Origin of the sequence: Maribacter arenosus (assembly GCF_014610845.1) — a bacterium.
In the GTDB taxonomy this organism is placed as follows: Bacteria; Bacteroidota; Bacteroidia; order Flavobacteriales; family Flavobacteriaceae; genus Maribacter_A; species Maribacter_A arenosus.
Genome location: NZ_JABTCG010000002.1, coordinates 403,700 through 461,370, shown reverse-complemented (window position 1 = coordinate 461,370; position 57,671 = coordinate 403,700). Strand labels below are relative to the sequence as shown.

Below are 57,671 nucleotides of genomic sequence, written 5' to 3'. Positions count from 1 at the left end.
CAGGACCATTTTTAGGACAATGCGGGGATGAGCTTTCTTTGGTGTTCAGTGGTACTATTATCGATATCCTTGAACCTACTGATGAAGCCGGTCCCTTATACAAATCACAAAAAGGATTCATTAAGATCGACCGGGTATTTAAAATAAAGGATTTAGGTCCAAAAACCTATGCCAACCAGCAGTTTTTTGTCTCCGATTGTTTTGATGGCCTTGATTTAAAAAAGGACGATAAGGTATTGGTTTTCTGCTTTGATTATGAAAATGATCTTTGTATCCCGGGAGGAAAATCAATTTTAAAGATCAATACCCTGGATGACCCCTTGATCACATCGATAAAAAAATATATCGATGCAGACCAAAATGCGACCAAAATTAAAAAGGATATGGAATTATGGGAGAAACACGGTCTTGATGATGCCTTGCATAAGATTTTGGCGTGTGCGGAATCAGAATAGTAGTTTAGCCTAATTATAATTAACTTTAAAGCTTAAACAATAGTATGTATCCAATCATAAGAAACAGAAGATTACGTGCCTCAGAATCGATCAGAAGATTGGTACGGGAAACGAGTATTGGCCCAGATGACTTTTTGGTTCCCTTATTCGTCGTAGAAGGCAAAGGCATAAAAGAGGAAATCGCTTCCATGCCCAACTATTACCGTTTAAGTTTGGACCAACTGGAAAATGAGGTCAAGGAACTTTGGAAAATGGGCCTTTGCGCTGTTTTACTCTTCGTAAAAGTGCCGGAAAACCTTAAGGACAATAAAGGCTCAGAAGCCCTGAACCCCAACGGATTGATGCAGTTGGCGATTAAAAAGGTCAAAGACGCCTGCCCAGGAATGTTGGTCATGACCGATGTAGCCCTTGATCCTTATTCGTCCTATGGCCATGACGGTATTGTGGGTAACGGACAGATCTTAAATGATGAAACCGTAGAAGTTTTGGCCGAGATGAGTGTCTCCCATGCCGAAGCTGGAGCTGATTTTGTGGCCCCAAGCGATATGATGGACGGTCGAATCCTAACGATTCGTGAAGCCTTGGAAGATGAAGGGTTTACGAATACGGGAATCATGAGTTACAGTGCAAAATACGCAAGTTCATTTTATGGCCCTTTTCGTGATGCCCTAGATTCGGCCCCAGTGGACATTAAAAATGTACCCAAGGATAAAAAAACCTATCAAATGGATTTTGCCAATAGATTCGAGGCGATACGCGAAACCCAGATGGATATTGATGAAGGTGCGGATATCGTTATGATAAAACCTGGAATCGCTTATTTGGACATTGTTCGTGAGATACGAAACGAGGTCGATGTGCCAATTGCCGTTTATCAAGTGTCCGGTGAATATGCGATGTTGAAAGCGGCTGCTGAAAAAGGATGGTTGGATCATGATGCGGTGATGATGGAACAACTTTTGGCCATAAAAAGGGCCGGGGCCAATATTATTGCCAGTTATTTTGCAAAAGACGTGGTACGACTACTTGGTTAGTAATTTAAAGACTCTTGATATTCCTAAGCCTGTTGGCATTTATTTTCCAATATATGGATTTTATGCTTTACATATGAAAAAACTATTGTTTATACTTATTGGTTTATTTATTGCTAATGCCTATTCACAGGAGGATACGAAGGTTTCGCTCAAGATCATTAACCATGAAGGGTTGGCTTACGGAACACTTACTGCTATGGGAATGGATTCCACTTTCGTCTATCGGAAAGCCGATTCCATTATAACGAACGGTATAAAAAATAAGGCCTTCCCGGGCGCCCAGGTTTTGGTAGCCAAGAATAGTACGGTGGTATTCCATCAAAGTTACGGGTATCATACCTACGATAGTATACAACCGGTATCAAATGAAGACCATTATGATCTGGCCTCCGTGACCAAAATTGCTGCACCTTTGCTTGCTATCATGAAATTAGTAGATCAGGGGAAACTGAATCTGGATGTACCTTTTAGTACCTATTGGACAGATTGGAAAAACAGTAAGGACAAAAAAGACCTTAGCTTACGGGAAATATTGGCGCACCAGGCGGGGCTTACACCCTATATTGTATTTCTGAACGAAGTTATCCGAAAAAATGGGAAGTTAAAAAGACGGTTCGTTCGAACACGACCGAATTCCAGATTTAGCAATCAGGCCTATGATCATTTATTCGTAAAAAACCGCTTTAACCATAAAATGTATCGCATCATCAAGCGGTCGAAGGTCAACCAGGAAAAAAAATACCTCTATTCGGGACTCACCTTTTTGATATTCCCTGAGCTCATTGAACGGTTAACGGGTATGACCTATGATGCCTATCTTACCCAAAACTTTTATGTACCCTTGGGAACACCTACTCTAGGGTTTAGGCCTAAAACCAAGAATTTCCCGAACAAAATAGTACCGACCGAAATGGACACCCTGTTTAGGCATTCCCTTACCGAGGGTTGGGTTCATGATGAAAACGCCGCCCTTTTGGGCGGCATATCAGGTAATGCCGGTCTGTTCGCTTCAGCCACCGATTTGGCCAAACTCATGCAGATGTATCAGAATTTCGGAACGTTCAACGGGCATCGGTTTATTTCAGAAGCGACCTTGAAAGATTTTACCCGGGTACAATATCCCGACAATGAAAATCGAAGGGGATTAGGTTTTGACAAACCCTTGTTGGGGAATGATACCCTGATGTTGGAAAATGCCTATCCCGCCCCAGAGGCCAGTCCAGAAAGTTTTGGACATAGTGGTTTTACAGGGACTTTCGTATGGGCCGACCCCGAAAACCAATTGGTATTTATTTTTCTATCCAATCGGGTTTATCCGACACGGGAGCATCGAAATCTGTATGACCTTAATATAAGGGGCGCATTGCAACAAGTGTTTTATCAATCGATTATACCGGATTAAACTTCAAATATTACTAATTTAGTCCGCGCAAACCAAACTTATGGGATTACTGTTTTTTTACGCATTTATTTCCATCTTTTTCTCCTTTCTATGCTCCATATTAGAGGCGGTATTGTTGAGTATAACACCGACTTTTATCAACCTAAAGAAAAAGGAGGGAAAGGCGTATGCCAATACATTGGAAGCCCTTAAGAAAGATGTGGACAAACCTTTGATTGCCATTCTTACCTTGAATACCATTGCCCATACGGTCGGCGCTATTTTAGTCGGTGTTCAGGCTAAAGTGGCCTATTTAAACTTATATGGCAGTACCCAACGGACCATTTTAGGAATCGAATTTACCGAAGATCTTATGGTTGGTGTTGTTTCAACCGTAATGACCGTATTAATATTGGTAGCTTCCGAGATCATTCCCAAAACCATTGGCGCTACCTATTGGAAGAAATTATCGAATTTCACGGCGAAATCGCTTAAAATAATGGTTTTAATCTTGAAATGGACAGGGCTTTTATGGCTCTTACAGCTCTTTACCAAACTTGTCGGGGGTAAAGAACATCACGGTAGTGTCCTGAGTAGGGAAGATTTTACGGCTATGGCCGACATCGCCCATGAGGAAGGCGTGTTTCAGGAATCTGAATCCATCGTCATAAAAAACTTGTTGAAGTTCGATGAAATTTTGGCCAAGGATGTCATGACCCCTAGAACGGTAATGAAAATCGCTCCAGAAAATAAAACCATCAAGGCATTTTTTGATGAGAACCCAAAACTTAGGTTTTCCCGAATCCCAATCTACAAGGAAAAGGTTGATAATATCGTCGGATTTGTGTTAAAGGATACCGTCTTGGAGGAAATGATCAATGAAAATGGCGACCTACCTTTATCGAGCATAAAAAGGGACATTCTTGTGGTAGACCGCAATAAACCCATTCCAGACTTATTTGAAACCTTCATCTCACAAAAACAACACATCGCATTGGTCGTCGACCAATATGGCTCGGTAAGCGGGTTGGTGTCTATGGAAGATGTCATAGAAACACTCCTTGGGCTCGAAATCGTTGACGAAAGCGATAATGTGGACGATTTACAACACCTGGCCCGGGAAAATTGGAAAGTACGGGCAAAACGCCTTGGATTGATAGATGAGGATGCCAACATTGACTAATGGAAACAGCTTTCATACATACGCCCTTGGGTATCGCCAAATTGGAAGGTGATGAAGATGGATTGGCTTCCATTACGGTTTTGGATGATAAACTCCCGGTGAGTGATGTAATACCCGAGGTCCTGGAGGATGCCGTTTACCAGTTGGGGGAATATTTTGATGGGCGACGGCAAACCTTTAGTTTAAACCTAAACCCTACTGGTACCGAATTTCAAAAAAGGGTTTGGGTCGCATTACAAGAAATTCCATATGGAAAAACGGTTTCGTATTTACAATTATCCAAAACGCTTGGCGATGTAAAAGCCATTAGGGCCGTTGCATCTGCAAACGGAAAAAATCCTTTATGGATCGTCATTCCGTGCCATCGTGTTATTGGCAGTGATGGATCCTTGATTGGGTATGCAGGGGGTCTACATCGTAAAAAATGGTTGTTGAACCACGAAAGCCCGGCAAAGCAGCAATCCTTATTTTAAGATTTTCCGACCGTATGGTCTGTTTTACAAAATAAGAACCCGAATTATTGTCAAATCGTGTATTTCACCGAACAATTTTGGCTCTAAATATGTCATTAAGGTCTTAGACGGCCTAAATAAGCCATAGGTCACAGACCGCTCGGTCGGTTTTGACCCCTTATGGAAATCCCTCCATTTTCATTTATAAGTATCGATTTATTACCTAAATAAAGCCTGTGTACCATGTCCGATTTTGTTTGTATATTTAAGTATGTTACAGAAACTTCTACTTGAAAATATCCTGTTCTTAGATATCGAAACCGTTCCTGAAGTAGCGGATTACGATGAGTTGGATGATGTCAAAAAGGAATTATGGGAACACAAATCACAGTACCAACGCAAGGAGGAATTTACGGCGGAAGAGTTTTATGACCGTGCCGGGATTTGGGCCGAATTTGGAAAGATCATTTGTATTTCCGTTGGGTATTTCCATATCAAAGGGGATAAAAGGGAGTTTAGGGTCACCACTTTTCATGGGGAAGAATCAAAATTGCTCAAGGATTTCAAAAACCTTTTGAATACCCATTTTAAATATCCCAAAAACCTACTTTGTGCACATAACGGGAAGGAATTCGATTTTCCCTACATCGCAAGGCGTATGATCATCCATCGTATAAACCTACCTTATAAATTGGATCTATTCGGGAAAAAACCATGGGAGGTTCCCCATTTGGATACCATGGAACTATGGAAGTTCGGGGATTACAAACATTATACCTCCTTAAAACTGATGGCCAATATCCTAGGAATCCCCTCACCTAAAGAAGATATCGATGGCAGTATGGTTCGTGATGTGTACTATGGGGAAAAGGATTTGGAGAGGATCATTACCTACTGTGAACTTGATGTGGTCACAACCGCCCAAGTTTTCTTACGATTGCGCAATGAGGAATTATTGGTAGATGCTGAAATCAAAAAAATCTGAATAAAATAAAAAATACTGATCAGTATAATGATGGATTACCCAAAAAAAAAGCACTATGGAATTTTTTAGAATTGTAGATGTCGAAACTTCTGAGGATTCAATTACAGAGACCCTAACCTTGGAAAATCTTGAAAAAATGTCCGATGAACTAATATTGTTGGATCAGTTAGATGATAAAACCGCATTCATAGGAGGAATTTGGGGCGAGTTCACCTTAGAGCGCAGTATCATTAAAGGTGGACTGCGTTTTGTCCTGAAGGAATGTCCTAATGCCTTGGCGTGGACCATTACCACGGGTTATCCCCCCGCAGTTGATGCGTTGGTCGTTCATTTAACCATCAACAGGAAGGAAAAACCCTTGGAATTTATTGAAGAAGTCGAAGAGTTTCTTGAAGATCATTGTAACAAGTTAAGCACCCTCTTTATGGGAAAGAGTATAAAACCGGAGTTTAAAAGCAATGCTTAAGCATTGTACTTTAATTGGATATAAACCGGAAAATGATCACTATAACCTCCTAAGTACTTACGCCCAGCATAAGTGCGATATGGAGTGCCCTTGAATTTACCCTTCCATTCGGTCAATAAATGCTCATCAAAAATATTGGCATGGGCAAAACTATGGGTGCCTTTGCTATAATTAAAGAAATTATGGGAAACGATAATCTGATCGAATAAACTCCAACTCCTTCTATAATTGGCACTACCTCTTTGAGGGGAACCTAATTTCTCCATGGGATTATAAAGATCTGTGTCTTTTATCAACCATTGAATACTTTTAGAATCGGGATTATCATTAAAGTCTCCCATAATGATATAATTGGGATTTTGATATTGTTCATCGATTTGGGCCATTTTCGACTTAATGGTCTTAGCGGCCTCCAATCTTTTATACTCGGTGGCAATATCGCCGTCCCTACGGGAAGGCCAATGGTTTACGAAGACATGTACTTGCTCTCCATTAAGTTTTCCATGAACATACAATATATCCCTTGTGGTATCTCTTTCCCCCTCCAGATTATAAACCAATAAGGGAATGGGTTCGGAAAAAAGAACCTCAAAATGATCCTTATGGTATAATAAACCGGTATCTATGCCTCGTTCATCAGGGGAATCGTAATGCACATAACTATAAGCGATGTTTCTCAGGGGATCCGCATTGATCAAATCCTGGACGACCATTTCATTCTCGACTTCGGCAATCCCTACCAAAGCTGGAGGTCGTTGTGTAGATTCCAGGCCAATTTCTGAAATCGTCTTTGCCAATTTATGTACTTTTTTCCTGTAGCGCTTAGGGGTCCATTTCTTGTATCCTTTTGGAGTAAAATCGTCATCCAAGGTATCGGGATCATCGATGGTATCGAAAAGATTCTCAAGATTGTAGAAGGCCACCGTATGCAAACTATGTTTCTTTTTTTTCTTGAAGGGGAAGAATATCATGCCTTTGAATTAAGAGGAATCAAATTTACAAAAATAGCTAGGTCAGTATTGTGTAAATTTGCACATTAAATATAACTATGTTAGAAAAGAAATCCATAGAATACGAAAAAGTTGTCCTCATTGGGGTTATGCATAAAGATCAAGACCAAGATAAGGTGAAGGAATACCTTGATGAGTTGGAGTTTCTTACTTATACGGCAGGAGGGGAAGTTGTTAAACGATTTGTCCAACGTATTGACGTTCCCAATCCAAAGACGATGATCGGTAGTGGCAAGATGAAAGAGGTCGAAGCGTTTGTCGATGAACATGAGATCGGTTCGGTTATTTTCGATGACGAATTATCCCCGGGACAACAACGCAATATAGAAAAGCAATTGCGGTGTAAAATATTGGATCGCACGAGTCTTATCCTGGACATTTTTGCACAACGTGCCCAGACCAGCTATTCCCGAACCCAAGTAGAGTTGGCACAATATGAATATCTATTGCCAAGACTTACCGGTTTATGGACCCACTTGGAACGACAAAAAGGGGGGATAGGAATGCGCGGACCTGGGGAAACCGAAATTGAAACGGATAGACGTATCGTACGGGATCGAATTTCCGTGCTTAAGAAAAAGCTCTCTAAAATCGATAGGCAAATGGAAACCCAAAGGGGCAATAGGGGCTCATTGGTTAGGGTCGCCCTTGTTGGATATACCAATGTGGGTAAATCTACCTTAATGAACGTTATTAGCAAAAGCGATGTGTTTGCGGAAAACAAACTTTTTGCCACTTTGGATACCACGGTACGAAAAGTTGTTATTGGCAATCTTCCCTTTTTACTAAGTGATACCGTTGGATTTATACGAAAACTACCAACGCAGTTGGTCGAAAGTTTCAAAAGCACATTGGATGAAGTTCGGGAAGCTGATCTTTTACTGCATGTTGTCGACATTTCACACCCCAATTTTGAGGAACACATCGAATCTGTGAATAAAATTTTGGCAGAAATCGACAGTGCCGACAAAAAGACCATTATGGTATTCAACAAAATAGACCAATACCATCACCAAACCATAGATGAAGATGATCTGATTACGGAAAGAACCAACAAACATTTTACCATCGAGGATTGGAAACGTACTTGGATGCAACGCATAGGCGAGAACGCTTTGTTTATTTCAGCCTTAAACAAAGAAAACCTCGATGAATTCCGTAAAAGGGTCTATAATGTGGTCAGGGATATCCATATCACGCGTTTTCCGTACAATAACTTTCTCTATCCAGAACATTTGGACCAATATTAGTTGGCCTAAAATGTTGATGAACAGTGCCGTTCATCGATGAAATCGTACCGTTAATTTTTTCACCACATTTATGGTTGTGTTCACAACATAATTTAGGGCCATTGGGCCTTGAAAGCTATCTTTACATTGTAATTAAGTGATAGTGTTGACCCCAAATCATCGCCTGAACTTAACCGAAAAAAAGTGTGAGTTTCCCCAAACTAACACAAACCTATAAAAAGCTAATACCAAATTTTACAAAACCTACTTAACTAAAAAAAAACGCTCTTTGAAAAAAGGGCGTTTTTTAGTTTGAATGTATTTTTTAGCGTTTGTCATCTCGTAATAAAAGTGCCATTCATCGAGGAAATCGTACCGTTAATTTTTTCACCACATTTATGGTCGTGTTCACAACATAATTTAGGGCTTATCGACCTCGAGACATATCTTTACATTGTAATTAAGTGATAGTGTTGACCCCAAATCAATCCATGAACTTAACCTAAAAAAAGTGTGGGTTTCCCCAAACCGACACAAACCTATAAAAAGCTAGTACCAAATTTTACTCACCTACTTTTCTAAAAAAAGCCCTTTGTTAAAAGGGTTTTTTTTTACATCATTCTTAAAATGCTATCTCCGGATATATCGAAATTTTGGTATTTTATCGAACAAACCATACAATTTAACTGATTATACTACATTATTTATGCCATTCACAACAAATATTTAGGTGTATGGACTCTTGGAATTACATTCGCCATGTATTTATGATTACATATTGAAACCCAAAGAGATCATGAATTGACCTATGAATAAGTATTTGGGATTGACCAGTCCAAAATTGACAAAAGAATACTGTTTTTGACTGTTTGATTCGATTTATAAGAACCTACTTAATTAAAAAGCCCTGATTTGACTGTCAGGGCTTTTATTTTTGTATATCGTTATCTATCTAAAACTACTCAAAGGTATAGCCATCATCAAGACTATGATTGGAAATGGACTCATAGCGCTATGTCCTACTTTACTGCTTTTTAAAGTAATATGGGCTTATTGCTACAGAAAGCACATAGGCTGCAATATAGATTAGTAATATGATAGTGTATTTATCCATAGGTCACAAAATGTTATGATATATACGAATCAAATTCGTAAAAAGTTGTCGCTAAAAACGATAATACAGTAAAAAATATGTTAAAAAACCCTATACATCCCAACTAAAAATTAAACCGCTATAATACGTATTAAATTCCAGGTTTAGATAGCTGAATTTCCAGGCCTACATGTACGTCTATACGCTTAGACGACCATTTTTGTTTTATCTTTCTAAACAGAAAGTTAAATACAGGTTGTTTTAATTCAAGATCCATCCCTTTTTAATACCGGAACTAACAAAAGCTTTTATATATTTAATATCCATATTCGTTTATAATCCACTAAATCCAATTCAAAAATGAAGATCTGTAGACTTTTGTTCCTCTTAGTAGCTGTTTCCGCACTGACCAATGATTTAAACGCCCAAGAGGGTTATGTACCCACCCAGGAAAATTTGGACAATCGAACATGGTTCCAAGATGCGAAGTTCGGGATGTTCGTACATTGGGGTGTTTATAGCGTTTTGGGCGGTGGAGGTGATGAGGGTATTGCCGAGTGGATCATGAATAATAAAAGGATTCCCATAAAACAGTATGAAAAGTTGCCTTCCTTCTTCAATCCCATAAATTTCGATGCCGCAGAATGGGTTCGAATGGTCAAGGATGCAGGGATGAAATACATCACTATTACCAGCAAGCACCATGATGGATTCGCCATGTATGATTCAAAGATATCGGATTATAATATCGTCGATAAATCCCCTTATGGTAAGGATGTGATAAAAATGCTGGCCGAGGAATGCCGCAAGCAAAATATCAAACTCTTCTTTTATTATTCGCAGTTAGACTGGCATCATCCCGATTATTATCCTAGGGGAAGAACCGGTCAGGAGTTTACCGGAAGGGATGAATCTGGAAACTGGGAGGACTATCTGGAGTATATGAACACCCAATTGACCGAATTGCTGACGAATTATGGGCCAATAGGGGGCATTTGGTTCGATGGTATGTGGGATAAAAAAGATGCAGACTGGCAAGAAGGAAAGACCTATCAACTGATACATAACTTACAACCTGGGGCATTAATTGGTAGTAACCATCATGTAAAACCATATCCCGGAGAGGATTTTCAAATGTTCGAACAAGATTTGCCTGGTGAAAATACTACGGGGTGGCAGGGGTCACATATTAGTGAATTGCCTTTGGAAATGTGTTTGACCATCAATGGTTCATGGGGTTTTAATATAAAGGACCAAAATCATAAATCGCCCAAAGAGTTGGTACAGTTGCTGGTGAAGGCCGCAGGCCGAAATGCAAACCTCTTATTGAACGTTGGTCCTATGCCGAATGGGGAGATCCAACCTGAACACAAAGCCTCATTAAAGGCTATGGGCGATTGGATGGACAAGCATGGGGAAACCATTTATGGTACGCGCAAAGGAATCGTGGCCGCCGAGGATTGGGGCGTCTCTACCCAGAAGGGAAAAAAGTTGTACCTCCATATTTTGGATTGGGATAAGGATGTTTTGTTGGTTCAACCCTTTCGGGAAAAAGTACAATCCGTTGTTTTCTTTGCCGACAAAAGCAAAGTAAAGTATCGCTTGGACGACTATGGTCTTATTCTGGAAATTCCAAAAAACAAAAAAGATGAGGTAGATACGATTTTGGAGATTACCTTAAAATAAACTACAAAAAAGCATCAACCTTACGGTAGGCGTCTATTACAGCTTGTTCCCCGGATTTGTCCGGTTTAGAATTTCCGTGTTCCATGCCCAAGATACCCTCAAAACCTTTGTCATAGATCCATTTAAACACGTTTTGATAGTTGATTTCACCCGTTGTAGGCTCATTGCGCCCTGGGTTGTCACCTATTTGTATATAGGCGATTTCATCCCAAGTAAGATCCATATTGTGGATCAAATGCCCTTCATTCTTCTGCATGTGATAGATGTCATACAATATTTTACAGGATGGGCTATTTACGCTTTTACAGATCAAATAAGTCTGTTCGGAGGTGCGTAAATGTAAGTCGGGCGAATCGGAGAGTGGTTCAAGCACCATAACCAATCCGTGGGGTTCTAGAATGTCGGCACCTCGCCTTAAGGCCTCGATAACATTGGCGTTTTGAATTCCGATCGGAAGGTTTCTTTCGAATCCACCCGGGACAACGGTCATCCACTTAGCATTTACACGTTTGGCCACTTCGACCGCTTTTTTACATCCATCTAAAAAGATATCGATATATTCCTTCTTACCTGCGGCCAAGGTATTGGCCATATTGCCACCTTTATCGACCACGAATACGCCCATGGTCATATTGCGCTTGGCAAGTGTCTCACCCATCTTTGTTTGGAGTGCCAAATCGCGTTTCATCATTCCGTTATCCTCGAAAGCGGTGAAGCCCTGATCTGCCATAAAGTTGATCTGGTCAATTGGGTCTTCACCAGCATGGTGTCTGAACATACCTAAATGTGGGGCATATTTTAAATTGAAGTTGTGTCCTACATCCGTATTGGTGTTTTTGCCGAAAGCCAATTGCCCCCCAATCATAAGGGCGCTACTTGTAAGCGTGGTCTTTTGAATAAAGCTTCTTCTTTTCATTATGGAAATTTTCGTTATGGGCCTTTCTTTTAAAGCTACTATTTTTGTAGTTCCTGTAAGTATTCATTTGAAAACATAGTCAAGATATTAAATTGTTTGTCTTCTTAAAGTATAAATATTAAATAAATTCTCTACATTTAGTATCCCTAGTTTTAGACAAAAGACAAATTAATAACCCACCTTTATTCAAGTAGATGAAAAAATCCGAATTATTCCGAACAAGCATAACATTTTCCCTGATACTGTCGATTTTTACAATTAACTCGTGCAAGGAAGTTAAAAAGGAGAATGCCGATACATTAGAGGCTTCTGAAATGGAATCCGAGACGTCTGAACCGTTTTTTGATTTGTCCTTGGCCCAATGGTCCATTCATAAAATGATACGTAATGATGATGTTGTCCCATATACATTTGCGGAAAAAGCCAAAGGTTGGGGTTTTACGGGATTGGAATATGTAAGTCAATTATATCCTGCGGATCTTGAGAACAATGAGTATTCCGATGAGGCCATAAACGCTTTTGTTGAAAAATCGAATGCCGAGGCCAAAAAGTACGGGATGCGTAACGTGCTGATCATGATCGATCGCCAAGGTGATTTGGCCGTGAGTGATGCTGCTGAGAGAAAGGCAGCTGTGGAAAGACATTTTAAATGGGTAGATGCCGCTGCTAAAATGGGTTGTCATTCCATTAGGGTTAATCTGGCAGGGAGTGATGTACCCGAAGAATGGATGGCAAATTCAATAGACGGACTTACCCAATTGGCCACCTATGCAAAGGACAAGAATATCAATATTATTGTAGAGAACCACGGCGGATTCTCATCGAATGGCGCAATGCTTGCCGAGGTAATGACGAAGGTAGATATGGATAATTGTGGAACATTACCTGATTTCGGCAACTTTTGTATCAAACGTTCCGAAACGGGTTGTGCTCAGGAATATGACAAGTACAAAGGGGTTAAGGAATTAATGGTTCACGCCAAAGCGGTAAGTGCAAAAGCCCATGATTTTGATGAAAAAGGGAATGAGACCGAAATAGATTATGCAAGAATTCTTCAAATTGTAAAGGATGCTGGGTATTCCGGTTTTATCGGGGTTGAGTATGAAGGCAATGTTCTTAGTGAGGAAGAAGGTATAATCGCAACCCGTGATTTATTGATAAATGCGGCCAAAAAGATCAAATAGCATATGGATTCTATGAAGGTATTTTTTAATCATTTATTTGATTACAACTTTTATTGCAATAAAAAACTGATTGAAGAATGCAGCAAGTTGAATGATTTGTCAGAAAAGAGTAGTGAGCTTTTTAGCCATATCCTCAATTCACATCATTTGTGGAACGCAAGGATTCTCTCCAAATCGAGTGATTATGAATTTTGGCAGATGCATCCTATTTCAACTTGGGGGGATTTACACTATGAAAATCAACGAAATTCTTTCGAAATCGTTACCAACACCAATGATTTTGAAAAAAGGATCGATTATGAGAATACCGAAGGAAGGTTATTTACCAATACCGTCCAGGAAATGCTTTTTCAAATCATAAACCATTCTACGCATCATAGGGCCCAGATTGCCATGGATTTTCGTGCCAATGGTTTGGAGCCTATCAACATGGATTATGCTTTTTACAAGCGGTAAAGTCAAAAAGAAATGAAAACAAGAATCCGGGTTCAATTATCATTGATGATGTTCCTGGAGTTTTTTATTTGGGGTGCCTGGTATGTCACTATGGGAACCTATCTGCCTAATACATTGCATACAACCGACCCTGAAACGGCAATGGCCTATGCAACGCAATCATGGGGTGCTATTCTTGCCCCTTTTATAATCGGGTTGATTGCCGATAAATACATAAATGCCGAGCGTGTTTTGGGAATATTACATCTTTTAGGGGCGCTTCTGATGTACCTCTTGTATAGTGCCCCTGATTTTGCGCTTTTTTATCCCTACCTATTGTTTTATATGGTCATGTACATGTCGACCTTGGCATTGGTCAATTCGGTGGCGTTCAATCAAATGGAAGATCCAGCAAAGGAGTTTTCTTTTATTAGGGTATTCGGCACATTAGGATGGATCTCTGCGGGATTGTTGATTAGCTATTTAAGTTGGGATTCCGCCGAGGGAATTTCCAATGAAGCCCTTAAATATACATTTCTAATGGCTTCAGTTTGTTCTGCAATTCTCGGGGTTTTCAGTTTTACCTTACCCAAAACGCCCCCTATGAAAACTCGTTCGGAAAAGGCCTCGATTTCAGATATTTTAGGATTGGATGCTTTGGGCTTATTGAGGGACCGAAACTTTCTTTACTTCTTTATTTCGTCTATTTTGATATGTATTCCATTGGCCTTTTATTTTCAGAATTTAAGTGTATTCCTTACGGAATCAAAGGTCGAAAATTCAACGGCATGGTCGTCATTTGGTCAATTTTCAGAGATTTTGTTCTTGTTGTTATTGCCATTTTTTTTGAAAAAATATGGGTTTAAGAAAACCATTTTGGTAGGGATGTTGGCTTGGGTTGTTCGGTATTTACTTTTTTCATATGGCAATAATGACAACTTATTCCCGCTCTTGGTTTTAGGTATTTTTCTGCACGGAATCTGTTATGACTTTTTCTTTGTTTGCGGGCAGATTTATACCGATAGTAAGGCAGGGGAAAAATATAAAAGTGCCGCACAGGGTTTGATAACCTTGGCGACGTATGGTATTGGGATGTTAATCGGTTTTTGGATTGCGGGCAAGATCACCGATTTTTATGTCATCGAAAATGCAGGTCATGATTGGGCAAGTGTCTGGCTGTTTCCTAGTGGCTTTGCATTCTTTGTACTCATTTTCTTTGCACTATTTTTTAAAAATGAGAAGATAACCTATAAAGCTTAGTAATTTTATATAAATTGAAAATCAATTTTATTGCATCCATAAATTAAATGATTCATGCCAAAAAAACTTAGACTTGGAATATTAGGGGGCGGGAGTGAGTCCTTGATCGGAATTTTACATCGCGTAGCTGCCCAAATCAATGATAACTATGAATTGGTGGCCGCGGTTTTCACTCCGGATTTTGATAGCAACATGGCCTTTGCCCAAGAAATCGATATGCCTTTAAATCGTGTTTATCAAGATTTTGACACATTGATTGAGGAAGAAATGCAATTGCCCGAAAGCGAACGGATTGAAGTATGTGCCGTGTTAACGCCCAATTATCTGCATTTTCCAATGGCCTTGAAATTGTTGGAGAATGGTTTTCATGTCATATGTGAAAAACCTATGACCACTTCCCTCGAAGAGGCCAAAGTTCTACAAGAGGCACATAAAAAGGCCGGGACCGTATTTGCACTGACCCATACCTACACAGGCTATCCCATGGTACGCCAAATGCGCGAAATGATAAAGTCTGGAGCTTTGGGTAAAATACATAAAGTCGATGCGGTTTATTATCAAGGCTGGGTCAATACGGTCATTCATGACCAAAAGAAACGTGCCTCAGTTTGGCGTCTAGACCCGAAAAAGGCTGGTATAAGTTCGTGTATGGGTGATATAGGAGTGCATGCCTTTAATATGCTTGAATTTACGACGGGGCTAAAAGTCAAGTCAATTTTGAGCGATTTCAATTATCTGTATAATGGCAACCCTATGGATATTGACGGTACGGTCCTGATTAGAATGGGGGATCATGTAAAGGGGGTAATACGGGCCAGTCAAGTGGCAACAGGGGAAGAAAATGGATTGGCGATTGCCATTTATGGGGAAAAGGCTGCCTTTAAATGGGAGCAAGAAAATCCTAATTTCCTTTACCTCTTGAGCGATACCCAACCCACGCAGATCTATAAACCTGGACATGGCTATAATTCAGTGCTTTCCTTGGATGGCACTAAATTGCCAGCAGGTCACCCTGAAGGTATTTTCGATTCCATGGCCAATATTTATAAAGGGGCTGCCAGGGCCATTAGGGGTCAGATCTATAACGACGGGGAATTTCCTACTATGTTGGATGGCGTACGTGGGATGAATTTTATAGAAGCAACGGTTGAATCCCATAAGGGAGGAAATGTCTGGGTAGATTTAGAATGACACCCAAAACATAAGTAATGAAAAACGCCTTGGCTGTTACCAAGGCGTTTTTTAGTCTATTTTTTCCTGTCGAATACCATTTCGAATTCCTCGCAGACAATGATCATACTTTCTTTTGGAACCTTATTAAAAGGTTCAAGTTCACGTTTATAATAATCCCAATGCACTTTTTTCCAATAGGCCAAGCTCTTGTCCCCTTCTGCTTCCATTTCCGCATAGGCTTCGTCTATACTGAAATATGGTTTAAATTTCACTGCGGTGGTCTGTATAATACATTGTGCATTACCATCCCAATCGGTAACTACGGTAAAGTTCCCGATTTTTGGCAAGGGTTCATTACGGCATTGCAAACTCAAAAGTGAATGGGAAGTAGCGCGTTTTATTCCTTTTTTAACCAATTTGGCACATTCGTTCGCATCTTTTTCGTTATCACAAAAATGAATTGTTTTCGGTGCCTCGGCGAAGGCATCCTCAAGGTGGTGATCTAAATAATCCCCCCACATATTACGTGCTGATGCGTTATCCATATTACAATTCTAATTTATTTCCTCAAAGGTAGTTTTCGTACCAATCTAGCTATTAAACGAAAAAGCACCTGATTTAGTGTTTATTATTTTAAAAGCCACAATCGGTTCATCTACACTTGTTTGCTTTCCCTTTCTTTAAAGGGTATAATGTTATTTTAATTATGCTGTATTTCCTATCTTTATAAAGTAGGGAACTGTATTACTTACATGGTGTAATGAGGATTAAATATAGGGTTTATTCTTAAAATAATCCCTACGAAAGCCCCTTGGGATTCAATAACATTATCAATTATCATAATATGAAGACAATTAAAGGACCAGCCGTATTTTTAGCGCAATTTGTAGACAGTAAAGCACCTTTCAATTCTCTTGACGGCATGTGCAAATGGGCATCGGATTTGGGTTATAAGGGGATACAAATACCTACATGGGAGAGTTTCCTGATCGATGTTGACAAGGCAGCGGAAAGCCAAACCTATTGTGACGAACTCAAGGGCAAGGTTAATTCTTATGGTTTGGAGATTACAGAGCTTTCTACCCATTTACAAGGGCAGTTGGTGGCCGTAAATCCGGCTTATGACCTAATGTTCGATAGTTTTGCACCAGATAAGGTTAAGAACAATCCCAAGGCCAGGACCGAATGGGCCGTTGATGTCATGAAAAAAGCAGGGACGGCTAGTCGTAGGTTGGGAATTACAGCCCACGCCACTTTTTCAGGCGCCTTATTATGGCATACCTGGCATCCCTGGCCCCAGCGACCTGCAGGTTTAGTCGAGATGGGATTTAAGGAATTGGCAAAACGTTGGAAGCCTATATTGGATCATTTTGACAAAGAGGGGGTCGATGTATGTTACGAAATACATCCAGGTGAGGATTTGCATGATGGGGATACTTTCGAACGTTTTCTAAAGGCCACCGGAAACCATAAAAGAGTGAATATCCTATATGACCCCAGCCATTTCGTACTACAACAATTGGATTATATAGCCTATATAGACCATTATCACGAGTTTATTAAATCATTTCATGTAAAGGATTCGGAATTTAACCCTACAGGTAAAAAAGGCGCATTTGGGGGTTATAATGATTGGGGAGATCGGGCAGGCAGATACCGTTCTTTGGGCGATGGACAAATAGATTTTAAGAGCATATTCTCGAAGTTGACGCAATATGGGTGTGACGTTTGGGCCGTGATGGAATGGGAATGCTGCATTAAAAGTCCGGAACAAGGGGCAAGGGAAGGTGCGAAATTCATCCAGGAACATATCATAGAAGCTACCGAAAAAACATTTGATGATTTTGCCGGAGCTGATATCGATAAAAAAGTCCTAAAAAAGATTTTAGGGATTTGAATATCGAAATTACTGAATATTATGTATCGAGAAAGGGTGTATTTGGCCCTATAGATAGGTTCAAGGAATTCTATTCATCATTTTTTGCTATCTGCAATTGCTTACCTTTGCATCAATTTAAATTTGTCTTATGATCCAATCCATGACCGGATTCGGGAAGCATGTTATTCAGCTTCCTACCAAGAAGGTAACTATTGAACTAAAATCCCTCAATAGTAAAAGTCTTGACTTAAATGCCAGAATGCCCAATGCCTATCGGGAAAAGGAGCTAGAGCTTCGAAAATTGATCGCCACTTCCCTGGTTAGGGGTAAAATAGATTTTGGACTCTATATTGAAAATACCGGTGATGAAACCTCGACCCAAGTGAATGAGGTTGTGGTTCGACAGTATATGAAACAATTGGCATCCATTGCCCAAGGCGATGATTTTAAGTTATTGGAAATGGCGTTGAATTTGCCCGATGCCTTGAAAACCGAACGGGAAGATATTGATGAAGAAGAATATAATACCATACTAGAGGTTTTGAAAGAGGCCTTGTTAGAGATCAATAAATTCCGATTACAAGAAGGGGTTGTATTGGAAGAAGATTTCGTTCAACGCATTAAGAATATGGAATCCTTATTAGAAAAGGTTGCCAAAATAGACCCGGAAAGACAGGAGGGAATTCGGGAGCGACTCGAAAAAGCCGTAGCGGATATGAAGGCCGAAGTTGATGAAAACCGTTTCGAGCAAGAACTTATCTACTATTTGGAAAAGTACGATATTACCGAGGAAAAAGTGCGTTTGGCCAATCATTTGGATTATTTTTCAAAGACCTTGAAATCAGCTGACAGCAATGGTAAAAAATTGGGCTTTATAAGTCAAGAAATAGGAAGGGAGATCAATACTATCGGCTCTAAGGCCAACTATGCCCCAATGCAACAATTGGTAGTGCAAATGAAGGATGAATTAGAGAAAATCAAAGAACAAATGCTTAATGTCTTATAATGGAAGGAGGTAAATTAATCATATTTTCAGCACCCTCGGGTAGTGGCAAGACCACAATTGTTCGCTATTTATTGGAACAACCGGAACTTAATCTCGCTTTTTCCGTTTCTGCCACCTCTAGAACTAGACGGGGCAAGGAGAAGCAAGGGGAACATTACTATTTTATGAATGTCTCCGAATTCAAGAAACATATTAAAAATGACGATTTCCTGGAATGGGAAGAGGTGTATCGCGACAACTTTTACGGCACCTTAAAAAGTGAGGTAGAACGGTTATGGGCCGAAGGCAAGAACGTTATTTTTGATATTGATGTGGTAGGCGGGTTACGTATAAAAAAGAAATATCCAAAAGAGACTTTGGCCGTTTTCGTGAAACCCCCTAGTGTTGATGAACTTAAGATACGATTGAAGAAGCGAAGTACTGAGAGCGATAATAAGATCAATATGCGCATTGCAAAAGCATCGGTAGAATTGGCTACTGCCCCTCAGTTCGACAAAATTATAAAGAATTACGACTTGGACACCGCACTTAAGGAAGCACACCAGTTGGTTGCCGAATTTGTAGGTGCCCCCGTGGTTAAAAAGAAAGATTGATCATGAAGAAGGTTGGACTTTACTTTGGTACTTTCAACCCCATTCATATTGGCCATTTGGTCATTGCCAATCATATGGTGGAGTTCTCCGATCTGGATGAGGTTTGGTTCGTCATTACCCCTATGAGTCCGTTCAAGACCAAAAAAACCTTACTCGATGACCATCATCGCTATCAAATGGTATTTGAGGCTACAAAGGAGTATCCCAAACTGAAACCCAGTAAAATAGAATTTAATCTTCCCCAGCCCAATTATACCATCAATACCTTGGTGCATTTAGAGGACCAATATGGCAATGACCATGAATTCGCTTTGATTATGGGGGAGGACAACCTCAAAGGCTTTCATAAGTGGAAAAATTATGAGGTTATTTTGGAGAATCATTCCCTATATGTGTACCCTAGGATCTCTTCAGGAAAGATAGACCACCAGTTTAAGGATAACCCTAAAATACATCATGTAGATGCACCCATCATGGAGATTTCATCGACCTTTATTAGGGATAATCATAGAAAAGGCAAGAACATTAAACCGCTTTTGCCTTTTGAAGTCTGGCGCTATATGGATGAAATGAATTTTTACAGGTAGCAACTTAAAAAGCGCCCTGTTCCAAATGGAACAGGGCGCTTTAAATTAACAACTATGTACTAAAACGATACGATGCTGTACTAAAGAAACTCGCCAGTATCGTCAATTTTTACTCGCATGACCTTATCACCATTTTTAAGTTTGATTTTGTAGCTTTTATTGGCCCCTTTGTTTTGGTTATAGGTAACCCTATAAACATCATTCACTATGGTCCAATTAGGAAATCTTTCTGCTACGGCATTTCTAACAGCAGTGGGCAGTTTAACATCTTCAAATCTTTCAATGGTTCTGAGGACTTCACCTTCTGGATTATAGGCGGCTACTATCTTTCCTTCGGGAATATAGAATGAAACATAGTAAAACTCGTTATCATCTTGATAGAATTCAGCATCCTCTAGGTTAAAGGCCGCTACTTTTCGTTCTAGCATTTGTACGGGTATTGCTACCTCTTTGGAATCAATTGCATTCAGGTATTTGTAATTGACAGCGGTTACCACTACTTCGGATAACTCTTCAACTTTTGGAACCTGTGCAAGTAATGGGCTGGTTAGGCCTAGGGCTAATAAACCAATAATGAATTTTTTCATGATTTATGATTTTAAGGTTAACGAATTGGATAATCCACTCTTTGGATGTCCCCATTCAGTATTTTAAAAGTAAATCCTAAACCATTGGCCCACAATGACCTAAATCAGTCCTATCGAAGTGGTACTAGGCAACCCCAACATATGTTCATGAACATTTTTATGTAGATTGTCGGTAAATGTAGGCTAGGGTAGTCTTAGTTGTTACTATTGCCCTTTATTTTTACCCTTTTGAACAATATTTTTTTATAATCATCGGTTTCAAAAAGAACGCCCAATGTCCTTTTATTCAATTTCACCATATCTGAATAGGCGGAGAAACCATGGTATACGTTATATATAGTGGTCCAACTTTTAGACTCATCGTAGCTCGCCATAATAACAAGATTTTCCCTTTTACGGGTGTTAGAGGGAGTTGCAAAAAGTAGTACATCTTCCCTCCCCTTTGTTTTAGTATCCCACCGCAATAGTGAGGCTTGGACTATTGGACTCGGAAATTTATCGGACTCGATAATGGGTTTGGTAAAAGTGAGCCCACCATCTGTACTATAAGTTTCCCCTCTATTTTTATCATGTGAACCTCCCAAATGGTCCCTCGTATTTACATAAATGTCACCGTTGGTCAATTCAACCACAGTGGTCTCATTGCATTGCACAACATCGGACAGGTCATTATCCACAGCACCGATCTTCCAACTACTTCCTTGATCGTCAGAATAAACTAGTGCCATACAATACGCCTTTTGTCCTTTCTCAACACTTATGGCCACGGGTACGACCAAGCGACCTTTATGTATGCCAAAATTCAATTCGATTCCGTGAACAGGTCCTAAAGCATGCCATCGCCAATGTGGTCGTTTTACCTGATCTGTAATATCTTTTGGGGCAGACCATGTTCGGCCATCATCGGAGGAATGCATTACATAGGCTTTACGCCCATCTTTGGGTCCATAGTCCTTGTTTAATATGTCATGTTCATTTTGTGGGGTAATATTGAACAACAGCACAATTTTGTTCTGGTCCTTTACATAAATGGGAACGGGATTTTGAACGGCAATGCTGTCCCTGTCAATCAATATTTGTATGGGTTCCCAGGATTTGCCCTGATTGGTAGACCTTCTGTATACTAAATCTATATTTCCGAAATCGCCGGTGGAATTCTTTCTTCCCTCGGCAAAGGCAATTAGTGCTTTTTTTGTTTGGATAATAGTTGGAATACGATACGCATAATAGCCCATTAGGCCGGAATAAAATGGAGTTGAAACCGTACTTGGGCCTGCTAAAAGGTTGATCCGTTCTTGAGATTGCCCAAAGCTTACTATAACTTGAAGTAATAGGACTAAGAAAAAAATGCTTTTTTTGTACATCTGAGAACTGTTTTTAATTTTTACGAGCAATTCCTAGATTGACTATTCATCCCAGCGGTATTTATTTTCAAATGGGATATTGATGATTTTTTGGAGCATGATCCCTTTCATGGGAAAGCCATGGGGCTCAAAATTTTTATTGCAGCGGTTCAGCTTTGGTCAATATGTCCGTCCCTAAGAGTTGATTATTGCTATTGTAATACCAAGTCCTGATTTTGGGCATTTTTATACTGGCGACATTTTCAATGCCATTAAGGAGAATATATTCCCCATCATTTTTGGCTTCGTCATGAAAAAACTGATAGGCTTCCATAGCAGAGGTCGAAGGATCAAAATAGAAATACCAAATGTCGTTGCCAATGTCTTCGTCATAGGTAACTTTAAGCACTAAGTAATTTTTACCATTCAAGTTTTTGGTTTGTACCAGCGGATCCAGGTTGCTGCCGGGGTCTTTTAATTTCATGGGAAGACCATAGAGGTAGGTGTAGTAATTTTTCGTTTTTAGGGCTTGTTCACAAGTTAATCGATAGGTATTCCGATCTTCATCGGATATGGAGGTATTTCCATTCAACTTTAGGGTGCAATCTTCTTTCTCCAGGATATATTCAATAACCACATCATCTTCCAAGGTGGTTAATTTGAAATATTCCTTGGGCAGGTTTATCTCAACCTCACTGCGCCGTTCCTTACCGTCAGGAAACTGCAGCGTAATAAAAAGTTTCCCCTCAAAAACATCCCAGAGTTGATTGGGGTCATGGTAGGCAATGGCTTTGTCCAACAATTGGGTGGAAGATAGTTCTTGGGCCATCAATGGCAGGGTGCCAGCCATTATGATAATTGCGAAGAAGTACCCTTTCATATATTTAGCTATTTCTCCCTAAGATAGTTAATTTACTTTGGGTTAATGGGACTTATTCCTCTATTCTTGCAGGTTCTATACTGCTATCATGTTCATGATAATAGGATTCCATAAGGTTCATAGTACTTTTTAATAGATCCTTGGTTTCCAATAACAGTGAAAAATATAAGGTGGTATTCTTTGGACTGGATTCTTCGGTCCGGGTTCTTGCCACTTGTTTTTGTATTTTTTCAGCGACCATATTGAAAAGGTTTTGCTTATTCCCAAGAAGATTGCCTATCTCCTCAAAAGAACGGTTTTCAAAGGCTTCCTTTGTACTATTGAACAATGCCTCCAACTGCTGATCGATTTGTTTCAACTCTTTTATCTGATTGTATTTGAGTTTATTATGATTGTTGTTCACGTGCTTATGACATATTTTGGCGATATAATCCAGCGATTGGGTTATATCGGTCAAATACCCTAAAATATTGATGTAAAAGTTACTTGCCCTTACACCGGTTTCATCCAAATTTTTTATGAAGTAAAAAAGATTATCCCTTAGTTCATCTATTTCCTTTGATAATTTTGAGACCTGTTTTTTGCTCTTCTTCAATTGAACGAGATCTTGCCTTGCCAGGCCGTTTATAGAGCTGGTGTAGATTTTATTGGCACGTTTGATCACCTTCGCGATATTATGGGTGCTTTCTTCGATTACGCCCTGTATAGAGCTGCTTTCGGCCTTGCGCAGACTATCAACAGCCTTGATTTCCTTAGATTTCTTTTTGTAGGAAATATAACTTTTAATCAGTAAAAGAAGGGCTGAGAACAGCAGAACGGCAATGGCCGCTCCTTTGCCAAAGCTGATAATGGTTAAAATGGCACCCGAAGCAATAAAAGCGATGATGGCGGTACCGAACCATCCCCCTATGACATTCAACACCCCTGCAACGCGATAAACAGCACTCTCTGGCCCCCATGCCCGATCTGCCAATGAAGTGCCCATAGCTACCATAAACGTGACATAGGTAGTAGATAAAGGAAGTTTGTATGAGGTAGCTATCGATATAAGGATCCCCGCGACCATCAGGTTCACTGCGGCACGTACCATGTCAAAAGCGGGAAGTGCGTAGGTCTTTTCCCTGGAAAGATGGAGTACCGGTTTTTCAAATCGGGCATCCACTTTCTTTCTGATGGATTTAGGAAAGAGCAATGAGATTTGGGAAATTAAAATGGTCAATCGCACAATTCCCCTAGAAAGAACATTTGGCTGGAATCGCTCTTTCGATTCCCCTTCCCTAGAAAGGTTTATTTCAGTATCGGCAACATGTCGCGCCTTCTTCGATAACCATAGTGTGGCCACCATGACCATTCCAGAAAGGAATAGAAGTAAGGTAGGAGTGGGTACTTTAGTGGCGAGAATGGACATGCTGAATTCTGTTGCCGGAATTCCGGATACTGACCAGGCTTCATACGATTGGTAAGCGGCGATAGGCACCCCGATAAAGTTCACCAAATCATTGCCTGCAAATGCAAGTGCCAAGGCAAAAGTACCTACCCCTATGATCAATTTATAAATATTGACTTTTGCCAAAACCATTAAAACATAGGATAGAATGGACCATATTAGGAAATTGACTAGTATTAGGTACCATACCTTGACCTCTAAAAAATCACTTATGGTCATTCCCCCTATCAAATTAAAAGGCTGACTGGCATAGGAGGTTCCTTTAATACCTTTCATTAAGATGAAATACGTAATCGCAGAAAGGGCGATACCGCCAAATATGGCCCCTACCCATTTTGCTTTTTTCTCAAAATTATGGGACAATAAAAGTCGGGAGATCCATTGTACAATTGCACCAATGGTGAAGGCAAAAACAACGGATAGAAGTATGCCTAGTATAATTTCCAAGGCTTTTGAAGTATTTATGTAATTCACCACCTCGGTAAAATCGCCTCCGGCACTCCATATTTTGATCATCGCCATGGCAACGGCCGCCCCCAAAAGTTCGAATACTATCGAAACGGTAGTCGAGGTGGGCATTCCCAAGGTGTTGAAGAAATCCAAGAGCAGAATATCGGTAATCATCACGGCCATGAATATGAACATGATTTCATTGAACATGAATTCACTGGGATTGAAAATGCCTTTTCGGGCCACCTCCATCATACCACTGGAGAATATGGCACCTAATGCAATACCCACACTGGCAACGATCATAATCGTTCTAAAAGAAATGGCCTTTGAGCCAATGGCAGAGTTAAGAAAATTCACAGCGTCATTGCTGACACCTACAACCAAATCGGCAATGGCAAGAACAGCCAATGCGATAATCATTAGAAGATAAATATTGTCCATATACCTATGTTGAAAGTAACATGCAAACCTACTTTAAATCTTAAAGATAAATGTGAACTTAATGTTATGAATTACACTTATGATTCGATTTCGTTCTTTTTAATTTTTTCCCATTTTTTTTGAAAGTAGTTATGTTTTTAGTGCATTAGACAAAGAAATAGAGAACAATTATTGGGTTTTAACCATATTAAATTAAAATGACCTAGGCTTTCCGCTTACTTTTAATTTACATTATATTTACGTTAAATTAACATTGGATAAAGAGGATTCAGGGAATTCAAGATTTGTCTTTATCGTTACGAATTTAATATTAGACCATTGATTTCGCCTCCCTTTTTTGTAAAGGGGAAAGAGATGGATTAAGTATAGTGGATAGGCATGTTTAGAAAGTCGTTATTTTATATTTTTCTGGGAATATTGGCAGTGTTACTGTTTCTTAACCCAAATTTCAAAACCATAGGGGCAGGGGTGGCCATCTTACTATTTGGGATGATCATGTTGGAAGAAGGTTTTAGGGCCTTTACAAAAGGACCCCTTCAAAATCTCTTAAGGAAAGCGACTGATAAATTGTACAAAAGTATTGGGGTAGCGGCTTTGGTCACTGCTTTAATACAATCTAGTTCACTGGTTTCAGTAATTACCATTTCATTCATCAGTGCAGGGTTGATCAGTTTATCCGGGGGACTAGGACTGATTTTTGGAGCCAATATAGGAACTACGGCAACAGCATGGTTGGTCGCTGGATTTGGTTTGAAATTGCAAATATCGGCATTGGCTATGCCCATGTTGGTGTTTGGCATTGTTTTTTCTTTTCAGAAAAATACCGTTTTAAAAGGGCTGGGTAATGTATTGGCCGGCTTGGGTTTCTTCTTTCTTGGGATACACTATATGAAAGAGGGTTTTGATGTTTTTAAAGCCCATATCGATTTGACCAATTATGCCATTCCCGGTTTTTGGGGCGTTGTTGTGTATACTGGCCTGGGAATAGTGATAACGACCATCCTTCAATCGAGCAGCGCAACCTTGGCCTTGATCCTGACCGCCTTATCCGCCGGGCAGATTGAATATGAAAATGCCTTGGCATTGGCCATTGGGGCGAATGTGGGCACTACCATAACCGCGGTACTTGGATCTTTGGGATCTAATGTGGCCGGTAGGCGATTGGCCGGAGCACATCTGATATTCAATGTTGTAACTGGTGTGGTCGCATTGGCCTTTATTTACCCTTTAGCAAATTTGGTGAACATTATATCCGAATTAGTTGGTATAGGTGCAACCGATTTTATTTTGAAACTGGCGCTTTTCCATACCATTTTCAATGTACTTGGAGTGCTTTTGATGATTCCGTTTATTAATAAGTTGGAACTCTATTTAATAAGGTTCTTCAAGGAAAAGGTCGACAAGGATATTGATGAACCCAAATTCTTGAACGAAGCCGTTCTGCAATTTCCGTCGGGTGTCATATTATCCTTGATCAAGGAGGCCAAGTATTTATATGAAAATGCTATTTTCGAAATCGTCGCCCATGGGTTGAATATTCATCGGGAAGATATAAAGTCTGACCTCAGGGTAAAACAAATTGTCAAGAGCTCTAAGGAGGATTTTAAAACAAACATAAGGGAATTGTATTATAACAAAGTGAAAACCATCTATGGTGAAATCATAAGGTACGCCACAACGGCCCAAAGCACCTTGAAGATGACCAAATTGCAAAACACCCGACTTTCGGAAATAAGGATCGCCAGTCGTAAGATGGTGGAAATAATAGAGGGTGTTCGTGAACTAGGTCGGAATGTGTCTTTTTATCTGAATTCCAATAACAAATACATTAGCAATGAATATGATAAGTTTAGAAAGAAAATCGTCAAAGTACTAAGGGTTATCTATTTGTTCAGGACCGAGGAGGATAAGGAATCACATTATTCGAAGCTTATGATACTTAAGGAAGAAGCTAAAAAAGGCAGGCATCTAAGCACCAAATCAATTAACAAGTTAATACGCAAAGATCTGATTACTGTAGACATGGCTTCTTCATTGGTAAATGATAATGACCATGTAAATGACATTGTCAAAAAACTTATAGAAGTCGCTGAATTATTATATGGTGAAAAAGACACCCTTTTAGGCAACGGCAAACTACCTAAAAAAGCACCTTGACACTACCGTCAAGGTGCTTTTATTAGGATTGGATAAAGTTTAAAAATCGATTATTCTTCCACTTCGGGGCCCATAAGTTCAATGGAACGATTATGTTCGTCATGGTACAAGTTCAAGATATTCATATTGGCCTTGATAAGGTCTTTCGTTTCTAACAGTATACTAAAATAAAGTGTGGTGTTCTTGGGACTTGTTGACTCTTCAGTACGGGTTCGTTCTACTTGTTTTTGTATGGCCTCTTGAACTTTGTCCAGTAAGGCCTGTTTTTCTTCAATGATTCCTGGGACTATGACTTCAAATGTCCTAGTTTGGAAAACCCCCCTTATTTTATCGAATAAACTTACCAGTTTATCATTTATATCCAACAACTCCTCTGCTTGTTTTTTCTTTAAGGCCTTATGGTTGTTGTGCACATGTTTATGGCTCACTTTGGCAATTAAACTGGAGGATTGTGCAACATCCTGTATGCTACCGATAACATCGATATAAAACTTACTTGCACCTAAATAAGAATCATCCAATTCCTTTATAAAATAGAAAATATCGTTTTGTAATTCCTCAATTTCATTTTCTAATTTCACTACTGTATTCTTCGCCTTTTTAAGGGCATCCAAATCTTGGTTTATCAGTCCATTGATCGTTGTTTGGTTTATTTTACTGACCCGTTTAAGCGCTTTTGAAATGTTATCCGCACTTTCTTCAATGACACCATGTATGGATTGACTTTCCGCTTTACTCAAGCTATCTTCGGCCTTTACTTCCCTACTTTTCTTCGTATGACTAATATAGTTTCGAACCAATAAAAGAGCAGCCAATAATAATAAAACCGCGATCATTGCCCCACCTCCTAAATGTATTAAATAGGCCACTGTACCAGCTGCGATGAATGCACATAGTGCGGTAAAGAACCAACCACCAATGACATTAAGTACACCTGCGACCCTATAAACCGCACTTTCGCTACCCCATGCCCTATCGGCCAATGACGTACCCATGGCGACCATAAAGGTCACATAGGTTGTAGATAATGGCAGTTTCATTGAAGTTGCGATGGAAATGAGCACACTGGCAACCATTAAGTTCACCGCTGCCCTTACCAAGTCAAAGGCTGGGAGTTCGTGTTTTTTCCCTTTTGGGAGTTCAATGACAGGTTTTTGAAATTGCTTTTCAATCCTGTCTAGAATAGAAGTAGGTAAAACCGTTTCGGTATATTTAGCTGCCAGCATTGTAAACCGCACCAAATTCCTTGATAAATAATTGGGCTCGAAACGTTCTTTGGTTTCTGCTTGGCTCGAAAGATCAATTGAAGTCTTTACAACTTTTTTTGCCTTACTGGAGAACCATAGGGTCAAGACCATGACCAAACCGGCAATGAGCAGAAATGTTGTTGGGGTGGGTACTTTGTTTCCCAACACGCCCATGGCGAACTCTGTGGCGGGCACACCTGCGGCCGTCCAAGCCTCATAGGATTGATAGGCAGCTATGGGCACCCCTATAAAATTGACAAGATCATTACCGGCAAAAGCCAAGGCCAAGGCAAAAGTACCCACGGCTATAATAAGTTTATAAATGTTCTTTTTAAATACGGTAACCACGATATAGGATAACATGGTCCATATCAAGAAGCTAATAGCAACTATAATAGCAGTTCTACCTTCGATCATCGGTTGTATTTCAGCATAATAATCGGTGCCCTTCAGACCCTTGATAAAAATAAAATAAGTGATTGCCGATAGAGCGAACCCTCCAAAAATGGCCCCAACCCATTTAGCCTTTCTTTCAAAATTAAAGGAGAGTAATAATCGTGAAACATATTGTACCATCGCTCCAACCGAGAATGCGACTACCACAGAGAGTAGTATACCCAATATGATCTCAGTTGCCTTTGAGGTATTGATATAGTTGACCACTTCGGAAAATGAGTCCCCTGCTGCACCAATCTTGATCAACGCCATGGCTACAGCAGCGCCCAATAGTTCAAAGACTATGGAAACCGTAGTGGAAGTCGGCATCCCTAAGGTATTGAAAAAATCGAGCAATAAAATATCAGTGATCATAACGGCCATAAAAATGATCATGATTTCACTGAACATAAATTCACTAGGAATGAAAATACCTTTTCGGGCAACCTCCATCAAACCACTGGAGAAAACAGCTCCACAGAATATGCCTAAACTGGCAACGATCATAATCGTTTTAAAGGAAATGGCCTTCGAGCCAAGGGCGGAGTTTAAAAAATTGACGGCGTCATTACTAACACCGACTACAAGATCCGCAATTGCCAATACGGCAAGTGCAATGATCATTAAAAAGTAAAGATTGTCCATAATTTATTTTGGTTGGTAAAAGATATAAAAATGATATAATATCTTGATATAAAATATGATTTATATCAGTAAAACGCACACTAAGTGTGTCTGCTACACCTCATTACTAAACCAGAAAGAATATATAAACCTATATTAAATCGGATTGAGTTATCGATTTAAGAACAATAATACAATGAAAAGTAAGGGTGGAAAAACAGTTTATTTCAACGCGTTATAATTACCATATAGTAATGGACAGAAAATTTAAACATAGAATTTAACCGAATGTATTAATATAGAAAGGCGCTATTTTTTCCTTTTGTGCTTTAGGATTTCTGCATCGGTATAAAAAATGATCTCCTCGGCAATGTTTTTGATCAAATCCCCAACACGTTCCAATTTTTTGATTACTGAGAACAGAAATAGGGCTTCCCTTATTATTTTTGGGTCTTTTTCAATTTCGGCCGCTAAGTTATTGAACGACTGAATGTTTATCTTATCTAAAACCTTATCTTTTTTAAAGACTTTACGGGCTATTTTAACATCTTCCTCTACAAAAGCTACGGTGATGTTATCCATCATCGATTTGGTGGTTTCCACCATTTTTTTAAAATCAACAGCCTCAAAAAGCTTGTTCGATATGGCATTTTCCTCTTCTACCACGTAATTGCATATGTTAAAGGCATGATCGGCTATTCTTTCCAAATCTGAATTGATCTTAAGGATGGCCATAATAAACCGTAAATCAATGGCGACAGGATTAAAAAGGGCAAGGAATTTTTCACAATCCTTTTCTATTTTGATATCCATGGCATTCACTCTATTTTCCTTATGGATTACCTCTTCGGATAAATCACTGTCATGACTTACAAAGGCTTCAATGGCCTTTTCTAATTGTGAGGTGCATAGGGTAAGCATATCGAATGCTGATTGATTCAGTGCTTCTCGTTGATATTCTGCGTTATCCATAGTTTTTAAGTTTATCCAAATCGACCGGTAATATAATTCTCGGTCTGTTTTATACTGGGGTTGGTGAAAATTATTTTTGTCTTGTCATATTCGATGAGCTCTCCCATATAAAAAAATGCAGTATAATCGCTTATTCTACTGGCTTGTTGCATATTATGGGTAACGATGACTATGGTATATTTCTTTTTAAGCTCAAAAATTAGTTGTTCTATCTTGGCTGTGGAGATTGGATCCAAGGCGGAAGTGGGTTCATCCATTAAAATGATCGATGGTTCAACCGCCAAGGTTCTGGCAATACACAAACGCTGTTGTTGACCTCCGGACAAGGCCAGACCTGATTTTTTAAGGTCGTTTTTTACCTCATCCCATAGGTCTGCTTGCCTCAATGCCTTTTCTACACGATCATTGATGAATTTTTTATCCTTGATACCTTGGATCTTTAATCCGTAAGCAACATTTTCGAAAATAGATTTTGGAAAAGGATTTGGTTTTTGAAATACCATCCCTACTTCTTTGCGAAGCTCTTCAACATTCACCTTTTTTTTGTAAATATTGTTTCCATCAATTTTGATTTTGCCTTCCATTCTAAAACTATCGACATAATCGTTCATTCTGTTGAATAAGCGAAGAAAAGTAGATTTGCCACATCCAGAAGGGCCAATAAAGGCGGTTACCGTATTTGCCTTGATGGTCATATCGATACCTTTAATAGCTTCGAAATCGCCATACCATACTTTTGCACCATTAACCGCTATTTTATGTGTTTTTTTTAAGGAGGTATCTATAACACTATCCAGTATCTTAGGTTCTTTAATAGGTTTTTCCATAATTATTTCCATTTCTTCTACCATTTGTTTCTAAAATAAACTGCAATACCGTTCATAATAAAAGTGATCAGCAGTAATATGATTATAGCAGCTGCCGCATTTTCAATAAATCCGGGTTGTGGCCTTGATATCCAATTGAATATTTGAATCGGTAGTACCGAAAATTCGTCCAAGGGATTTTCCGGTGCGAAAGGAACATAGGCCAATGCCCCAACAACAATCAAAGGTGCCGTTTCACCCACTGCCCTTGATAGAGCCAAAATTACCCCCGTTAAAATACCCCCTCCTGAAGCGGGTAAAATCTGGTGCCAAATGGTCTGCCATTTAGACGCGCCCAATGCAAAAGAGGCATCTTTGATAGAAGAAGGCACCGCTTTGATCGCTTCTCTGGTTGCTACAATCACTATGGGGAGTATCAATAATGAAAGGGTTAAACTCCCAGCTAAAACACTTGGCCCAAGATTCATGATCCTAACAAAGACCTCTAAACCTAATAATCCATAAATAATAGAGGGGACACCGGCTAGGTTTGAAATATTTATTTCCAATAAGCCGGCAAGTTTATTTTTCTTGCTGTATTCCTCAAGGTATATACCTGCAGCCACGCCTATAGGAAAGGCGATTATGGTGGTAAAGAACAAAATCCATATACTTCCCATCAAAGCCGTATAAATGCCCGATTTTTCTGGTTTTCGTGAAGGAAGGTTGGTAATGAACCCCCAGTCTATTCTTCTTAAACCATCAACTAAAATATCGCCAATAAATACGACGAGCAGTACCAAACCGATAATGGTACAGAAAATCCCCCAGAATTTGAAGAGCTGATCCTTCAGCCTGTTTTTACGAAGATTATTCATATTTTTCTTGGAATTTTTTTCTGATACGGTAGCTCAAAGTATTCAATAAAAATGTAAACACGAATAGGGTGATACCGGCAGCAAAAATGGTCCTGTATTCCAAGGAACCATGTTGTACATCCCCCAAACTGACCTGAACGATATAAGCTGTAATCGTTTCTATGGGCACCGTAGGATCCAAAGTCAATCTAGGTTGTTGCCCTGCCGCTATGGCAACGATCATGGTTTCACCAATGGCCCTGGATATCGCCAAGATTATGGAAACAATAATTCCGGAAGATGCAGCTGGCACAATGACCTTGAATGCCGTTTGGAATTTTGTAGATCCCATACCAAACGATGCTTCGCGGAGCGAATCAGGAACGGCGTGAAGCGCATCTTCACTTAATGACGATATGTATGGAATAATCATTATTCCCATTACAATACCTGCAGATAGGGAGTTGAATCCGGATAGGTTCGGAATGATTTCCTGTAAAAATGGGGTCACGACCACTAGAGCGAAGAAACCGTAAACTACCGTGGGTACTGCTGCAAGGAGTTCTAAAAGAGGTTTTACCGATTTACGAAAAGCCTTAGGGGCATATTCACTTAAATAAATGCTTATCGATAGTCCTATTGGGAGGGCAAAGGCTATGGCAATAAACGAAGTAAGTAAAGTACCGGACAACAAGGGTAAAATCCCAAAATGCTTTTCGGTGAAAAGCGGTGTCCATTGCGTATCGGTAAAAAAATCAAAAATCGAAACCTCGCTAAAAAATCGAAAAGCCTCAATAGCCAATACGAGGATAATCCCAAGAGTAACCGCAATGGTTACCAAGGCGCTGGATAACAGCGACTTTTCGATTATCAATTCTTTGATTTTTCGCATCAAATGTCTTTTAAATAAGGAAACCAGGCACCCAATTAGGCACCTGATTGTCCTGATAAAACTTTTGCTTATTTGTTACTTTCAACAAAAGTTTTGAAACTTTCTTTTTGAGCCCTGTAGTTTTCTGATGGAAGCGGAATATAACCCACATCTTTAGATAATTCACCTGCATTATCCAAATAGAAGTTTACAAACTCGACAACTTCAGGAGAGGCAACAGAGGTGCTATTTACATAGATGAACAAGGGTCTTGACAAGGGTCTGTAGGTACCATTTTTGACCGTTTCAAGGGATGGTTTAACCACTTCTTCCCCGTTATGTACACCAATTAATTTTAATTTGTCCTTGTTTTCGGCATAATATGCAATCCCAAAGAATCCTAAGGAATATTTATCACCGGCAATTCCTTGTACGAGAACATGGTCATCTTCACTAGCAGTAAAATCGCCTCTACTTGAACCACTTTCCCCTACAACGGCTTCGGTAAAATAATCATATGTGCCTGATGCTACCCCAGGGCCGAATAAATGGATTTCCTGATTGGGCCATTCGGGTCTGATTTGGTTCCATTTCATGATTTTGCCTTGGGCAGAAGGTTCCCAGATTTTTTTGAGTTCTTCAACGGTAAAGCTATCTACCCAATCATTTTCTGGATGCACCAAAACAGCTAGGCCGTCATAGGCAACTTCCAATTCCAAATATGTAATGTTGTTTTCTTCACAAGCTTCTTTCTCCTTGTCCTTAATAGGACGGGAAGCGTTGGAAAGGTTTGTTTCCCCTCTGGAGAATTTTTTAAACCCTCCACCGGTACCCGAAACGCCGACTGTCACATTTACTTTCGGCTGAACCGCTCGAAATTCTTCAGCCACTGCTTCCGTAATTGGAAAAACCGTACTTGAGCCATCAACCTTAATCGTACCTGACAGGGCAGCTGTCCCATCTGTGCCTTCAGTACCTTTCTTTTCTTTTTTGTCGCCACAAGCCCCTATGATTAAGGCCAATGACATTAAAACTAAAATTCTTTTCATTTTTTTGTCGTCTAAATTATTCCCAGCAAAGAAAGAGCAGGAAGGTTAACTTGGGGTTAATTCAAAATGAAGAAACCACTACGTAAAGGTTATTAAAGTGTTAAGTTATTTAGGACTCAACAAAAAAAGAGGCCCTATGAGACCTCTTTTTTTATAAAGGTCGTTTTTATTAGAAATGAACATCCAATTGCAATCTGTACATCAATTCATCAGATCCACCATCAACCGAAAGATAGCTCAAATCTGTTTGTACCTTGAGTTTGTGTCCCACGATGTATTTTGATAGACCGAGCGTATATTGGGTTTCTGCATTTCTTCCTGTAATGGCATCGAGGTTTATGGTGGTATAACGTCCAGAAATCTCCCAATCTTTAGCCATAAGATAACCAGACTGCAGATTTAGACCGTCACCTGTCCAAACCACATCACCTGTTTCGGTACCATCGGAATTCTTGGCAATCGGGTCATCGGCATCCCTATTGGCATATTCCCACATAAATGAAAAACCGTTGTATTTGAATATACCATCGAAAAAGAATGTATTTATGTTGGTTTCATAAAAACCAACATCATTGGCCATATAAGAACCTTGGTTACTTCGGGTCTTTACTGCATTTTGATTGATATCGTAGTTTACCGCCAACATCAACTTTGGTTTAGTTTCGCGGTTCAAATCACTACCATCATAATCATCAAAATCACCAAATGGCAATAATTCAAGTCTAGTCGTATATTGATGCCCTCCTAAATTACCAGTAGTAACATTTCTTCCCTCCCCTTGGGAAATGGCGAATTTCTCCCGCACCAGGAAATTATCCGATAGGTTAAAATGATGCCTCAACTGTATTCCGGCATCCCGATCTATATTAAATCTACTGTTCAACAACGAACGATCTACTTGTTGTAAATTTCCGGATGAGATTACACGTTCTATATTACCTGGCAATTTGGTCTGCCCCACCCATAATTCAAAATTTTCATAAAAATTCCACATGACGACCGCATCCAATATATAGCGTGGGGCGTTGCTTGTAAATTGGGAAGCTCCGGAAATGTCCCTATTCGATAAACCTAATTCTAATTTATATTTTAGTTTAGGGGTATAAGCGTAACCATCAAATTTTAATCGGGCCCTACGGACCAAAAAATTTTGTTCGGGATTTACAAGACCTCCGTCTGGCCCTTCATCCCAGGTTGCAACAGATAGGAATTGCATTCGTGTGGCAATCTTCATGGTCCAAGTACTGTCTTGCCCAACTAAATTGAACAGCCCTTTGCCGAATTTAGGTGCGTTGGTTTCTTGGGAAAATGAAGTAAGGGTTCCTAAAAGGATGAATCCTAAGGTAAGTAATTTGATTTTCATCGTGTTATTAATTTTTGTCGCTACAAAGAACAGATGCCAATGTTAAGTTAATGTTCAAAAAACATTAACTTTTGAACAACAATCAATAAAAGGAATAAAAAAACTGCCTTGGCCAAAGGCAGTTATTAGGATTCATGATAATATAGTCGACAAAAACTAATAAATTATATGAAAATACTAATGTTTGTCTTAAGACACGTCAAAGCTAGGTGATGAAAATAAACTAAATGTAATGGGAACATTAAGGAATTATAAAATCTTTTAAACAATAAATCAAACCAAATGTTCCTGGTTCTGGGTAAAGAACAATATCAATGTAAAATTAAGGTTAATAAAAGGTAACATTAAAGTAAAATTCTTAACTTTATTCTTTAAATAGTCAATGTTGGTCATGAAGAATGCCATTTTACTTCTTATTATTCTCTTGGTTTCGACCTTGACCTATGCCCAAAGCGAGGAAAAGATTGGATTAAATGAGGAGACCAAACTGATTGAGGCGACTTATTTTCACGATAACGGCAATGTAAGTCAAGCAGGGACCTTCAACCTGGATGGAAAATTGCATGGAGAATGGGTGAGTTTCAGTGAAGAAGGTAAACTGATCTCTAAAGGTTCCTATTCAAATGGCCGTAAAGTTGGAAAATGGGTTTTTTGGTCCGGTGAATCCATGAAAGAAGTCAGATATAATGCGGAGGGAATCGCCAGTGTAGACGGAGTGAAGAAGGAAGCGCTTGTCAAGAACTGAAAAAAATCATCGATTTATAAAAGGAAACAACCCGCCTATAAGCGGGTTGTTTCCTTTTTAAAATATACCCATAGAATTCTTATAGGATGGATATTTACTCTAGACTTGTCTCTACTGCAAGGGAAGCTTCGGTATGATCCGTATGAATGGGATGATAATCGCCCAAAACAATCGTTTTTTGATATAGACCACATCGAATTCTAGATGTCTTATCCTTTGTAATGTGTACGGCAATCTCAACGGTCTCATAACCGGTATAACCCACTACCAGGGTATGCTTTCCAACCGGAATGTTCTTGAACTCAAAATTACCATGAAAATTTGTTTCTACTTTTTGGGAGTAGTCTTTCAATGCGACATACGCCATTAACATAGGTTCATTGTTCAACCCCATATCCAAAACCCTACCGGAAAGGGACCCTTTATCCTGGGCAAGAATGTTGAGGGCGAATAAAAATGCAAGTAGGAATGTTATTTTGTTCATGGTAATACTGTTTTTGCAAATAAAATAACTTCAAATTAACTGAACGTTATATAATGGTTATCAAAGGGTCTTTATTGATTGATCTGGTCTTTCCTTTGTTCCATGCGATACGTAATCAAAAAAAGAAAGTCCTGACGGTAAAGACAGGACTCTCAGTGGTATTTAATTGTGGCCTAGTTTCCTGTGGCCCAATCAAACATAGTTACGTCAACTTTCGTTCCGGTGTTGTAAGGACCATCAACGGTTGCATCGGAACCATCAATTTGAATATTGGCCAAAGGACCAGCGTCTTTCATATCTATTAAAGCGGTATACCCCTCAAGATAAAGGTTGGTGATCGTAGCCCCTGAGGTCTTCTTGAATTGTAATGCAGTACCATCTTGGGTAGTAATGGCCGTTAAATTCACAAGTTTAGGATTGTTATTGACCCCGTCCGCTTCCACGGCCGTTGAGAAACCTGCATTTGTATGTGAAACATAGGCATTGGTCAAGGTGCCGTTCCAACCTTCAGTCCAATCTATAGCATCATCTTCGTTGTTTTCCAGGTAAAAATTGGAGGCAGAAACTGTTCCCCCAAAGAATTCGACTCCATCATCCTTACCGTCCAGTATGGCAATATTCTCGATAGTAGTTCCTGAACCTACGGCATAAAGTGAAAGACCGTTGTACTGGGATTCGGAGTTGATTTGTGCACCGGTATACCTGATGATCAAGTAACTGATGGAACCGGAGCTGTCGGCATCGTCAGTTCCACCATAGGTGATCTGACCCACCTCGGCAGTAGCGTCTGTACCTTCGGTAGTGGAAGCATTACCTGCGATGACCAAACCTCCCCAGTCACCAGGGTTTTCATTAGATGAGGTCATAACAACAGGACTTGCATCAGTGCCTTGGATATCGATCATACCGCCTTTTTGTACGACAATATACGTGCTGGTCTCATCACCGGTTTCAACATCGGCAATAATAGTAGTTCCAGCCGGAATTGTTAAAGATGCACCTGACTCTATACTCAAAGTTTGATCTAAATAATAAATTATATCGGCATCCAAGGTCAAATCAGCAGTTATACTACCTGATAATACGCTGGTTTCGACAACGACTTGCGAATTTACCCAATCAAAGCTTTCAATAGAAACAGTTGGGGTGGCGATGTAACTCAGCGTTGGGTCAGCATCGGAACCATCAATCTGTACATTGGCAAGTGGACCGTCATCTTTCATGTCAACGGAAGTATCATAACCTGCCAGGGAAAGACCGGTAATCGTGGCGCCTGAGGTTTTCTTGAACTGTAGTGCAGTACCGCCAACAGTTGAAACAGCTGTAAAATTGGCCAAGGTGGGGTTTCCGTTCTCACCATCGGCTTCAACGGCCGTAGAGAACCCTTCTAGTGTATGAACAACATAGGCATTGGTCAAAGTACCGTTCCATCCCTCTGTCCAATCCACGGCATCATCCTCGTTGTTTTCCAAGTAGAAGTTGGAAGCGGAAACAGTTCCACCAAAGAATTCAACACCGTCATCCTTACCATCCAACAAAGCAACATTGTCAATCGTAGTACCTGAACCTACCGCATAAAGGGTAAGACCATTGTACTGTGAGTCAGGGTTGATCTGGGCACCTGCATTTCTAATGATCAAATAGCTGATAGAACCTGAGTTATCCGCATCATCCGTTCCACCATAAGTAATTTGACCTACTTCAGCGGTAGCATCAGTACCTTCCGTCGTTGTGGCATTACCGGCGATAACCAAACCACCCCAGTCACCAGGAGACCCGTTAGCGGAAGTCATTTCCACTGGATTGGAGGCCGTGCCTTGGACATTGATTTTACCGCCTTTTTGAACAACGATATAGGTACTGGTCTCATCCCCACTTTCTACGTCGGCAACGATCATAGTGCCTGCAGGAATGGTTAATGTAGCTCCAGATTCAATACTAAAAGTTGTGGTGAGTGTGTAGGTTTTACTAGCATCCAAAGTTCTGTCTTCAGACATTGAACCCGTGAGATTTGTGTCTTCACAAGGTGCACACGAGCCACCGCAATCTACTCCGGTTTCATCACCGTTCATTTTTTGGTCGGTACATGTGGCATCAGGGGCTGGATCCGTACCGCCGTCATCACTGGAACAGCTCGTCAGGAACAAGCTGAAGATGGCCAAAAGACCCATTGTTACTCTTAAATTTTTCGTTTTCATAAAATAGGGTTTTAAAATTTATTAGTTATTATATTCAATTAAAAATTATAGCGAAGACCTAGGCTTAGACCAACACCTGTAGTATAGGAGCTGACAGTCTCATCTACTTCCAATCTTTTTGCGGAGGGATCCGAGGCTATTTCGGCTACATTCTTCAAAATACTTTGTGTTTGTTTTATCTCAGGATTTAAAAGGTTTTTCCCAATAAGGGTTAGTTTCCAATTTTTCGCAATCACTTTGCTCACAACGGCATTTAGGACAACAAATCCTTTTTCAACAATGGCATCGTCATAAAAGATATCCCTGTTGGATTGGTCCGTTGGTACCCCTAGCGCATATATTTTATCCGAGGCATAGTTTGCATTCAGGGATGCAGAGAATTGATTAATGCCTACAGAATTGAAATTAAGACTTGAATTGAAGATCCAATCTGAAGCACCTTGTAAGTCGGTTTTCTCAATACCCTTATATCGAAAAGTCCTTAGTAATGTTCCTTCCTCATTAAAAATTTCCTTTAGATCCTGGGAGTGCCACATACGTGTTGCATTCAGAACCAGATTTAGGCTGTTTCCACTCTTGGTGCCATCTTCTTCGTTGAAATCCGGGTTGATCAGGTCTACCCTAGTTTCGGCTTCAAGACCGAAAACTTCAGCTTTTTCAGCGGAGTTGAAATATGAAAACACCCCAGCTGAACCTCTATCCCTAACTTTGTTTATAGGGTCTGATATATCCTTATAAAAGGCAGAAAAGGAAACCAATTGGGTGGTGGAGGGGAAGTATTCCCATTTAACATCGTAATTCAAGTTCTTAGAGGCCCTTACATCTACATTACCCCGAATTACCTGACCGGTTGGGGATACATATTCGAATGGCGAAACTTCTTTGAATTCGGGCAGGGTCAACGTTCTACTCATGGAAAGCCGTAAGGCATGAAAATCATTCAGGGCATATTTAATGTTTAAGCTTGGGTAGAGGTTATTGTATTCTTGAACACTTTCCCCTGTTCTTGGAAACAGGTTTCCAATATCATAGTTCACCGTTATTTCATCTTTTTGAAAGCGTAGCCCTGCATTGATGTTCCATTTATTAAGACCAACATTGAAATCAGCAAAGGCCGCTTTAGAATCCAATTCACCGGTATAGATGTCCTTACGTTCATTATTGGCATTGGATCCCAATAGATTGAGTTCCAATACCCCGCTATCAAAGTTGGATAGTTGGAATATACTTCCGATGTTATCTATGGAAGAGGGGTTAATGGCGTTGGTCGAGGTTTCCTCAACACCTACGAATTCTGAACTGAATTCCCTTTGTTTGTTTCTATAAGAGACTCCCAATTCAATTTTAAAGGATTTTTCATCTTCGTCGATAATATGTAGGGCATCGGCAACAAAACCATTGAATTCAATGTCCTCAATTTTTTGGCTCGACTTTCTTTGTTGAAACCCTCCATTTCTTCCGAGTTGCACATCAAATTGGGGTTCAACTTCATTGGGGTCCCAGTTCACCTCATTTCTAATTCGGTTGGGTTCATCGGCATTTAGAATATTGTACCCACCGGCCCATTTCAAGGTATTTTTATCCCCTAGGTCATGGGTACCCAATAATTGGGTGACCAGTAAGCGGGTTTGTTTGGTATTTTGGTCCCGAATAAATTGGAACAAGCCTTCGGCTGGTGCCGTTTCCTCAAAAATAGTGGCTTCCCCATTTCGCCCCCCTTCAAAAATGGATTCGTCTAATTTGTTCACAAAGAACGTTGTTGATTTAATCTTGTTCTTATCTTTCGCAAAGAATGACATGTCCAATAAGGCCGTGTTTACGGTTTTATTACGATAGGTTGTGGCATCTGTAATGGTATCATCTACGAAATTGGATCTAAATTGGCGAAAAAGACCTTGCTGATATTCATAGGAACGGGAATGGGACCCCGTAAAAAATATCGAAAACTTATCCTTTATCCTTTTACCTGCGGTTAGCGCAAATGAATAGTCCATGGGATTATCCTGTTTTCTGGTGTTCCAACCTTGTTGGGTGATTTGTTGTTGCGTACTCCTATTCGAGTTGTAAAATCCGAAAGTCACATCGCTTTGATTAGGGGAGATTTTAAAGTTGTCATAAACACCACTTTTCGCAACATTGGTATTGATTCCCGTAGTAAGGCTTGCCCTTAATTCCCTTGAACCTACGAGTTCCCTAGAGCTGATATTTATATTCCCCGAAGATTGGTCCGCAGAGGACTGTGCAGCATACGTCTTGCTGATACTCACATTTCGGATTACCCGGGTAGGAAAAAGCGATAAATCAATATTTTTTTTATCCACATCATCCGAAGGCACGGTCAAACCATTCAACGTTGTAGATAAGTATCGATCTCCAAGCCCACGTACAAAAACATTGCCCGAAGCTTCACTACTTGATACTCCCGATATTTTTGTGGTCGCGGTCGCAACGTCGGAAACACCTATTTTACCAAGTTCGACGGCACCGATACTTTCTTTGATTTCGGTTGCTTTTTTCTGATCTATCAGGAGCGCCGTCTCCGAATCTTTTCTGGCTACCGTGGTAACCGTTACCCCTTCCAAAGCCACACCGGTGGCCACCATAGGTACATCTATAGAGGTAACTTTACCCGCTTCAACCTTTACCTCAGTTATTTCGACGGTTTCATACCCCAAAAAACTATACACCAAGGTATAGGTACCCGGTTCTAAATTGGGAATTTCATAAAGTCCGTAAAAATCCGAAGTGGTTCCTTTGGTCGTTCCTTTTAAAATTACGTTGGCAAAGGGCAAAGGTTCATTGTTCATTGCCTTATCGGTAAGCGTTCCTACAATGCTTCCTTTTTTTTGGGCACTAAGCACTGCGGTGGTCAATACCAATAGACTGAAAATAATTTTTTTCATGTTTGATTTTCTCTGTAATTAAATACCACAGCAAAGAAACCCATGAACTGTAAAAAAGATGTTAACCGAATTTTAAAATACCTTGATTAAAAGGTTAGTAAAAGGTTATTCACTTTAAGTTCAGTTTCAATTATAATTATCATTTCTTAACATTGAAATAATGTATCTTGCCCTTACAAAATAGCTACTATGAACTGGGAACAACTACTCTCATTACGACGCCAGGGCGATACACACAAAAGGTTACGAAAAGAACAGGATGAGACCCGTTTGGGTTTTGAAGTCGATTACGACCGCATTATCTTTTCCTCCGCTTTTCGAAGCCTACAGGATAAGACCCAAGTAATTCCACTTTCCAAGACCGATTTTGTGCATACACGGCTTACCCATAGTTTGGAAGTTTCCGTGGTAGGTCGAAGTTTGGGTAGGATCGCAGGAAAAAATATTTTGGAAAAACACCCACACCTCAAAGAGGTGCATGGGTATCAATTCAATGATTTTGGGGCCATTGTGGCTGCAGCTGCATTGGCGCACGATATTGGCAACCCACCTTTTGGGCATAGTGGGGAAAAAGCCATAGGCGAGTATTTTAAGACCGGTAACGGACTCCAATTCCGTGATATGCTATCGGAGAAAGAATATCAGGACATCATTGATTTTGAAGGCAACGCCAATGGGTTTAAACTTTTGACCGAATCCAGGGCGGGTGTTGATGGAGGTTTACGGCTGGGGTATGCGACCTTGGGGGCCTTTATGAAGTATCCCAAAGAATCATTGCCCAAGAAACCCACGAAGCATATAGCCGACAAGAAATTCGGTTTTTTTCAATCTGAAAAACAAACTTTCCTATCTGTTGCTGAAGAACTTGGACTTACCCAAACCCGGGAAGGAAGCGATATTTCATTTTCAAGGCATCCGTTAACATATTTAGTAGAAGCCGCTGATGATATCTGCTATACCATAATCGATTTTGAAGACGGAATAAACCTAGGCCTGATTTCCGAGGACTATGCTTTGGAGTATTTGATAAAATTGGTCAAAGATCGTATCAACACCAAAAAATACAACACTCTTTCCTTTAAGGAAGACCGGCTTAGTTATTTGCGTGCATTGGCCATAAGTACCCTGATCAGCGATGCCGTCGATGTGTTCACTAAGAACGAAGAGGCCATACTGAAGGGCGACTTTGATATAGCCCTCTTAGAAAAGAGTAGGTACATTGCCCAGATAAATGATATCATAGCCTTGAGCGTAGATAAGGTTTATAGGTCGCAAGAGGTAATTGAAAAGGAAATTGCAGGATATAAAATCATTTCCGATATTTTGGATGTTTACATCACCGCATTGGTTAGGACCCATAAGGGCAAGGCCTCTAATTATGATAGGCTCATGGTAAATACGTTGCCGGGGTTTTATCAACGTACCGAATTGCCCTTGTATGAAATAGTATTGAATACGTGCTGCTATGCGGCGAGTTTATCAGATGGGGCTGCCGTACATATGCATAACAAGATCATGGGTAAACTGCTTTAAAATTCATACGTGACCCCAACCCCCAATGCTTGTTTAAATTGCAGTTTCGGTCTTCCCTGATCTAATACAACACCATTGGCGTCGACCACACGATCAAAAAGAATATCATCATCGTAAATGAGATGGGTACCAATATTTGTATTTATTGATTTGTTCACCTTTAGATTAAGGTTCAATTCCCAATCGACATCAATATTCCCAAAACTTGATAAATAATCGGTATATAAGCTCAGGTCATGTCGTAAACCCACGTTTTTGGCGATGTCGGTTTCCAATGTGTTGGTCACCAGAAAACCGAGTTCTATAAACGAGTTCTCTCCTGGTTGAATAACTTCCCCATTGGCTCCCAAGATTGCTTTTTTAACCCCAAAAGACCCCTTGTTCGCTAATTCTTGGTCCAAAACAAAAGTTGATTTTTGGGTTAGAGGGGAAATGTAAAGATTGAATTTTTGATCTTCGGAAATATAGGAAGTACCCGCGCCGAGAAAGAAATACCCGGGAGCCATAAATCTGGAAATCGGATTACTACGGTCTGGATATTTGTAACCGTTGGAAAACTGCGTATTGAAATTGGCTTTGACCGAATAGTACCAATTGCTGATCGTGTCACGACGATAGCCAAATGTAGACCCTAACTTGATCGCATCATCGGTTTTCCTTAACTTTCTTCCTTCTTGGGCATTTAGGCCATGTCGAAGTTCAATAAAATTATCCCATTTGATGTATCTGAACTTATAATTACGCTCAAAACGTAAGTTTCCCAAGCCAGAAACGGAGTTGTCGCCACCGGCATTCCAATTTACAAAAGCCACCTCACTGAAGTTTATTCCCAGTCGGTTGATTTTTGTCCAAAAAGAAGGGATCCTGAATTTTTTTTGCCGTTTAAGTAATGGTTTTGTTTTATTAAAGGTTATAAAGGGGTTTGTAAGATTAACACCCCTTGGCATATATTTTATTTTATCAAGTGTTCTTCTGATTACGACCGTATCGATATCTACCGAATCCATGTTGGCTGATTGTGGGATGGAATCTTGGCCATAAAAGGAATTACAACATAAGAATAGAACAAAGGCCGACATAAAACTTTTGAAAATACTACTACTCATTAATTATCTTATTAATATGTTTTTTGATTGCTGAACTATCTATTCCGACCATTTCATGAAGTTGCCCGATAGTGCCATGTTCTATAAATCTGTCATCGATCCCTAAGATATCGATTGCGTTTGAATAGTCATTCTCATTGGCAAAATCCAATATTGAACTGCCAAATCCGCCTATTTTGCAGCCATCCTCTATAGTGATCAAATGGGAGTAATGTTTGAAAATATGATGAAGTTGTTTTTTGTCCAAAGGTTTGACGAACCGCATATTGTAATGACCAATTTGTTCTGAGGTCGGTAATTCAGCGATGACTTGTTTTACCAAATTACCAATATGACCTATGGAAAGGATGGCAATTTTCGTCCCTTTTTTAACTTCCTCTGAAACACCGATCTCCATTTTTTCCATAGGGGAGTTCCAATCTAAGGTCACACCGCGACCCCTGGGATATCTTATGGCAATCGGTTGTCCAAGACCCAATTGTGCTGTATACATGATATTGCGTAGTTCAGCCTCGTTCATGGGGGCAAAAATAATCAAATTGGGTATGCATCTCAAATAGGCAATATCAAAAACCCCATGATGTGTTGCGCCATCTTGTCCTACCAAACCGGCTCTGTCCAAACAGAAAACCACAGGTAGTTTTTGCAGGGCAACATCATGTATAATTTGATCATACGCCCTTTGTAAAAAAGTGGAATACACATTGCAAAAAGGAATCATCCCTTGTGTGGCCATTCCGGCTGCCAAGGTAACGGCGTGTTGTTCGGCAATGCCAACATCAAAAGCTCTTTCCGGAATTTCATCCATCAAGAATTTCAATGAACTTCCGGTAGGCATTGCAGGTGTAATACCGACGATATTCTTGTTATGCCTTGCGAGTTCAACCAAAGTATGGCCGAATACATCCTGGTATTTTGGGGGAAGCATGGCATCGGGATTTTTTTGAAGTTCCCCGGTACGTTTGTCAAATCTTCCTGGCGAGTGGTAGGTTACCTGATTTTCCTCAGCTTTTCTTAAACCCTTGCCCTTGGTCGTGATAACGTGGAGGAGTTTTGGCCCAGAAACTGACTTTAAACGTTCTAGTTCTACCAATAGCCTATTGAGGTCATGACCATCGATCGGACCGGTATAGTCAAAATTCAGACATTCAAAGATATTCTCATCCTTTGCACTTCCTTTCTTAACGTTGGTCAAATATTTTTTTAGCGCACCAACACTTGGGTCTATGCCAATTGCATTATCATTGAGTACAACCAAAATATTGGCATCGGTAACCCCTGCATGGTTCAGGCCCTCGAAAGCCATTCCACTCGCGATAGAAGCATCACCCACAACCGCGATATGGTTGCGTTGTGTATCACCTCGCAATTTAGAGGCGATGGCCATACCTAATACTGCGGAAATTGCCGTTGAACTGTGCCCAGTTCCGAAATCATCATAGTCACTTTCCGTTCTATTGGGAAAACCACTTATACCTCCCAATTGACGGTTTGTTGTAAAAATAGCTTTACGGCCGGTTAAGATCTTATGGCCGTAGGCTTGGTGGCCCACATCCCATACCAATTTATCATTCGGGGTATTGAATATATAATGAAGGGCTATGGTGAGTTCAACAACTCCCAAGCTAGCCCCCAAATGACCTTCTTTGACCGAAACGATATCGATAATGAAGTTTCGTAAATCTAGGGCAAGTTGTGGTAACTCGTCTTTTTTCAATAGCCGAAGATCCCTAGGGAATTCTATTTTATCCAAGTGATTCATAACCGAAGGCAAATGTACGGGAAAATCATAAGGGACAATTATTTTCTATGCAGTCAAAAGTGTATTTTTGAAGCTATGGATTTGGTTTACGATGACTCGTATTACATGAAAAAGGCGCTGCAAGAAGCAGAGTTGGCTTTTGAAAAGGGAGAAGTACCCATTGGGGCCATTATTGTCGTCAATGATAGGATAATAGCCAGGGCACATAACTTAACCGAACAGCTCACCGATGTGACGGCACATGCCGAGATGCAGGCCATCACGGCAGCTTCCAATTTTCTTGGGGGGAAATACCTCCAAAATTGCACCCTGTATGTGACATTGGAACCCTGTCAAATGTGTGCAGGAGCCTTGTACTGGAGCCAAATATCAAAAATTGTGTACGCGGCCGAAGATCCCCATCGGGGTTGTGGGGCCATGGGGACAAAATTGCATCCTAAAACGGAAATATTGGGAGGGGTTTTGGAAAAAGAAGCCTCAAACCTATTGAAACGTTTTTTTATTGAGCGAAGAAACCTAAATTAAATAAGGTTAAACAAAAAGCCCCGACGTTTACGTCAGGGCCCTAATGTAATCGATAATAGAATATTTTAACTGATTACCTGCACTTGGGCCGCAACCATTCCTTTTCTTCCTTCTTCCTCTACGTATTCTACTTTGTCACCTTCGTTTATCTCAACACCATTTAACGCTGTTGCGTGTACAAAGATGTCGCTTCCCGTCTCGTCGTTGGTAATGAATCCGTATCCTTTGGACTCATTGAAAAATTTAACTGTACCTGTCATGCCAATTGATATTAAATAGATGTTTAGAACACTAATTTATAATTTTTATGGCAGACCTAAACAAATTGGGCTGAAATTATTTGGTGGAATCATTGATTTTCAGGCTTTTCCGTTTCCTCCCCACGCATTTTTCTAATGTTGTCCTCGGTCAACATATAATCCTTCATCTTTTTTCCGCTGCTTGCCTTATAAAGAAATAAGGGCATGGCCAGTAAAAAAAGCCCTGCAGTACCAAAGCCTATACATTTATTACCTAACGCTACTTGCTCTTCGTGTACGCTGAATCCATAGATAATAGATCCAAATGAAGCCAACACGATAAGAAGGATTACATATTTCATTTCGTAAAATTAATCAACTTTCTGCGATAGGCGGTCAACAGCTTGGATTTGGAAACAAACCCTAGGTATTTCCCATCTTTGATAACAGGAAGGTTCCAAGCCCCACTATCCTGGAATTTTTGCATTACTTCTTGCATACTATCCTTGTCATAAAATATATGTTCGGGAGCAGCGTGCATAAAAGTCTCAACCGTTGTAGTCGCATACAACGAGGTATCGAACATGAATTCACGAATATCATCCAACAATACAATCCCCAATAGGGCCTTTTTGGCATCTATTACAGGGAATATATTCCTAGTTGATTTTGCAACGGAATTATGGAGCATTTCTCCTAAGGTCGTTTCAGGGCGAACCGTTTTAAAATTCTTCTCAATGACATCATCCAATTGCATTAAGGTTAAAACGGTCTGGTCTTTATCATGTGTGAGCAATGCCCCTCTTTCGGCCAATTCCCTAGTATATATTGTATAGTCAACTGTATTTTTGGTAATAAGGTATGATATTGACGCCGTGATCATCAGGGGAACGAACAGTTCATAACCACCGGTTATCTCCGCAATGAGGAATATGGCCGTCAAAGGAGCATGAATAACCCCCGCGATTAATCCCGCCATCCCAATAAGGGTAAAGTTACTTTCCGAAACATTAAAATCCAAGCCGATATTATTGATGATCTTGGCAACCATATTCCCCAAAGCACTGCCCATTACCATCGTCGGAATGAAAATACCCCCGGCGCCGCCTGCTGCAAAAGTGGTCGTTGTGGCAATTGCCTTAAATACCGTTATGCTAAAAAGCAACAAGATCACGACCCAGATATTATCCAAATATTCATTAAACGGTGTTTCCCCTAATGCCTTAATATGCTCTCCATGTAATAAATTGTTTATAAACCCAAAGCCTTCACCATAGAGTGCAGGAATAAAATAGAGCATGGTCCCAATAGCCAAACCGCCAACCAGCAACCTATATTTCGGGCTTTTAAAAGGCTCGAAAAGTTTTAATATTGCAAAGTACATTTTAGTAAAATAAATAGAAGCAAAGGCCGTACCCACCCCTAAAATGATATAGAACATAGTATCTTTGACTTCAAAATTATCGGTAAGATTAAAATCAAAAAGGACTTCGTTTCCCATGAAGAAATATGAGGTTAGAACACCCGAAATCGATGCTAATAATAAGGGAAGCATTGAGATCATAGTAAGATCTAAGCTAAATACTTCCACGGCGAAAATGATGGCTGCAATCGGGGATTGAAATATGGAAGCGATGGCACCAGCGGAGGCACAGGCTATCAACAAAGACCTAGTCTTGGCATTTACATGAAATAGATTTCCCAAATTGGAACTTATCGCTGAGCCCGAAGCCACTGCAGGTCCTAAAAGCCCAACTGACCCACCAAAACCCACAGTCAGGGGAGCTGTTATCAACGGGGTGTATATTTTTTTAAGAGGAATTACGCCTTTCCTTTTCGACAATGCGAAAAGTATGGAAGAAATAGCATGTTGCAACCGATCCTTATGTACAAATTTAACATACAAATAGACTAAAGTCAGGCCGATAATAGGCAAGATAAAATGAAGCTCGTTGCCTGATAAAACAATCCCTTTTTCGGCCAAGGATTGAATAAAATAAGTAATGTTTTTTAGGGTTACCGCTGCAAGTCCTGCCAAAAGACCGACCATAACGCTCATAATATGGGTGAACGTTTTGTTCGAGATATGCTTATACCTCCATTTTAAAAAACGGGTAAAGTATGTGTTTATTTGGTTTGGCATTTGTTGAGTCGAAGTCTAAAAGTATTAAAAAATCCCACTGTATGTGGGATTTTTAAAATTCTAAAGATCTAACTTTAAATTTAATTCCTTTAATTGGGCATCATCAATGGGAGCAGGCGCATCGATCATGACATCACGGCCACTATTGTTTTTAGGAAAGGCGATAAAATCACGAATGGTTTCCTGTCCACCCAAGATAGCCACTAATCGATCTAGGCCAAATGCGATTCCGCCATGTGGGGGTGCCCCAAATTGAAAGGCATCCATTAAAAACCCGAATTGCGCTTTTGCCTCTTCAGGTGTAAAGCCCAAATGTCTGAACATAGTACTTTGAATTTCCTTGTCATGTATTCTAATGGAGCCACCACCGATTTCATTGCCGTTCAACACCAAATCGTAGGCGTTGGCTTTGACTTTTCCCGGCTCGGTTTCCAAAAGTCCCATTTGCCCAGGTTTCGGAGAAGTGAATGGGTGATGCATGGCGTGATAACGTCCGGTTTCCTCATCAAGTTCCAATAGCGGAAAATCCAAGATCCAAAGTGGTGCGAATATATCCTTTTTTCGAAGTCCAAGGCGCTCGGCCATTTCCATTCTTAGGGCACTTAATTGTCCTCGGGTTTGATCTGCATTTCCTGATAACACACAAATCAAATCCCCTGTCTTCGCTCCTGTTGCTTGTGCCCATTTGGCTAAATCATCCTGGTCGTAGAACTTGTCAACCGAAGATTTAAAGGTACCGTCTTCATTACATTTAACATAGACCATGCCTTTAGCCCCAACTTGAGGCCTTCGTACCCAATCGACCAAGGCATCGATTTCCTTTCTCGTATATGAAGCACCGCCTGGTACCGCAATCCCCACAACCAATTCCGCCGTATTGAAAATGGTGAAATCCTTATGTTGGGCTATGGCATTCAACTCCCCGAATTCCATTCCAAATCGAATATCGGGTTTATCATTTCCATATTTTGCCATGGCTTCGTCAAAAGTCATTCTTGGAAATTTGGTGGTCTCAACACCTTTGATCTCTTTTAAAAGATGACGTGTCAATCCTTCAAAAGCGTTTAAAATATCGTCTTGTTCCACAAAGGCCATTTCACAATCGATCTGTGTAAATTCGGGCTGCCTGTCAGCTCTAAGATCTTCATCCCTAAAGCACTTTACAATTTGAAAATATTTGTCCATACCACCGACCATTAACAGCTGCTTAAAGGTCTGGGGCGATTGGGGCAAGGCATAAAACTGTCCTTCGTTCATACGGCTGGGCACTACAAAATCGCGGGCACCCTCGGGCGTTGATTTTATGAGATAAGGGGTTTCAACTTCTATAAAACCTTCCTTTGAAAGATATTTTCGTACCTCCATGGTCACTTTGCTCCTAAAAATCAAGTTTTCCTTGACCGGATTTCTTCGGATATCCAAATAGCGATATTTCATTCTAAGATCCTCACCGCCGTCCGTCTGGTCCTCAATGGTGAAGGGTGGTGTTTTAGAGCTATTCAGAAGGCGAAGTTCCTTGACCAATACTTCGATACCCCCGGTTGGGATATTCGAATTTTTCGAGGTCCTTTCAATGACCAAACCTTTTACTTGAATTACAAATTCACGTCCTAGGGTTCTTCCTTGTTCCAAAAGTTCTTGGGAAGTTCTTTCTTCATCGAATATTAATTGGGTAATACCATAACGGTCGCGTAAATCTACCCAGACTACAAAACCTTTATCCCTGGTCTTTTGGACCCATCCGGCCAAGGTTACCTCTTGATCAATGTCTGATTCCCTTAACTCTCCACAAGTATGACTTCTGTACATGTATTGTTCTTGTTTTAAAAAGGCAAATTTAATCGAAATTATGTATAGGGACTTCGTTATGTGGGTCGAAATTCGCTGAAATATAGCATTTACTCAAATATGACATAATATTGCACCCGAAAATTATGTAGTTGAAACCAAATACTTTTTGGGTTCTTGAAGTATGGATGGTTTTCATGGAAATAAAAAAGCCATTCCCTTATAACTACGGGAATGGCTTTAATAAGTTGCTATTTTTAAAATATTAGGTTGCCGCTTCCAATTTTCCACTCGAGGTATTTGCCGTTCCTTTACTACGCCATTTCCTTAGGGTAATCTTCATTCGGTACGAGATATTAAATAGTACAGGCACGATGATAAGGGTCAGAAAAGTTGCAACAATAAGGCCATAGATCACGGTCCATGCCAATGGTCCCCAGAAAACAACATTATCACCTCCGATATAGATCTTAGGGTCAAATTCGGTGAATAGGGAAAAGAAATCGATGTTCAGACCAATGGCCAATGGTATTAGTCCAAGAACAGTTGTGATTGCGGTCAATAAAACGGGCCGCAATCTCGCTTTACCCCCTTTTACAATAGCTTCTGTAACGTCTTTTTTTGATAATAGGTCGGTATCGTTTAGGCCTAGGGCTAATTTTTTACGATCAATCAATATTTGGGTATAATCCAGGAGAACAACGCCATTGTTCACTACAATCCCTGCCAAGGATATGATTCCCATCATGGTCATCATGATCACGAAAGGTTTCCCCGTAATCATTAAGCCGCCAAATACGCCTATGAAACTCAGGAAGATAGCGATCATGATAATGATGGGTTTTGATATTCCACTGAACTGGAAAATCAGGATTAAAAGAATCAATCCTAAACCGGAGAAAAAAGCACCCACCAAAAATTGCATTTGTTTGTTTTGCTCCTCAATTTGACCGGTATAGTCGATTTTTATATCCGGGGGAAAATTTTTAAAATCCTCCATCTCTTTCTGTATTTCCGCCACAATGGCCCCTGCATCGCTAAAACCAGGTTTTAATTGCGAATAGACGGTAACTACCCGCTCATTGTCCTTATGTTTTATGGCACTAAAGGAAGACGTGTTACGTTCAGAAGCAACGGCCGACACTGGAATTTCCTTGATTTTCCCTGTTGCCGCATCCCTAAAGATTATGTTTTGATTGAAAAGTGCACTGGTATTGTAACGTAAGTCTTCATTGAAACGGACGTTTATATCATAATCCTCTCCTTCTTTTTTAAAGACTCCCGCTTTTTCACCGAACAATGAGCGTCGTAGCTGCAGACCAACTTGCCCTACCGATACGCCCAGTTCCCCTGCTTTCTCACGGTCAACTTCAACCTCCATGGCCGGTTTGCTTTTATTTACATCTATCTTCAACTCTTCGATCCCAGCTATGTTCTTACTGTTGATAAAGTTCCGCATATCCTCAGCGGTATTGATGAGCTCATCATAATCCTTTCCTTCCAATTCTATGTTGATAGGATAACCAGCTGGGGGTCCGTCGACATTCTTTTCTACTGATATGGCCACACCAGGATAGATTCCCGTCAATGCGTTTTGTATGTTCTGTCTTAATTCCTCCGTATCGAGACCACCTCTGTATTTATATTCGCGCATAGATAAGGTTATCTTCCCACGATGTGGCATTTCCGCGGCCGAACCGCCATCGGTAAACGGGTTGCCTGCACCTTCACCTACTTGTGAGACAGCCGATTCTACCAAGAAGTTGTAATCGCCTTTTTTATATTTGTCCTGATTTATCACTTCATAGACCCGTTTTTCGATGTCCAAGGTCAACTTATTGGTCTTTTCAATAGACGTCCCTTGTGGGTATTCTATATATGCATAAATCTCGTTCGGTTTATTGTCAGGGAAGAATTCGATTTTGGTCCTACCACTACCAATAGACATACCAAAGAGCATAAAAGTGACGATCAAAAGTAAAAATGTCGACCCAAAGTACCAATAAACATTGCTCCCTCTTAAAGCCCCCTTCAATTGCTTTTCATAAAGATCTTCAAAACGGGTCATGATAACCCTTTGGAATTTGAGCGCTGCTCCCTTAACCACATATTTGTAGGCCCAGAATAAAAGGGCGGTGACGATCATTACCGATCCCAATCCGCGTATAGGGCCGCCTACGATTAAAATAAAAATACCAAAAACACCTAAAATGATGCTTAATCGTATGAGTTGTTTATAGGTAAGTTCTTTTTCACCGATTTCCATAAAACGGGAAACCAACATAGAGTTCATAAAGATTGCCACGAAGAGCGAGGATCCGAGTACCACGGACAAGGTTATTGGGAAATAGATCATGAATTGCCCAAAAATACCTGGCCAAAGACCTAGAGGTACAAATGCCGCCACTGTTGTGGCCGTTGATATGATGATGGGGAACGCAATTTCACCTATCCCCATTTTGGTCGCCTCTATACGCGACATGCCTTCCTGGTCCATAAGACGATACACATTCTCAACGACCACAATTCCGTTGTCGACAAGCATTCCCAGCCCCATGATCATCCCGAAAAGGATCATGGTGTTTAAGGTAAAGCTCATACCATCAACAAAGGCACCCAAATAGTTTAGGATCATGAACGACATGAACATGGACATAGGTATTGCAAAACCAACGAACAGGGCGTTCCGGAAGCCTAAAAAGAACATCAGAACGGTAACGACCAATAAAATACCAAAAATGATATTGTTGACCAGGTCATCTACTTGGTTCAACGTACGGGTCGAGGAATCGTTCGCAATTGAGATTTTTAGATCGGCAGGATAGTAATTTTCCAATTGATCCTTTACAAGTACCTTGATTTTATCGGCAGCTGAAATTGCATTTTGCCCAGCGCGTTTGGTCACATTGAGCATGACCACACTTTCTCCAAATTCCCTTGCATAGGTAGTTTTATCCTCTTCGCTAAAAGTAATGGTCGCAATGTCTTTTAAATAAACGGCCCCATTTTCGGATTTAACCACGAAATCTTCCAATTCTTTTGGGTCTTCGACCTCGCCTATGATGCGGATGGTTCGGCGTTGGCCACCGCTTATTAAATTTCCTGCAGACATAGTGGTATTGCCGTTGCCGATGGCACTAATCACATCTTGAAAGCTTACTTTGGCCGCCATCATTTTATGGATATCAACGGCTACTTCAACTTCCTTTTCCTGGGCACCACGAATTTCGGCTTCCTTGATTTCAGGAAGGTCCTCGATTTCGTCTTGAAGATGTTCTGCAAACACCTTTAGTTTTTCTACCGGATAATCCCCCGTAAAATTGACGTTCATGATCGGAAAGGATTCCGAAATATTCAAATCGAAAACATTGGGTTCTACCTTTGCATTATTGAAAGTAGGCCAATCTTCACTGGCCTTTTCACTATCAACTTCGTCCTTCACTTTTTGCTTAGCCGCCTCTACTGTAATCTCCTCATCAAATTCGACAGTGATGATAGAATAATCTTCTTGGGAGGTCGAGGTTATCTCAACCACATTGCTGACATCCTTTAGCCGATCTTCAAGGGGATCGGTAATCAATCGTTCAATATCCTCTGCGGTATTCCCTGGATAAGGCGTACTTATGTAAATCTTGGTTTCGACAATTTCCGGGAAATCCTCCCTTGGCATTGAAAAATAAGATTTAAGTCCTATATATAGAAAGATACCGATCATTACGTAAATGACCGAAGGATTATCTATGGCCCACGATGAAAGCCTGAATTCCTTTTGGGCGTTTTTTAGCTGTTTGCTCATTGGTTAAACGTCTTTAATTAAGGATTTTCACTTTCTGACCATTTTTGACGGTCCTTGCTCCTTCTTTGATTATTTGATTACCGCTGCTAATCCCTGTAAGTACCTCTATCTGTCCATTTTGGGTTTTACCCGTGGTAATGATGCTTCGTGTAACAACTGCTTCATTTTTAGCGTTGGGTTCCGAACTTACGTAGGCATATTGTTCTCCTTCCGCATTTTCAGAAATAATACTTTGTGGAATAAGTATGGCTTCGGTATTGGTATAGTCATTAAGTCTAACCTTTGCCGTAAGGTTGGGTTTGATTAGACCCTTTATGTTGGGAACCGGTATCTCAGCACGGAATGAACGGTTGCTGGGATTGATGAAATTACCTGTCACACGAACTTTGGTAGTGACACTATCCCCAAGTACAGGAAAATAGACCACAGCTTCTTTCCCCTTGGAGACCTGTCCTAAATAGGATTCTGGAACATCAACTTCAATGTACATATCACTCAGGTTTACGATTCGGAATATTTCGGAACCTGGGCCCGGGGAAACCACAGTGCCTTGATCCAGTATGACATCATCGATGATTCCTGGGAAAGGTGCCCGTATGGTCGATTTTCCAAGTTGACTTTCAAGCTGCTTTACGGCATTTTGAGAGGCCTCATAGTTTGTCTTTGCCTGTAAAAACTGTATTTCTGAACCGATTTTTTGTTCCCATAATCTTTTTTGGCGTTCAAAGGTCGTTTTGTTCAGCTCGGCTTGGGTTTTAAGCTGCGCCAATTGACTGCCCAGCCCCCCATCATCAATTTTGGCCAAAAGTTGACCTTTGGACACCCGCTCTCCTTCCGTAACATAAATACGTTCCAAGGTACCTGCCATTTCTGGGTAGATAAGTACATTTTGTTTGGTCTTTACATCTCCTTGCAATTCAAGGTAGTGTACAAAATGTTGAGGCTCGGCGGTAATCGTCGTTACTAATGGGAGTTTTTCTTCACCTCCTAATTGGGCGATGGCCGAATCGAGTTTTATGGCTATATCTTCAAGCGTTTTTTGCTGTTCGGATATTTCGCTCTTCTTCGCTCGTATGGCTTCTATATTACCTTCGGCGATCAAATCTTCAACAGATTGTTGTTGCTTCGTGCCACAGGCCATTAAAGCAATTAGGGTGAGAGTCGTATAAAGAATCTTTTTCATTGTATGCTGATTAGTTGTTGCTTTGTTTACGATTTATTGTTCAAAATGGTTTCAAGGGCGGTCTTCGCCTTGATTACCTCCACCATGGATTGTAAATATTCTTGTTGGGCAGTATACAGCTGTGTTTGGGCTTGGCGTAGGTCGAAACTACTTGCAATACCTTCGAAATATTTTATTTGGTTCTTGTTTTCTATGCGTTCTGCGAGTCCAAGATTCTGTTTCGAAGTCCCATACTGTTCTATAGCCAATATATAATCACTTTTAGCCTGCTGCAATTGCAATCGTATTTGTTCTTCTGCTTCTGTGAGCTGTGTTTTTGCCTTTTCCAACGCGATTTTAGCCCGTTGGGTACTGGCACTTCTTTTTAAGGAACTAAAAATGGGAATATTCAAATCGAAACCCATAATCGATGAATTATACCATTCTGGAGTTCCGCTTAAAAAATCAAAGGAATCGCTGAATGATGCACTGCCATAGTTTATAAAAGCATTTAAGGTGGGGAGTGCCCTGCTTTTGGCCAATTTTAGTTCCAGAAACCGTTGTTCATTTAAATTGAGTGCCAATTTATAATCCACATTTTCTTCTAAGGAGAAAGGGGATTCCAACAGGTCTAAATCTATTTGTTTTAATGCAAGGTCATCTAAATTTTCTGTCAATTGGGTAGGGGAGTCGATTTCGATACCCATTAAGAGGTTCAGCATCTGAAGGGTTATGCCTTTTAATCGTATCGCATTTTTCAATTGGTTGTCGACAGAGGATAGTGTGATCTGCAATTGTTCAACACTCTCCTCCTCACCCAAACCGTTTTCGAATATTTTCGTGGTTTCAAAAAGGTTCTTTTCCAAAGTAGCAAGGTTTTTCTCAAGAATAGTCACACTTTCTTGGGCCAAAAGCACATTTCCATAGGCCTCAACAACGGCTTTTCGAACCTCTAATTCGGTTTTTTCCTTATTGTTGGCACTATAATTCAAAAATGTTTTAGTGGCCTGTACACCAACGATATAGGAGCCATCAAAAATCTGTTGACGTAAGGTGGCCGTGGCCGATGCTTGTTGAGGTTGCCCAAAGGTTATGGGCACAAATGTTCCCGGTTCGCCACCTAGAAATTCTGCCGGAATTAAGGAAATGGGTTGTTTCAACTGGTTTTGATAGCTGATGTCACCACTGATCTGCGGTAAACCATCGGCTATGGTCTCCCATTTTTGTTTTTTGGCATCCAAAACGTCTCTTTGGGCATTAATAGCGCTGTAATTATTTTCCAAAGCATAGGCAATGGCCTCCTCCAAAGAAAAACTTTTGGGTTGTTCCTGGGAATAACCCGTTGCCATTTGCAATACTACTAAGATTGATAAAAAAAGAATTCTCATCTATTCTTGATTTGAGTTTATTGTATTATTTAGTACTTGACGTCCTTTTGGGGTGACAATGCCCCTTAGATGGTATTCTAAATATTCATCCATAAGACTTACCCTTGGAAATTTTGTTACAGGAAAAAGCTCATGATCTTTAAGACTGGTTATCCCGGCAAAATAAATCCGTGATACAAAGTCTATATTTAGATTTTCACGATAAATACCCAAGGTAATTCCCTTTTTGATATTAGAAACCACACAACCCTCCATCATAAAGAACTGTTTGTCCTTGATGTTTTCATAGATTTTAGGGTAGTATTTCTGTAATTGATATTGGGTGGAGGCTTTTTCATCCTTTAGATGTAAAAGTGCGAA

The 57,671-nt window shown here is 40.2% G+C and carries 48 protein-coding genes (2 of these 48 running past the window's edge); 21 read left to right on the top strand and 27 right to left on the bottom strand.

From position 1 onward, the window contains the following. The 7 genes from HPE63_RS07100 to HPE63_RS07070 form a co-directional block, all read left to right on the top strand. Nucleotides 1-455 carry the 3' portion of a hypothetical protein gene (locus HPE63_RS07100; RefSeq protein WP_188313559.1) on the top strand. 145 nt of this gene lie to the left of the window's left edge, so the window shows 455 of its 600 coding nt (coding positions 146-600); the start codon falls outside the window, past its left edge; it ends in the stop codon at nt 453-455. Nucleotides 456-499: 44 nt separating this feature from the next. Next, nucleotides 500-1,489, top strand: a complete 990-nt coding sequence (gene hemB / locus HPE63_RS07095; RefSeq protein WP_188313558.1) for a porphobilinogen synthase — start codon at nt 500-502, stop codon at nt 1,487-1,489. Nucleotides 1,490-1,562: 73 nt separating this feature from the next. After that, complete coding sequence (locus tag HPE63_RS07090) at nt 1,563-2,891, top strand: serine hydrolase domain-containing protein (protein ID WP_188313557.1); 1,329 nt, start codon at nt 1,563-1,565, stop codon at nt 2,889-2,891. A 40-nt stretch (nt 2,892-2,931) separates the two neighbouring features. Continuing rightward, on the top strand, nt 2,932-4,053 hold the full coding sequence (locus tag HPE63_RS07085) for a CNNM domain-containing protein (RefSeq protein ID WP_188313556.1): 1,122 nt from the start codon (nt 2,932-2,934) through the stop codon (nt 4,051-4,053). Beyond that, complete coding sequence (locus tag HPE63_RS07080) at nt 4,053-4,526, top strand: methylated-DNA--[protein]-cysteine S-methyltransferase (RefSeq protein ID WP_188313555.1); 474 nt, start codon at nt 4,053-4,055, stop codon at nt 4,524-4,526. The genes HPE63_RS07085 and HPE63_RS07080 overlap by 1 nt, the downstream gene beginning before the upstream one ends. 250 nt (nt 4,527-4,776) lie before the next feature. Next, nucleotides 4,777-5,490 (top strand): 3'-5' exonuclease, encoded by a 714-nt coding sequence (locus HPE63_RS07075; protein WP_188313554.1) that lies wholly within the window; start codon nt 4,777-4,779, stop codon nt 5,488-5,490. Nucleotides 5,491-5,545: 55 nt separating this feature from the next. Then, nucleotides 5,546-5,956, top strand: coding sequence for a hypothetical protein (locus HPE63_RS07070; protein WP_188313553.1), 411 nt, complete (start codon nt 5,546-5,548; stop codon nt 5,954-5,956). On the opposite strand, the gene HPE63_RS07065 is transcribed toward HPE63_RS07070, so the two are convergent. After that, on the bottom strand, nt 5,953-6,927 hold the full coding sequence (locus HPE63_RS07065) for an endonuclease/exonuclease/phosphatase family protein (RefSeq protein WP_188313552.1): 975 nt from the start codon (nt 6,925-6,927) through the stop codon (nt 5,953-5,955). The genes HPE63_RS07070 and HPE63_RS07065 overlap by 4 nt on opposite strands. A 77-nt stretch (nt 6,928-7,004) precedes the next feature. Here HPE63_RS07065 and hflX point away from each other — a divergent pair, with 77 nt between their 5' ends. Together hflX and HPE63_RS07055 are read left to right on the top strand one after the other, a co-directional pair. Then, a complete protein-coding gene (gene hflX / locus HPE63_RS07060) occupies nt 7,005-8,216 on the top strand; it encodes a GTPase HflX (protein ID WP_188313551.1) in 1,212 nt (403 codons plus the stop codon). 1,432 nt (nt 8,217-9,648) lie between these two features. After that, complete coding sequence (locus tag HPE63_RS07055; protein WP_188313550.1) at nt 9,649-10,974, top strand: alpha-L-fucosidase; 1,326 nt, start codon at nt 9,649-9,651, stop codon at nt 10,972-10,974. Between the two features lies 1 nt (nt 10,975). On the opposite strand, the gene HPE63_RS07050 is transcribed toward HPE63_RS07055, so the two are convergent. Then, the gene (locus HPE63_RS07050) at nt 10,976-11,890 is read right to left on the bottom strand and encodes a hydroxypyruvate isomerase family protein (RefSeq protein ID WP_188313549.1); all 915 of its coding nucleotides are present in this window, start codon (nt 11,888-11,890) and stop codon (nt 10,976-10,978) included. Nucleotides 11,891-12,084: 194 nt separating this feature from the next. On the opposite strand from HPE63_RS07050, the gene HPE63_RS07045 reads away from it, so the two are divergent. Genes HPE63_RS07045 through HPE63_RS07030 form a run of 4 tightly spaced genes read left to right on the top strand, consistent with a single transcriptional unit; the run spans nt 12,085 to nt 15,960 of the window. Continuing rightward, on the top strand, nt 12,085-13,074 hold the full coding sequence (locus tag HPE63_RS07045) for a sugar phosphate isomerase/epimerase family protein (protein ID WP_188313548.1): 990 nt from the start codon (nt 12,085-12,087) through the stop codon (nt 13,072-13,074). Nucleotides 13,075-13,086: 12 nt separating this feature from the next. Further along, nucleotides 13,087-13,530 carry a DinB family protein gene (locus HPE63_RS07040; RefSeq protein ID WP_188313547.1) on the top strand — a complete coding sequence of 148 codons (444 nt, stop codon included), beginning with the start codon at nt 13,087-13,089 and terminating at the stop codon, nt 13,528-13,530. Nucleotides 13,531-13,542: 12 nt separating this feature from the next. Further along, nucleotides 13,543-14,769: an MFS transporter gene (locus tag HPE63_RS07035; protein ID WP_188313546.1), complete on the top strand. Its 1,227-nt coding sequence runs from the start codon at nt 13,543-13,545 to the stop codon at nt 14,767-14,769. A 54-nt stretch (nt 14,770-14,823) separates the two neighbouring features. Continuing rightward, nucleotides 14,824-15,960: a Gfo/Idh/MocA family protein gene (locus tag HPE63_RS07030; RefSeq protein WP_188313545.1), complete on the top strand. Its 1,137-nt coding sequence runs from the start codon at nt 14,824-14,826 to the stop codon at nt 15,958-15,960. A gap of 56 nt (nt 15,961-16,016) precedes the next feature. On the opposite strand, the gene HPE63_RS07025 is transcribed toward HPE63_RS07030, so the two are convergent. After that, nucleotides 16,017-16,487: an ASCH domain-containing protein gene (locus tag HPE63_RS07025; protein WP_188313544.1), complete on the bottom strand. Its 471-nt coding sequence runs from the start codon at nt 16,485-16,487 to the stop codon at nt 16,017-16,019. A 299-nt stretch (nt 16,488-16,786) separates the two neighbouring features. On the opposite strand from HPE63_RS07025, the gene HPE63_RS07020 reads away from it, so the two are divergent. The 4 genes from HPE63_RS07020 (at nt 16,787) to nadD (ending at nt 20,007) form a co-directional block, all read left to right on the top strand. Then, the gene (locus HPE63_RS07020) at nt 16,787-17,839 is read left to right on the top strand and encodes a sugar phosphate isomerase/epimerase family protein (RefSeq protein WP_188313543.1); all 1,053 of its coding nucleotides are present in this window, start codon (nt 16,787-16,789) and stop codon (nt 17,837-17,839) included. 130 nt (nt 17,840-17,969) lie between these two features. Further along, entirely contained in the window at nt 17,970-18,827 is an 858-nt protein-coding gene (locus HPE63_RS07015; RefSeq protein ID WP_188313542.1) for a YicC/YloC family endoribonuclease, read from the top strand. Next, nucleotides 18,827-19,420, top strand: coding sequence for a guanylate kinase (gene gmk / locus HPE63_RS07010; RefSeq protein ID WP_188313541.1), 594 nt, complete (start codon nt 18,827-18,829; stop codon nt 19,418-19,420). Before HPE63_RS07015 ends, gmk begins: the two co-directional genes overlap by 1 nt. Nucleotides 19,421-19,422: 2 nt before the next feature. Beyond that, nucleotides 19,423-20,007 (top strand): nicotinate (nicotinamide) nucleotide adenylyltransferase, encoded by a 585-nt coding sequence (gene nadD, locus HPE63_RS07005; RefSeq protein WP_188313540.1) that lies wholly within the window; start codon nt 19,423-19,425, stop codon nt 20,005-20,007. 80 nt (nt 20,008-20,087) lie between these two features. On the opposite strand, the gene HPE63_RS07000 is transcribed toward nadD, so the two are convergent. The 4 genes from HPE63_RS07000 to HPE63_RS06985 all read right to left on the bottom strand — a co-directional run bounded on the left by HPE63_RS07000 (nt 20,088) and on the right by HPE63_RS06985 (nt 25,158). After that, a complete protein-coding gene (locus HPE63_RS07000; protein WP_188313539.1) occupies nt 20,088-20,594 on the bottom strand; it encodes a nicotinate-nucleotide adenylyltransferase in 507 nt (168 codons plus the stop codon). Between the two features lie 194 nt (nt 20,595-20,788). Then, nucleotides 20,789-21,958: a sialidase family protein gene (locus HPE63_RS06995; protein WP_188313538.1), complete on the bottom strand. Its 1,170-nt coding sequence runs from the start codon at nt 21,956-21,958 to the stop codon at nt 20,789-20,791. 136 nt (nt 21,959-22,094) lie between these two features. After that, nucleotides 22,095-22,817, bottom strand: a complete 723-nt coding sequence (locus tag HPE63_RS06990) for a DUF6503 family protein (protein ID WP_188313537.1) — start codon at nt 22,815-22,817, stop codon at nt 22,095-22,097. Nucleotides 22,818-22,869: 52 nt separating this feature from the next. Then, nucleotides 22,870-25,158 carry an inorganic phosphate transporter gene (locus HPE63_RS06985; protein WP_188313536.1) on the bottom strand — a complete coding sequence of 763 codons (2,289 nt, stop codon included), beginning with the start codon at nt 25,156-25,158 and terminating at the stop codon, nt 22,870-22,872. A gap of 378 nt (nt 25,159-25,536) precedes the next feature. Between HPE63_RS06985 and HPE63_RS06980 the strand changes: the two genes are divergently transcribed. Next, nucleotides 25,537-27,315 (top strand): Na/Pi cotransporter family protein, encoded by a 1,779-nt coding sequence (locus HPE63_RS06980; protein WP_188313535.1) that lies wholly within the window; start codon nt 25,537-25,539, stop codon nt 27,313-27,315. A 50-nt stretch (nt 27,316-27,365) separates the two neighbouring features. On the opposite strand, the gene HPE63_RS06975 is transcribed toward HPE63_RS06980, so the two are convergent. The 7 genes from HPE63_RS06975 to HPE63_RS06945 form a co-directional block, all read right to left on the bottom strand. Continuing rightward, a complete protein-coding gene (locus tag HPE63_RS06975) occupies nt 27,366-29,642 on the bottom strand; it encodes an inorganic phosphate transporter (RefSeq protein ID WP_188313534.1) in 2,277 nt (758 codons plus the stop codon). A gap of 288 nt (nt 29,643-29,930) precedes the next feature. Continuing rightward, nucleotides 29,931-30,593: a phosphate signaling complex protein PhoU gene (gene phoU / locus HPE63_RS06970; protein WP_188313533.1), complete on the bottom strand. Its 663-nt coding sequence runs from the start codon at nt 30,591-30,593 to the stop codon at nt 29,931-29,933. Nucleotides 30,594-30,604: 11 nt separating this feature from the next. Continuing rightward, nucleotides 30,605-31,420, bottom strand: a complete 816-nt coding sequence (gene pstB, locus HPE63_RS06965; protein WP_188313532.1) for a phosphate ABC transporter ATP-binding protein PstB — start codon at nt 31,418-31,420, stop codon at nt 30,605-30,607. Between the two features lie 17 nt (nt 31,421-31,437). Further along, nucleotides 31,438-32,277, bottom strand: a complete 840-nt coding sequence (gene pstA / locus HPE63_RS06960) for a phosphate ABC transporter permease PstA (RefSeq protein ID WP_188313531.1) — start codon at nt 32,275-32,277, stop codon at nt 31,438-31,440. Further along, nucleotides 32,270-33,148, bottom strand: a complete 879-nt coding sequence (gene pstC, locus HPE63_RS06955; protein ID WP_188313530.1) for a phosphate ABC transporter permease subunit PstC — start codon at nt 33,146-33,148, stop codon at nt 32,270-32,272. Before pstC ends, pstA begins: the two co-directional genes overlap by 8 nt. A gap of 68 nt (nt 33,149-33,216) precedes the next feature. After that, on the bottom strand, nt 33,217-34,176 hold the full coding sequence (locus tag HPE63_RS06950; protein WP_188313529.1) for a PstS family phosphate ABC transporter substrate-binding protein: 960 nt from the start codon (nt 34,174-34,176) through the stop codon (nt 33,217-33,219). A gap of 169 nt (nt 34,177-34,345) precedes the next feature. Further along, nucleotides 34,346-35,539, bottom strand: coding sequence for a porin (locus HPE63_RS06945; protein ID WP_188313528.1), 1,194 nt, complete (start codon nt 35,537-35,539; stop codon nt 34,346-34,348). A 391-nt stretch (nt 35,540-35,930) separates the two neighbouring features. Here HPE63_RS06945 and HPE63_RS06940 point away from each other — a divergent pair, with 391 nt between their 5' ends. Beyond that, nucleotides 35,931-36,284, top strand: a complete 354-nt coding sequence (locus tag HPE63_RS06940; RefSeq protein ID WP_188313527.1) for a toxin-antitoxin system YwqK family antitoxin — start codon at nt 35,931-35,933, stop codon at nt 36,282-36,284. Nucleotides 36,285-36,378: 94 nt separating this feature from the next. On the opposite strand, the gene HPE63_RS06935 is transcribed toward HPE63_RS06940, so the two are convergent. The 3 genes from HPE63_RS06935 to HPE63_RS06925 all read right to left on the bottom strand — a co-directional run bounded on the left by HPE63_RS06935 (nt 36,379) and on the right by HPE63_RS06925 (nt 41,869). Beyond that, nucleotides 36,379-36,768, bottom strand: a complete 390-nt coding sequence (locus tag HPE63_RS06935) for a carboxypeptidase-like regulatory domain-containing protein (protein ID WP_188313526.1) — start codon at nt 36,766-36,768, stop codon at nt 36,379-36,381. 173 nt (nt 36,769-36,941) lie between these two features. Continuing rightward, the gene (locus HPE63_RS06930; RefSeq protein WP_188313525.1) at nt 36,942-38,966 is read right to left on the bottom strand and encodes a hypothetical protein; all 2,025 of its coding nucleotides are present in this window, start codon (nt 38,964-38,966) and stop codon (nt 36,942-36,944) included. 38 nt (nt 38,967-39,004) lie between these two features. Continuing rightward, nucleotides 39,005-41,869 carry a TonB-dependent receptor gene (locus HPE63_RS06925; protein WP_188313524.1) on the bottom strand — a complete coding sequence of 955 codons (2,865 nt, stop codon included), beginning with the start codon at nt 41,867-41,869 and terminating at the stop codon, nt 39,005-39,007. A gap of 189 nt (nt 41,870-42,058) precedes the next feature. Between HPE63_RS06925 and dgt the strand changes: the two genes are divergently transcribed. Then, nucleotides 42,059-43,402 (top strand): dGTP triphosphohydrolase, encoded by a 1,344-nt coding sequence (gene dgt, locus HPE63_RS06920; protein WP_188313523.1) that lies wholly within the window; start codon nt 42,059-42,061, stop codon nt 43,400-43,402. Here dgt and HPE63_RS06915 read toward each other — a convergent pair. Both HPE63_RS06915 and HPE63_RS06910 read right to left on the bottom strand, forming a co-directional pair. Further along, on the bottom strand, nt 43,399-44,508 hold the full coding sequence (locus HPE63_RS06915; RefSeq protein WP_188313522.1) for a DUF3078 domain-containing protein: 1,110 nt from the start codon (nt 44,506-44,508) through the stop codon (nt 43,399-43,401). The two genes, dgt and HPE63_RS06915, sit on opposite strands and share 4 nt — an antisense overlap. Continuing rightward, on the bottom strand, nt 44,501-46,270 hold the full coding sequence (locus HPE63_RS06910) for a 1-deoxy-D-xylulose-5-phosphate synthase (RefSeq protein WP_188313521.1): 1,770 nt from the start codon (nt 46,268-46,270) through the stop codon (nt 44,501-44,503). The genes HPE63_RS06915 and HPE63_RS06910 overlap by 8 nt, the downstream gene beginning before the upstream one ends. Nucleotides 46,271-46,345: 75 nt before the next feature. On the opposite strand from HPE63_RS06910, the gene HPE63_RS06905 reads away from it, so the two are divergent. Next, the gene (locus HPE63_RS06905; RefSeq protein ID WP_188313757.1) at nt 46,346-46,795 is read left to right on the top strand and encodes a nucleoside deaminase; all 450 of its coding nucleotides are present in this window, start codon (nt 46,346-46,348) and stop codon (nt 46,793-46,795) included. Nucleotides 46,796-46,860: 65 nt separating this feature from the next. On the opposite strand, the gene HPE63_RS06900 is transcribed toward HPE63_RS06905, so the two are convergent. From HPE63_RS06900 to HPE63_RS06865, 8 genes are all read right to left on the bottom strand, one after another. Next, nucleotides 46,861-47,055: a cold-shock protein gene (locus HPE63_RS06900; RefSeq protein WP_188313520.1), complete on the bottom strand. Its 195-nt coding sequence runs from the start codon at nt 47,053-47,055 to the stop codon at nt 46,861-46,863. An 89-nt stretch (nt 47,056-47,144) separates the two neighbouring features. Next, nucleotides 47,145-47,396, bottom strand: a complete 252-nt coding sequence (locus HPE63_RS06895) for a hypothetical protein (protein ID WP_188313519.1) — start codon at nt 47,394-47,396, stop codon at nt 47,145-47,147. Beyond that, nucleotides 47,393-49,177, bottom strand: coding sequence for a chloride channel protein (locus HPE63_RS06890; RefSeq protein ID WP_188313518.1), 1,785 nt, complete (start codon nt 49,175-49,177; stop codon nt 47,393-47,395). Before HPE63_RS06890 ends, HPE63_RS06895 begins: the two co-directional genes overlap by 4 nt. Before the next feature lie 60 nt (nt 49,178-49,237). Further along, nucleotides 49,238-50,986, bottom strand: coding sequence for an aspartate--tRNA ligase (gene aspS, locus HPE63_RS06885; RefSeq protein WP_188313517.1), 1,749 nt, complete (start codon nt 50,984-50,986; stop codon nt 49,238-49,240). 244 nt (nt 50,987-51,230) lie between these two features. After that, nucleotides 51,231-54,761 carry an efflux RND transporter permease subunit gene (locus tag HPE63_RS06880; protein WP_188313516.1) on the bottom strand — a complete coding sequence of 1,177 codons (3,531 nt, stop codon included), beginning with the start codon at nt 54,759-54,761 and terminating at the stop codon, nt 51,231-51,233. 13 nt (nt 54,762-54,774) lie between these two features. Next, the gene (locus HPE63_RS06875; RefSeq protein ID WP_188313515.1) at nt 54,775-55,944 is read right to left on the bottom strand and encodes an efflux RND transporter periplasmic adaptor subunit; all 1,170 of its coding nucleotides are present in this window, start codon (nt 55,942-55,944) and stop codon (nt 54,775-54,777) included. A gap of 26 nt (nt 55,945-55,970) precedes the next feature. Beyond that, on the bottom strand, nt 55,971-57,311 hold the full coding sequence (locus tag HPE63_RS06870; protein ID WP_188313514.1) for a TolC family protein: 1,341 nt from the start codon (nt 57,309-57,311) through the stop codon (nt 55,971-55,973). Beyond that, a protein-coding gene (locus tag HPE63_RS06865; protein WP_188313513.1) for a TetR/AcrR family transcriptional regulator crosses the window boundary here: on the bottom strand, nt 57,312-57,671 show its 3' portion. It continues 246 nt past the right edge of the window; the window shows 360 of its 606 coding nt (coding positions 247-606); its start codon lies beyond the right edge, outside the window; the stop codon is at nt 57,312-57,314.

Excerpts from the sequence above, each read along its gene's own strand:
- hemB (WP_188313558.1), top strand. The coding sequence starts at position 500 with ATGTATCCAATCATAAGAAACAGAAGATTACGTGCCTCAGAATCGATC.
- HPE63_RS07090 (WP_188313557.1), top strand. The coding sequence starts at position 1,563 with ATGAAAAAACTATTGTTTATACTTATTGGTTTATTTATTGCTAATGCC.
- HPE63_RS07085 (WP_188313556.1), top strand. The coding sequence starts at position 2,932 with ATGGGATTACTGTTTTTTTACGCATTTATTTCCATCTTTTTCTCCTTT.
- HPE63_RS07080 (WP_188313555.1), top strand. The coding sequence starts at position 4,053 with ATGGAAACAGCTTTCATACATACGCCCTTGGGTATCGCCAAATTGGAA.
- HPE63_RS07075 (WP_188313554.1), top strand. The coding sequence starts at position 4,777 with ATGTTACAGAAACTTCTACTTGAAAATATCCTGTTCTTAGATATCGAA.
- HPE63_RS07070 (WP_188313553.1), top strand. The coding sequence starts at position 5,546 with ATGGAATTTTTTAGAATTGTAGATGTCGAAACTTCTGAGGATTCAATT.
- HPE63_RS07065 (WP_188313552.1), bottom strand. The coding sequence starts at position 6,927 with ATGATATTCTTCCCCTTCAAGAAAAAAAAGAAACATAGTTTGCATACG.
- hflX (WP_188313551.1), top strand. The coding sequence starts at position 7,005 with ATGTTAGAAAAGAAATCCATAGAATACGAAAAAGTTGTCCTCATTGGG.
- HPE63_RS07055 (WP_188313550.1), top strand. The coding sequence starts at position 9,649 with ATGAAGATCTGTAGACTTTTGTTCCTCTTAGTAGCTGTTTCCGCACTG.
- HPE63_RS07050 (WP_188313549.1), bottom strand. The coding sequence starts at position 11,890 with ATGAAAAGAAGAAGCTTTATTCAAAAGACCACGCTTACAAGTAGCGCC.
- HPE63_RS07045 (WP_188313548.1), top strand. The coding sequence starts at position 12,085 with ATGAAAAAATCCGAATTATTCCGAACAAGCATAACATTTTCCCTGATA.
- HPE63_RS07040 (WP_188313547.1), top strand. The coding sequence starts at position 13,087 with ATGAAGGTATTTTTTAATCATTTATTTGATTACAACTTTTATTGCAAT.
- HPE63_RS07035 (WP_188313546.1), top strand. The coding sequence starts at position 13,543 with ATGAAAACAAGAATCCGGGTTCAATTATCATTGATGATGTTCCTGGAG.
- HPE63_RS07030 (WP_188313545.1), top strand. The coding sequence starts at position 14,824 with ATGCCAAAAAAACTTAGACTTGGAATATTAGGGGGCGGGAGTGAGTCC.
- HPE63_RS07025 (WP_188313544.1), bottom strand. The coding sequence starts at position 16,487 with ATGGATAACGCATCAGCACGTAATATGTGGGGGGATTATTTAGATCAC.
- HPE63_RS07020 (WP_188313543.1), top strand. The coding sequence starts at position 16,787 with ATGAAGACAATTAAAGGACCAGCCGTATTTTTAGCGCAATTTGTAGAC.
- HPE63_RS07015 (WP_188313542.1), top strand. The coding sequence starts at position 17,970 with ATGATCCAATCCATGACCGGATTCGGGAAGCATGTTATTCAGCTTCCT.
- gmk (WP_188313541.1), top strand. The coding sequence starts at position 18,827 with ATGGAAGGAGGTAAATTAATCATATTTTCAGCACCCTCGGGTAGTGGC.
- nadD (WP_188313540.1), top strand. The coding sequence starts at position 19,423 with ATGAAGAAGGTTGGACTTTACTTTGGTACTTTCAACCCCATTCATATT.
- HPE63_RS07000 (WP_188313539.1), bottom strand. The coding sequence starts at position 20,594 with ATGAAAAAATTCATTATTGGTTTATTAGCCCTAGGCCTAACCAGCCCA.
- HPE63_RS06995 (WP_188313538.1), bottom strand. The coding sequence starts at position 21,958 with ATGTACAAAAAAAGCATTTTTTTCTTAGTCCTATTACTTCAAGTTATA.
- HPE63_RS06990 (WP_188313537.1), bottom strand. The coding sequence starts at position 22,817 with ATGAAAGGGTACTTCTTCGCAATTATCATAATGGCTGGCACCCTGCCA.
- HPE63_RS06985 (WP_188313536.1), bottom strand. The coding sequence starts at position 25,158 with ATGGACAATATTTATCTTCTAATGATTATCGCATTGGCTGTTCTTGCC.
- HPE63_RS06980 (WP_188313535.1), top strand. The coding sequence starts at position 25,537 with ATGTTTAGAAAGTCGTTATTTTATATTTTTCTGGGAATATTGGCAGTG.
- HPE63_RS06975 (WP_188313534.1), bottom strand. The coding sequence starts at position 29,642 with ATGGACAATCTTTACTTTTTAATGATCATTGCACTTGCCGTATTGGCA.
- phoU (WP_188313533.1), bottom strand. The coding sequence starts at position 30,593 with ATGGATAACGCAGAATATCAACGAGAAGCACTGAATCAATCAGCATTC.
- pstB (WP_188313532.1), bottom strand. The coding sequence starts at position 31,420 with ATGGAAAAACCTATTAAAGAACCTAAGATACTGGATAGTGTTATAGAT.
- pstA (WP_188313531.1), bottom strand. The coding sequence starts at position 32,277 with ATGAATAATCTTCGTAAAAACAGGCTGAAGGATCAGCTCTTCAAATTC.
- pstC (WP_188313530.1), bottom strand. The coding sequence starts at position 33,148 with ATGCGAAAAATCAAAGAATTGATAATCGAAAAGTCGCTGTTATCCAGC.
- HPE63_RS06950 (WP_188313529.1), bottom strand. The coding sequence starts at position 34,176 with ATGAAAAGAATTTTAGTTTTAATGTCATTGGCCTTAATCATAGGGGCT.
- HPE63_RS06945 (WP_188313528.1), bottom strand. The coding sequence starts at position 35,539 with ATGAAAATCAAATTACTTACCTTAGGATTCATCCTTTTAGGAACCCTT.
- HPE63_RS06940 (WP_188313527.1), top strand. The coding sequence starts at position 35,931 with ATGAAGAATGCCATTTTACTTCTTATTATTCTCTTGGTTTCGACCTTG.
- HPE63_RS06935 (WP_188313526.1), bottom strand. The coding sequence starts at position 36,768 with ATGAACAAAATAACATTCCTACTTGCATTTTTATTCGCCCTCAACATT.
- HPE63_RS06930 (WP_188313525.1), bottom strand. The coding sequence starts at position 38,966 with ATGAAAACGAAAAATTTAAGAGTAACAATGGGTCTTTTGGCCATCTTC.
- HPE63_RS06925 (WP_188313524.1), bottom strand. The coding sequence starts at position 41,869 with ATGAAAAAAATTATTTTCAGTCTATTGGTATTGACCACCGCAGTGCTT.
- dgt (WP_188313523.1), top strand. The coding sequence starts at position 42,059 with ATGAACTGGGAACAACTACTCTCATTACGACGCCAGGGCGATACACAC.
- HPE63_RS06915 (WP_188313522.1), bottom strand. The coding sequence starts at position 44,508 with ATGAGTAGTAGTATTTTCAAAAGTTTTATGTCGGCCTTTGTTCTATTC.
- HPE63_RS06910 (WP_188313521.1), bottom strand. The coding sequence starts at position 46,270 with ATGAATCACTTGGATAAAATAGAATTCCCTAGGGATCTTCGGCTATTG.
- HPE63_RS06905 (WP_188313757.1), top strand. The coding sequence starts at position 46,346 with ATGGATTTGGTTTACGATGACTCGTATTACATGAAAAAGGCGCTGCAA.
- HPE63_RS06900 (WP_188313520.1), bottom strand. The coding sequence starts at position 47,055 with ATGACAGGTACAGTTAAATTTTTCAATGAGTCCAAAGGATACGGATTC.
- HPE63_RS06895 (WP_188313519.1), bottom strand. The coding sequence starts at position 47,396 with ATGAAATATGTAATCCTTCTTATCGTGTTGGCTTCATTTGGATCTATT.
- HPE63_RS06890 (WP_188313518.1), bottom strand. The coding sequence starts at position 49,177 with ATGCCAAACCAAATAAACACATACTTTACCCGTTTTTTAAAATGGAGG.
- aspS (WP_188313517.1), bottom strand. The coding sequence starts at position 50,986 with ATGTACAGAAGTCATACTTGTGGAGAGTTAAGGGAATCAGACATTGAT.
- HPE63_RS06880 (WP_188313516.1), bottom strand. The coding sequence starts at position 54,761 with ATGAGCAAACAGCTAAAAAACGCCCAAAAGGAATTCAGGCTTTCATCG.
- HPE63_RS06875 (WP_188313515.1), bottom strand. The coding sequence starts at position 55,944 with ATGAAAAAGATTCTTTATACGACTCTCACCCTAATTGCTTTAATGGCC.
- HPE63_RS06870 (WP_188313514.1), bottom strand. The coding sequence starts at position 57,311 with ATGAGAATTCTTTTTTTATCAATCTTAGTAGTATTGCAAATGGCAACG.